A 42,743-nucleotide genomic window follows, 5' to 3' on the forward strand; every position below is an offset into this window, starting at 1 on the left:
CGACCTGTGCCTATTTAAGAGGGACCTCTGCCGAGGTCCTTACCCCATTATCCTCAACAACTTGTATATGATCATTCGCATAACAGTAATGCGTAACCCCTGGATTTTCGGCTTACGTCCAAACAGGATATTGAAAATCTTTGTACCTTTGAGATTGATTCAAGAGGAGAGGTGTAATTCCTTACTGGTGGTATAGTCCACAACTCCCCTAGTGGGACTGATATGGTGAAATTCCATAACCGACGGTGATAGTCCGGATGGTATTCGAATCAAGATGCCGCTGACCTATTTGAGGCTTCGGCTCTACAGTGTTGGCCCATCTGCTTTTGTGTACCATAGATCCTCGTCAATTTATAATCTAATAGTAACACAAAAAGAAATGGAACAAACCAACACAATTTCTCCAGCAATTGAGGCACGCATCCAAGCGGCCGTAAAAGCTCTTAGGGATGGCCGGGGCATCCTCCTCGTAGATGATGAAAATAGGGAGAATGAGGGCGACATCATCTTTTCCACTGAGCGGCTTACGCCACAAAGCATTGCACTGATGATCCGCGAGTGTAGCGGTATCATCTGCCTATGCCTAAAGCCTAAGAAGTGCCAAGAGCTCAACCTGCCTCAGATGGTACAGCACAACACATGCGTCAATAACACCGCTTTCACCATCTCAATAGAGGCGAAGGAGGGGGTGACTACAGGGGTATCGGCAAAAGATCGCTACGTGACGATCACAACGGCAGCACGAGAAGGAGCAAGGCCTGAAGACTTGGTACACCCAGGGCATGTATTCCCGCTTCGTGCAAGGGAGGGTGGCGTACTAGAGCGCCGAGGACACACGGAGGGGAGTATAGATATCGTCTCTATCGCCGGCCTAGGCGAGACGGCGGTACTCTGTGAACTAACTAATGAGGATGGCACCATGGCGCGCCTACCAGAGATCAAGAAGTTTAGCGCAGCACACAATATGCCGGTGCTCACAATCGAAGATATCGTAGCCTACCGCCAGCACCATCAACGCTAAACCAAACGTTTTGTACCAAGTGGAGAATGTTGCACGAAGGATGAGATGCAACAGTCTCAAGGTAGTCTGAGGCTACTTTGGCACGTCGGTCCAGATGTCTATCTGGCGTTATAGCTAAAAAAATACCCTGCGATAGCATAAGCCATCACAGGGTATTCTATCTATTTATTATTGGATTAGTCTGGGATCACAACTCCTGACTTAGGACCTTTGGTGGTCTCGAGTAGGCGCTGGGATTCGATATCGGCTTTGGAAGCTACCACGATCTTCTCGTACTCACGCAACCCAGTACCTGCAGGGATCAGGTGACCGCAGATTACGTTCTCCTTTAGAGCCTCTAGCTTATCAATCTTACCCTCAATAGCAGCGTTATTCAGCACCTTAGGTGTCTCCTGGAAGGAGGCGGCAGACATAAAGCTCTTGGTCTGAAGAGCAGCACGTGTAATACCCTGAAGTACCTGCTTAGTAGTTGCAGGAAGGGCATCGCGTACCTCCATCACCTTCTTATCGTTACGGCGTAGCAAGCTATTCTCCTCACGTAGGTGACGAGCGGTGATGATCTGACCTTCGAAGTAAGTGGTAGACTCGCCTGGATCGGTGATCACCTTCTTACCCCAGAGACGATTATTCTCGTCCTGAACATCGATCTTATCCACCAACTGCTGCTCGAGGAACTTGGTATCTCCAGCATCAATGATCTCCACCTTACGCATCATCTGGCGTACAATCACCTCAAAGTGCTTGTCGTTGATCGACACACCTTGCTTACGGTAGACGTCTTGTACTCCATTCACGATGTAGTTTTGTACCGCGTTTGGTCCTAATATCTCTAGGATATCGGTTGGAGAAACAGCTCCATCAGATAGTGGTTCGCCAGCACGAACGAAGTCATTCTCCTGCACCAGCAATTGGCGGGTCTGACTCACTAGATATTTGCGCTCCTCGCCAGTACTACTAGTAACAATCACCTCACGATTACCACGACGCACCTTTCCAAGTGTGATCTCACCATCGATCTCTGCAACCACAGCTGGGTTAGATGGGTTACGTGCCTCAAAGAGCTCTGTAACACGTGGCAGACCACCCGTGATATCACCCGACTTCACTACGGTACGTGGGATCTTAACCAGTACATCACCGGCCTTTACCTTCTGACCCTGTTGGTTATTGAGGTGGGCACCCACTGGGAGGTTATAAGTCTTGATCACCTCGCCATCCTTGCCAATAATCGACATCGCTGGCGATAGCTTCTTATCCTTACTCTCAATGATGATCCTATCGGTATGTCCAGCAGCGATATTGGTATCTGACTGTACACGGAAGGTACTACCCTCTACCACATCCTCATACTGTAGCTTACCGCTCACCTCAGCAACAATCACCGCATTGAATGGGTCGGTCTCAAAGATGATATCATCTGCCTTCACCTCGGCACCTGGCTCTATAAAGAGTTTTGCACCATAAGGTATATTCTCATTGATAAGTGTCATATGAGTGTGAGGGTCTACAATATGCATCTCGGCCTGACGTCCGACCACCACTTTGAATGGCTTACCCTCTTCATCCTTGGCATCTACCGTACGAAGCTCCTCGATCTCAAGGATACCATCGTACTTAGCCTTGATGAGTCGCTCAATAGTATCGGTACTTGCCACACCACCGGCGTGGAAGGTACGAAGCGTAAGCTGTGTACCTGGCTCACCGATAGACTGAGCAGCTACCACACCAACTACCTCACCCTTGTGTACCAAGTGGTTGTGGGCCAAGTTGCGTCCATAGCACTTAGCACAAACTCCTTGCTTTGCTTCACAAGTGAGCACAGAGCGGATCTCCACCTCAGTGATTGGCGACTCTTGTATCTTAGAAGCCTTGGCCTCATCAATCTCTTCACCAGCAGCAACAATCAGCTCGCCTGAAATTGGGTGTACTACATCGTGTACTGACACACGACCAAGGATACGCTCATAAAGCGATGCTACTACACTAGAACCCTCCTTGATCTCACGACGCACAATACCACGTAGGGTACCGCAATCCTCTTCGGTGATAATCACATCTTGAGAAACGTCGACGAGACGACGAGTGAGGTATCCAGCATCGGCCGTCTTAAGTGCCGTATCCGAAAGACCCTTACGAGCACCGTGGGTAGAGATAAAGTACTCTAGCACTGAAAGTCCCTCCTTAAAGTTGGAGAGGATAGGGTTCTCCATCGTCTGAGCACCCTCACCACTTCTCTGTGGCTTAGCCATCAGACCACGAATACCACTCAGCTGCTGAATCTGGTTGGCCGAACCACGGGCTCCTGAGTCCATCATCATAAAGATAGAGTTGAAGCCTTGGTCGTCCTCCTTCAGCTCCTTCATCAGGATAGCAGAGAGGTTGTTATTCACATTGGTCCAAACGTCGATGATCTGGTTATAACGCTCATTATTGGTAATATTACCCATATTGAAGTCGTCCATAATCTCGGCCACCTCGTCATAACCCTCTTGGATGAGCTCTTCCTTTTGCTCAGGAATGATTACATCAGAAAGGTTGAATGAAAGACCACCCTTAAAGGCCATATAGTACCCGAGGTCTTTGATATCATCGAGGAATTGTGAAGTACGTGAGATACCACAATACTTGATCACCTCACCGATCAGTGTACGAAGACTCTTCTTGCCAATCAGGTCATTGATATACCCAATCTCTTCAGGCACCTTAGAGTTGAAGAGCAGACGACCATACGAGGTCTCAATCATATGCTTAAATGGCTTGCGCTCCTCATCAAGGTCATCCACCACCACTTGAATCTTGGCATGGATGTCGATCTTGCCATTATTGTAGGCAATTCGTGCCTCCTCTGGAGAGTAGAACTTATAGCCCTCACCCTTTACTCCGTCACGAAGCTTGGTGATATAATATAGTCCCAATACCATATCCTGCGAAGGCACGGTAATAGGAGTACCATTGGCAGGGTTCAATATATTGTGTGAGGCAAGCATCAAGAACTGTGCCTCTAGGATTGCATCATTAGAGAGTGGCAAGTGAACTGCCATCTGGTCACCATCGAAGTCGGCGTTAAATGCGGTACAAGCTAGTGGGTGCAGACGAATGGCTTTACCCTCGATTAGCTTTGGCTGGAAAGCCTGAATACCTAGACGGTGAAGTGTAGGAGCACGGTTGAGTAGCACTGGGTGCCCCTTCACTACATTCTCCAAGATATCCCAGATCACTGGCTCACGACGGTCTACAATACGGCGCGCACTCTTCACGGTCTTCACGATACCGCGCTCAATCAGCTTGCGGATAACAAATGGCTTGTAGAGCTCTGCCGCCATATCTTGTGGCAATCCACACTCATGCATTTTGAGGCTAGGACCCACCACAATCACCGAACGAGCAGAGTAGTCGACACGCTTACCAAGTAGGTTCTGACGGAAACGACCCTGCTTACCCTTAAGGCTATCAGTAAGTGACTTGAGCGGACGATTGGAGTCGCTCTTCACTGCACCCGACTTACCAGAGTTGTCGAATAGGCTATCTACCGCCTCCTGAAGCATACGCTTCTCATTGCGGAGGATCACCTGAGGTGCCCTTGTCTCAATCAGACGACGTAGACGATTGTTGCGAATAATCACTCTACGATAGAGTTCATTGAGGTCGGAGGTAGCAAAACGACCACCATCCAATGGCACCAACGGACGTAGATCTGGTGGGATAACAGGGATCACCCTCATCACCATCCACTCAGGGCGAGTGTAGCCGTGGCTAGCACGGAAACTCTCTACCACCTGTAGGCGCTTAAGAGCCTCCTTTTTGCGCTGCTGAGAAGTCTCCTTAGCGGCTCTAGCACGAAGGTTGTACGACAGCTCATCTAGATTAACTCTAGAGAGTAGTGCCTCTACAGCCACCGCACCAATCTCTGCGAAAAACTTATTGTGGTCCTCATCAGACAACTCTTTATTCTCCTGAGGGAGGCTAGCCATACGGTCTAGGTACTCCTCCTCAGTTAGTAGGTCGCCCACCTCCAAGTCTTCGTAAGGACCTGGCTGAACCACTACATAGCTCTCGTAGTATATAATCTTCTCCAGTTTCTTCGCTGGGATTCCTAAAAGATAAGCGATCTTATTGGGCACGGAGCGGAAAAACCAGATGTGTACTACTGGCACCTCCAGCTTGATATGCCCCATTCGCTCACGGCGCACCTTCTTCTCCGTTACCTCTACCTGGCAACGGTCACAAACTACACCCTTGTAGCGGACACGTTTGTACTTACCACAGTGACACTCGTAATCCTTAACCGGTCCGAAAATACGCTCGCAAAATAGACCATCCCGCTCTGGTTTGTAAGTACGATAGTTGATGGTCTCGGGCTTAGTAACTTCACCGTGTGAATTCTCGAATATCTCCTCAGGAGAGGCGATACCGATACGGATTTGATTGAAGTTGGACTTTATCTTTGTATCTCTTATGAAAGCCATATTTATATATCAAAAGGGCTGTGATGTAATCATTGGAGTTCGAAGCTTAGGCCTAGACCCTTAAGCTCGTTGAGCAGTACATTGAGCGACTCAGGAATACCTGGAGTAGGCATTGGCGAGCCTTTGACGATTGCTTCGTAAGCCTTTGAGCGGCCTACCACATCGTCACTCTTGATCGTGAGCATCTCCTGTAGCACATGAGCGGCACCATAGGCCTCCAGTGCCCACACCTCCATCTCTCCGAAGCGCTGGCCACCGAATTGAGCCTTACCACCGAGAGGTTGTTGGGTGATCAGAGAGTAAGGGCCGATAGAGCGTGCGTGCATCTTATCATCTACCATGTGGCCTAGCTTCAAGAAGTAGGTAACTCCCACAGTAGCTGGTTGGTCGAAGCGCTCGCCAGTCTCTCCATCATAGAGATAGGTACGTCCATTGCGTGGAATTCTAGCCTTGTCTGTCCACTTATTGAGATCGTCGAGGGTAGCGCCATCGAAGATAGGAGTAGCAAACTTAACCCCTAGCTTTCTACCAGCATACCCAAGTACCGCCTCAAAGATCTGACCAAGGTTCATACGCGAAGGCACACCTAGAGGGTTGAGACAAAGGTCTACAGGAGTTCCATCCTCCAAGAATGGCATATCCTCTACACGTACCACCTTAGAGACAATACCCTTATTACCGTGGCGTCCTGCCATCTTATCACCGACCTGGATCTTACGCTTCTTGGCGATAAGCACCTTGGCATTCTGCATGATACCGTTAGGCAATTCGTCACCTAGGGTAGCATCAAACTGCTTACGGCGATAGTCACTCTCTATCTTCTTCACCTTCTTGATATAATTACCAAGAAGCTGACTGATCAGGTTATTAGTGTGCTCGTCATCGGTCCATCCAGAGAATACGATCTCTTCATAATTGAGCTGGTCGAGGATCGTATTATTGTACTTAACTCCCTCTGCGACCACTGTAGCACCCATATAGTCAACAATGCCCTTAGAGAGTTTTCGAGAGGTGAGCTTAGAGAGCTTAGCCAGCATATTCTTGCGTAGCTCCTCCTTCTCTTGTGCTTCACTCTCCTCCAACTGCTGTTTCATCTCGCGCGTTGTCTTACGACTATTCTGTCCCTTAGGCACCTTAGAGAAAAGATAGGTCTTGTACACCACGCCACTCAGTGATGGATTGGCCTTCAGTGAAGCATCCTTCACATCGCCAGCCTTCTCACCGAAGATGGCATGCAGTAGCTTCTCCTCTGGCGTTGGGTCACTCTCTCCCTTAGGAGTAATCTTACCCACAAGGATATCTCCTGGATGTACCCTTGCACCTACACGTATGATTCCACGCTCATCAAGATCCTTGGTAGCATCTTCGCTCACGTTAGGGATGTCACTAGTGAGCTCCTCCATACCACGCTTCGTCTCACGCACTTCAAGATTGTACTCATCCACATGGACAGAGGTAAAGAAGTCTTCACGCACCATACGCTCACTAAGCACAATAGCGTCCTCATAGTTGTACCCCTTCCAAGGCATGTAAGCTACCGTCACGTTACGACCAAGTGCCAGCTCCCCATTCTGGGTAGAATATCCCTCGGTAAGGATCTGATCCTTCTTCACCCTATCGCCCTTCAATACAATTGGGCGCAGGTCTATAGTCGTGCTTTGGTTGGTTTTACGGAACTTAGGTAGCTCATACGTCACTAAGCTATCTTCGAAGCTGACGAACTCCTCATCCTCGGTGCGATCGTAGCGCACCTTGATCTGTGTAGCATCCACATACTCTACCGTACCTTCTCCTTCCGACATAATTTGGCAGCGGGAGTCTCTAATCACTACGCCCTCCAAACCAGTTCCAACGATAGGAGCATCGGTCTGAATCAATGGCACAGCCTGGCGCATCATGTTAGATCCCATCAACGCACGGTTAGCATCGTCGTGCTCCAAGAAAGGAATCAAAGAGGCAGCAATCGAAGCAATCTGCATAGGAGAGACATCCATCAGATCCACCTCACTTGGTGGTACCACTGGGAAGTCCGATCCATAACGAGCCTTTACGGTGTCGCGGATAAATTCACCATTTTCATTCAGTGGCGCATTACCCTGACCTACCGTCTTATCCTCCTCTGCTTCGGCTGTGTAGTATTCCACCCCCTTGTCCGAGAAGTCCACCTTGCCATTAACTACCTTACGGTATGGAGTAGCAATAAAGCCTAGCTCATTGATTTTAGCATAGACACAGAGTGAGTTGATCAGTCCAATATTTGGACCCTCAGGAGTCTCAATTGGACAAAGACGGCCATAGTGAGTGTAGTGCACATCTCGCACCTCAAATCCAGCTCTATCACGGCTAATACCACCAGGTCCAAGGGCCGAAAGCCTACGCTTGTGCGTGATCTCTGCCAGGGGATTGGTTTGGTCCATAAATTGTGATAGAGGGTTGGTGCCGAAGAAAGAATTGACCACACTCGAAATCGTCTTGGCGTTGATCAAGTCAACTGGCGTAAAGACCTCATTGTCACGAACGTTCATTCGCTCTCTTACCGTACGTGCCATACGAGAGAGACCGATACTAAACTGTTGTGAGAGCTGCTCACCTACCGTGCGGACACGACGGTTACTTAGGTGGTCAATATCATCCACCGTCTCCTTGCCATTGCGTAGCACCACTAAGTACTTAATAATGGCTGCAATATCCTCATTGGTAAGTACCTTCACACTCTCATCAATGTCAAGATTGAGCTTCTTATTGATACGATAACGACCAACATCGCCAAGGTCATACCTCTTATCCGAGAAGAAGAGGTTATTGATCACCTCCATTGCCGAAGCTTCATCCACAGGATCCTGACTTCTCAGTTGCTTATAGATATGGTAAACAGCCTCCTTTTGAGAGTTAGAGGGGTCCTTCTGCAAGGTATTAGTGATCACGCTGTAGTCAAGCCCCGACTCACCATCAGTCAGGAGAAGAATCGTCTTAGCACCCGACTCTAATATCTGTGGGATATTCTCCTCCGTGATCTCCTCGTCACGGTCCAGAATAATCTCGTATCGGTCGAGCGAAACCACCTCACCAGTCTCCTCATCGACCAAGTCCTCAACCCAGCTATTAAGGATACGTGCAGCGATCTTTCGACCGACATATTTCTTCAATCCAGTCTTAGTCACCTTCACCTCCTCAGCGATGCCAAACAGATTAAGGATATCCTTATCTGTTTCATAGCCGATAGCTCGCAGGAGAGTGGTTACTGGAAGTTTTTTCTTTCTGTCGATATAAGCATACATCACGTTGCTAATATCGGTTGCGAACTCAATCCACGAGCCCTTGAATGGGATCACTCTAGCAGAGTAGAGCTTGGTACCATTATTGTGGATGCTTTCGCTAAAAAAGACACCTGGCGAGCGGTGCATCTGAGAGACTACCACACGCTCAGCACCATTGATCACAAAAGTGCCTTGAGGTGTCATATAAGGGATTTGACCCAAGTACACATCCATCACAGAGGTGTCAAAGTCCTCATGCTCAGGATCAGTACAATAAAGTTTCATTTTAGCTTTTAGAGGTACATTGTAGGTCAGTCCTCTCGTAAAGCACTCCTCAATGGTATATCTTGGGGGGTCTATAAAATAGTCCAAGAACTCCAACACAAAATTATTGCGTGTGTCGTGGATGGGGAAGTTCTCCATAAATACCTTATAGAGACCCTCATTTTTTCGCTTATCAGATGGAGTATCCAACTGCATAAAGTCACGGAACGACTGCAACTGAATATCCAAGAAGTCTGGGAAGTCCAGAGGGTTTTGAATAGAAGCGAAATTTACTCTTTCTGTATTATTTCTTGGGGACATAAAAAAACCTTAAAAGCCTAAAACGAACAAAGACACGAAAAGGTTAAGAACCCACTACACTCGTATTCGTGGGTTCTTAACCATCACCTGTAATATCTACAGGGGAGACAAAGCGAGATTACTGGATCTCTACCTCGGCACCAGCCTCCTCAAGAGCAGCCTTGAGATGGTCAGCCTCAGCCTTGTCTACACCCTCCTTAAGCTTAGATGGAGCACCGTCAACTAGGTCCTTAGCGTCCTTAAGACCTACACCCATAGCTTCCTTAACAGCCTTCACTACTTGTAGCTTAGCAGCACCTGCAGACTTAAGGATTACATCAAATGCAGTCTTCTCCTCTGCAGCAGCCTCACCACCAGCAGGACCAGCAGCAACAGCCACAGCAGCAGCTGCAGGCTCGATGCCATACTCCTCCTTAAGGATATTCTTTAGCTCAGTTACCTCAATAACGGTTAGGTTCACTAGTTGTTCCGCAATAGCTTTGATATCTGCCATATTCTTATATACTTATTATGGTATTATACAATCTTGTTATTTATCAATTCGTAGTAGCTTAATGCTCTACGCCACCTTTATTGTGTCCGATGGTCTTTTAATCAACCACGCTCCTCGAGCGTTTGGAGTAGACCATGGATAGTACCACCAGCAGAGTCGAGTGCCGAAAGGACACCTTGGATAGAGCCCTCGAGTAGAGATACTACATCTCCAATCAGCTCCTCCTTGCTCTTGACATTGACCAGCTCCTCGAGCTTGTCTGCACCAAGATATAGACTCTCTTGTACGTAAGCTGCCTTTAGCTCTGGCTTAGCTGCTTTATCTGCATCAGCAGGCTTATTCTCCTTTGCAAAGTCCTTGATCAGGCGTGCAGGAGCATTAGCTGTCTCAGCAAACATCACAGCAGTATTACCCTTCAGATAAGGGAATAGAGGAGCAAAAGTCTCCTCATCCTTCTGAGAGAGAGCGATACGAAGCAGAGTATTCTTCACCATCATCAGCTTTACATCCTTTTCGAAGCAAAGACGACGAAGGCTACTTGTTTTGTCAGCAGTCAGCGCCTCAATATCTACTAGATAGAAGTTAGGATACTTCTCTACTAGCTCTACCAAGTCACCAACGACTGATACTTTCTTTTCCTTTTTCATATACTATGGATCTCTTTTCTCTAGTTGTTACTCTTTCGACTCTAAGGAGCGAGGATCCACCTTGATACCAGGGCTCATAGTACTTGAGAGGTAAATACTCTTAATGTACGTACCCTTTGCAGCACTAGGCTTAAGCTTAACTATAGTATTGATAAACTCGCGTGCATTGTCAGCAATCTTGTCAGCAGTGAAAGAGACCTTACCAATAGAGGTATGTACAATACCAGCCTTATCTACCTTAAAGTCAATCTTACCTTGCTTCACCTCGCGGACAGCATTTCCAATCTCATTGGTTACTGTACCACTCTTAGGGTTAGGCATCAAGCCACGTGGACCTAGGACGCGTCCCAAGGCACCAATCTTACCCATTACAGATGGCATTGTGATGATTACATCCACATCAGTCCATCCGCCTTTGATTTTGTCAATGTACTCGTCAAGACCTACATAGTCTGCACCAGCTTCGGTAGCTTCAGCCTCTTTATCTGCGGTACAAAGCACCAGCACCCTAGTCTCCTTACCAGTTCCGTGGGGTAGAGATACCACACCACGCACCATTTGGTTGGCCTTACGTGGGTCGACACCTAGGCGTATATCTACATCTACAGATGCATCAAACTTAGTAGTTGTAATCTCTTTTACAAGAGCAGATGCTTCCGTAAGTGTATACTCTTTTCCAGGTTCGATCTTGCTCAGGGCCAACTTCTGATTCTTCGTTAGTTTACTCATAATTCATCAATGGTCCTTGATTATTCAACATCCTCTGGAAAAGTGCCCTTAATGGCTATACCCATACTTCTTGCTGTCCCCGCTACTAGACGCATAGCACTCGCTACGGTAAAGCAGTTAAGGTCAGGCATCTTATCTTGAGCAATAGCCTTCACGTCGTCCCAAGTAATGGTAGCCACCCTTGTACGGTTTGGCTCAGCACTACCACTCTTCTTCTTCGCCTTCTCCAATAGCTGTACAGCCACAGGAGGAGTCTTTACGATAAAGTCAAAAGACTTATCAGAGTAGTATGTGATGATCACCGGAAGGACCTTACCAGCACTATCTTGGGTCCTGGCGTTGAATTGCTTACAGAAGTCCATAATATTGATCCCCTTGGAACCAAGAGCAGGACCAACAGGAGGAGAAGGATTAGCAGCTCCACCCTTAATTTGCAGCTTTAGCTGACCAGCAATTTCTTTTGCCATGATTAAACACTTTTTCTCATTAATAACTCACTCGTAGAAAAGTACATCCGAGCACCTAGACTATCGCCTTTCGCCATCGGCGACACCTCACACACCCATAATTCGTAACAGCAGAGTCGCGTGAGGCCTCTTCACTAGGTTATGACAAACTCTCCTTTTCCACTTGCACGAAATCCACCTCCATTGAGGTCTCGCGCCCAAACACCTTCACAAGTATCTTCAGCTTCTTGCGATCGTCAAGCACTTCAGTCACCTCACCAAAGAAGCCTGCAAATGGTCCGAAGACCACTTTAACACGCTCGCCCACCATAAAGGTAAGGCTATCGGCATCTGGTGTCTCACTCAACTCATCTGCAAGATGCTTCATCTGATCCACATCCTGCTGGCTCAAGATCTCTGGATGATCATCATCAGAGCCCAAAAAGCCAAGGACATTAGGGATACGACGAAGTGTAAACTTTGTCTCACCCACCAACCTAGCCTCAACGAATACATAGCCAGAATAATACGGACGTGTGCGCTCTACGCGCCCTCCCTTAGCACTCTTATTGAGCTGATAATAGGTCTCCATAGGCACAAGCACCTCACCTACATGCTCTTTGAATACTGGGACAGCATCCCGCATACTTTCTATATAATCAGCTACATCCTTCTCCTTACCAGTGATGGTACGAAGAACGTAGTAATTCATTGGTTGGTTATCCATTAGATACAGTACAGAAAAGCTTTACCACTCACTCACCATTCCCTTAAGAAAAGGGTTAAGCAAGCCAGCCGTAAACGTTACTCATGATAAATTCAAACGCCTTGTCCACCAAGAAAATGAATACTGACATCACTATGGAAGCAGATAGTACCAGTACTGCACTGCTCGAAAGCTCCTTCTTGGTCGGCCAAGTAACCTTGTAGCGAAGCTCCTTAAAGCAATCGCTCACGTAAGCACCTACTCTTACGAAGAAATTGGATTTCTTTTGGTCAGTCATATAACCGATATATTTCTATTACAAAAATTGCACGGGCAGAAAGACTCGAACTCTCGACACCTGGTTTTGGAGACCAGTGCTCTACCAACTGAGCTATGCCCGTATATAATCGAAGAGGGATAGAGGGGAGGGATTACCTACCCTCTACACCACTCCGATAAGATATTTATATTTAGCTACTGCTAGTATTAGTTAAGTAGCTCAGTGATCTGACCAGCACCTACTGTACGACCACCCTCGCGGATTGCGAAGCGAAGTCCTAGGTTACATGCTACTGGGTAGATAAGGTCTACAGTGATGGTTACGTTATCACCTGGCATCACGATCTCCTGACCCTCAGGAAGAGTGATCTCACCAGTTACGTCAAGCGTACGGATGAAGAACTGTGGACGATACTTGTTCTTGAATGGAGTGTGACGACCACCCTCCTCTTTCTTAAGCACGTACACCTCAGCCTTGAAGCGAGAGTGTGGCTTCACACTACCTGGCTTACAAAGCACCATACCACGCTTGATCTGATCCTTATCGATACCACGGAGAAGTAGACCAACGTTATCACCAGCCTCACCCTCATCTAGGATCTTACGGAACATCTCCACACCAGTCACCACAGACTTCAGCTTCTCTGCACCAAGACCGATGATCTCAACCTCATCACCAGTGTGTACCACACCAGTCTCGATACGACCAGTAGCTACAGTACCACGACCAGTAATAGAGAAGATATCCTCTACAGGCATCAAGAAGTCCTTATCAATATCACGTGGAGGAAGTGGAATCCACTCGTCAACAGCATCCATTAGCTCACGGATAGAATTTTCCCACTTAGCCTCACCATTCAGTGCACCAAGAGCAGATCCACGGATTACTGGAGTGTTGTCGCCATCAAACTCGTAGAAGCTAAGGAGCTCACGAATCTCCATCTCTACAAGCTCTAGCATCTCCTCATCGTCCACCATATCACACTTGTTCATGAACACTACCAGACGTGGTACATTCACCTGACGTGCTAGTAGGATGTGCTCACGAGTCTGAGGCATAGGACCATCAGTAGCAGCAACCACGATGATAGCACCATCCATCTGAGCAGCACCAGTAACCATGTTCTTTACATAGTCGGCGTGACCAGGACAGTCTACGTGGGCATAGTGACGGTTAGCAGTCTCATACTCTACGTGTGAGGTGTTAATAGTAATACCCCTCTCCTTCTCCTCAGGAGCGTTATCGATAGAGTCGTATGAGCGGAGCTCAGTGTGACCATCCTTTGCCAATACGGTAGTGATAGCAGCAGTAAGAGTAGTCTTACCGTGGTCCACGTGACCGATCGTACCGATATTTACGTGGGGCTTCGACCTGTTAAAATGTTCTTTTGCCATAGTTCAATAACAATAAAATATATTTGAGTTTATATTATTCTCTCTTCTCATCCCTTCCAAGACGCTTCGAAGCAGACGTAATAACCTAAGGCATACTCCTCCCAATTCATTACTTCGAGCTGAGATTCCCGACACATCGCGAATACTCTCACCCTATCACTCCACGCACCTTGCTGAAGTCGTAAAATACGCTTGAGCCGATGCCGGGATTTGAACCCGGGACCTCTTCCTTACCAAGGAAGTGCTCTACCACTGAGCTACATAGGCAAAAATTTCATCTGAGCGGAAGACGGGGCTCAAACCCGCGACCCTTAGCTTGGAAGGCTAATGCTCTATCAACTGAGCTACTTCCGCATACACCCTTAAATGTAAAGGTAGAAAGTGGGCAGTGATGGATTCGAACCACCGAAGGCGTAAGCCAGCTGAGTTACAGTCAGCCCCATTTGGCCACTCTGGTAACTGCCCATTCCTTTTAGACTACACTCTCCACGGCCCTCGCTAGAGCGTTGCATAGACTAAACCGTTCGCAAAGATACATAACTTATTTCTTTTCGCCAAATATTCTCAAGAAAAAGTTTCAGCTTCTTCAATATTTAGGTCTATTGCCGCTACGAACAGACTAATACAAAGAAATAATAGCACCCAAAGTAAATAGGTCCGACGGGGCAGTGAAGCATCTCAGATACAGTCCTATTAGCGTTCAAACATTAAAAGCACCGTGGGAGATAGTTCCACGGTGCTTTTAATATATTAATAGGGTAACTATTACTTGATATTTGGGAGCTCTAGGCCATAGCCACGCTTCTTATCAACACTCTTGAGGTAGAGACTAAGGATAAGGGCGAAGACTCCGAAGCTAGTGAAGATCAGCATAGAAGGGGTGAAGTTCATGGGTTCGCCAGCGACAACACCCACGTTGGTCTTATCGAGCACTGAGCCGATAATCATTGGCACCGACATCAAACCGATATTCTGTACCCAGAAGATAGCAGAGTAGGCAGAGCCGAGCACCTTATTATCAATCAGCTTTGGCACACTTGGCCAGAGGGCGGCAGGCACCAAGCTAAAGGAGATACCCAGCAACACAATGGCCGAGATAGCTACCACAAAGGAGGTGGTACTATTATCAAATGGATAGAGAGCGAAGGTGCCGTGGCAAAGAATCATCAGCACCGAACCGATAATGAGCATAGTAGCTCCCTTACCCTTCTTATCAAGGAAGAAGCCGAGGAAAGGAGTGATCACCATTGCCCCGATAGGGAATAGGCTAAAGATACTTGAAGCGGTGGTATTCTCAATGCCAAGGTTGCTCTCTAGCATACTAGTGGCAAACTTCTGGAATGGGAAAATAGCAGAGTAATAAAGTACACAAAGCAGAGCTACAATCCAGAAAGCACTACTACCAAAGACCTTACCAAGGTCGCGGAAGTGGAATGGCTCTTCCTCTTCCTCTACAAGTGAGCCAGCGGCCTCTTTCTCCAACTTGCGGTCAAGGACCCCATAGATAAGGTATAGGAAGAGTCCGATGCAGAGGAGGATAAAGACGAAGAGCACTGGTGCTTGAACCGTCTGCAGTGCATCCAATCCTTCAGAAACGCCAAGTTTATTCACCATCCATTGGTTGATACGAGGAGAGGTCTGGAATACAGCAAAAACACCAAGGCGGGCAATCGCCATCTCAATACCCATTGCCATCGCTAGCTCATAACCGGTAAACCACTTTACAATAGCACGGGAAACGGTCACGCCACCCATCTCGGTACCCATACCGAAGATAGCAAAACCTGCACATGCTAGGGCCGCAGAAGGTGGGAAGTTGGGGAACCAACCAGCTAGCAGGTCGTAGGGGAAGGCTCCAGCATTGAAAGCAGAACTCAGGGCATATACCTTGATACCGGCACCGATCACCATCAGAGAGCCTGAGAGGATAGCGGTGAAGCGAACCCCCATCTTATCCAGGATAATACCTGCAAAGATAAGGAAGAGTAGGAATACATTGACGAAGAATTCACTCCCCGCATAGGTACCAAAGACGGTACTATTCCAGCCCAATACCTGATCGAGCTGTGTCTTGAGAGGTGAAAGGACGTCTACAAACATGTAGGCGAAAAGCATCGTGAGGGCGATCATTATCAAAACGGTCCACCTCACTGCGGCTTTGTCACGTAACGTGTGGCCTTTAGTAGAAGTTGTCATAATAGTTGTGTTATAAGTTTGAAAATTTCAGATGGGACAAATGTAAGGTTTTTTGGGCAGACTGCCACAAGATGGTCTCAGAAAAGTGGGGTTACCGCTTAAGGCTCTCTTGGAAGTCAATTCGCTGTAAGATGCTACGGCCGAGGGTGAGATCATCGGCATACTCCAGTTCATCACCTATCGCAATGCCTTGTGCAATAGTGGTGATCTGCACCTCTATATCCTTGAGCAGGCGGTAGATGTAGAAGTTGGTCGTCTCTCCCTCCATAGTGGTACTGAGGGCAAGGATCACCTCCTTTATCCCCTCTTCTTGAATACGTGTAGGGAGGTCGTGGAGGAAAAGGTCTTGAGGCCCCACCCCATCCATAGGAGAGATCACGCCTCCCAATACGTGATAAAGCCCCTGATACTGCCCAGTCCGCTCGATTGCCATCACATCACGCACACTCTCCACCACACAGAGGATATGGGAGTCGCGTGTCTCATCACTACAAATGCTACAGATCGGCTCATCGGAGATATTGTGGCACTTCTCGCAGTATTGTATACCATCCACGAGGTCGCGTAGAGCATCGGAAATACGATAGGTAAAAGTCTTCTCCTGCTTTAAGAGAGAAAGAGCCAAGCGCATCGCACTCTTATGCCCCACCCCTGGAAGAGAGGCAAAAGCATCAATCGCCCTTTGTAGCAATTGTGAGTAATCCTCAACGCCCGACATCTTCGCCCCTCATGGTCACGTGGTCAAACTTACGGCGGCGGAGCACGAAGTCCTTACCAAGGTACTTCTCTCGCACAGTCGGATTCTCTGCTAGCTCCTCAGCACTCCCTTGGAAAAGCACCTGTCCCTCAAATAGTAGGTAGGCACGGTCGGTAATGGATAGGGTCTCGTGGACATTGTGGTCGGTGATCAAGATACCGATATTCTGCTCCCTCAGCTTGGAGACAATCAACTGAATATCCTGCACCGCAATAGGGTCAACACCAGCGAAAGGCTCATCAAGCATAATAAACTTCGGGTCAATAGCGAGGCAACGAGCAATCTCCACACGTCGTCGCTCTCCACCAGAGAGGCGGTCGCCGTTATTGGTCCGCACCTTCTCCAGACCAAATTCATCAATCAGCTTCTCCAGCTTTTCGATCTGCTCCTGATGATTCAGCCCCGTCATCTCCAGCACTGCTAGGATATTATCCTCCACACTCATCTTACGAAAGACAGACTCCTCCTGAGCGAGGTAGCTAATGCCCATCCTCGCACGCTGATAGATAGGTCGCTTGGTGATATCCTCATCATCAAGGAATATCCGTCCGTTATTGGGGGTCACCAGCCCTACCGTCATATAGAAGGTAGTGGTCTTGCCCGCCCCATTAGGGCCTAGCAACCCCACGATCTCCCCCTGCTCCACCTCAATGGAGACATGGTTGACCACGGTACGGCTCTTGTATTTCTTTACTAAATCCTCAGTCCTTAGCTTCATAAGTATCGCATATTATTTCCCACAAAGATACCAATTTAAGTGGTTTAGCGGTGTAAAAAGACGCCTTGAGATAGTCTATCCCAAGGCGTCCACTATATTTCTTAATTGATAGGTAGCTTAAACCAATCCAGCAAAGCCCATAAAGGCCATCGCCAAGATACCAGCCGTTACAAGGGCGATAGGAATACCAGCAAGCGGAGCAGGCACATTGGTCTTCGCCAGTTGCTCCCTAATCACTGCAAAGATCACAATCGCCATGGTATAACCAATAGCGGTAGCAATAGCATAGACAATCGACTCCCCTAGATTAAAGTCCTTTTGGATCACCGTAATCGCCACACCTAGGATCATACAGTTAGTAGTAATCAAAGGCAAGAATACACCGAGTGCTTGGAATAGAGCGGGAGAGATCTTCTTCAGAATCATCTCGAGCATCTGCACCACTGAGGCAATCACTAGGATAAAGGCAATATTCTGCATATACCCTATCTCGTAGGGGTCTAGCACCAGCTTCTGAATCGCATAAGTCACGAGCGTCGCAATGGTCACCACAAAGGTCACCGCAGCACCCATGCCCACCGCAGTATCCAGCTTCTTAGAAACACCCAAGAAGGGGCAAATCCCCAAGAACTGTGAGAATACGACGTTATTAACTAGAATCGCACTGATAAATAGTAGTAAATATTCCATAAGTCGTTAAGCTGTCTTATTGCGTTTGCGGTCAATCGCATTCTTAATTCCAATCACAAAGCCTAGCACGATAAAAGCACCAGGAGCCAGCACAAATACCAGTGCCCCATACTCCTCAGGGAAAAGGACATGGTCAAAAGCACGACCCGAGCCCAGCACCTCTCTCACAAATCCGATAATGGTCAGAGCGATAGTAAAGCCAAGACCGATACCGATTCCATCTAGAGCCGAGTCAAACACATTATTCTTAGCTGCGAAAGACTCCGCACGACCTAGCACGATACAGTTCACCACGATCAGAGGTAAGAAGATACCGAGCGATGCATAGAGCGCAGGCACATAAGCCTCGCAAAGCATCTGCACCAAAGTGGTAAAGGCGGCAATAATCACAATATAGGCTGGGATACGTACCGCATCGGGGATCAGCTTTTTCACCGAGGCCACCACCATGTTAGAGCAGATCAGCACAAACGTTGTTGCCAGTCCCATTCCCAGACCATTATTGGCACTAGAGGTGGTACCAAGTGTCGGACACATACCTAGGAGCAAAACCAGCGTAGGATTCTCTTTAATCAGTCCATTGAGTAATATCTGTAATTTCTTCATAGTCACTCACACATTTACTTTAGTTGACCATCGGCGATGGCTTGTTGCATCACACTGTAGGCACTATTGAGGGTTTCCAAGAAAGCACGGCTTGAGATCGTTGCGGCACTAATGGCATCCACGCTACCGCCATCCTTCGACACCTTGATCGGCTCCGCTAGATTGGCACCTAGCACACTTCTCGCAGTTCCTTCCGTGCGGAACCACTCCTCCATCTTACTGCCCAGTCCAGGGGTTTCGCTCTGCTCTTGCACAGCGTAGTCGATGATATTGCCCTCCATATCCATTCCTACCAGCACACTGATAAAGCCATCAAAGCCATTATTGGTAAAGCTCTTCACCGCCACACCGATCAATTGATCACCTTGGCGTGCAGGATAGAGGACATACTCATTCATCTCCACCCGCTCCTCGTAGGGGTCATTGTCATAGCCCTCGGGAAGTACTTTGGCGATACCAGCCTTGAGGGCTTCCGTCTTGGAGGCGTCAATCACCGGCTTAGTAGTCTCGTATACAAAGGCGAGCAAAGCTGCTGCCACTGCTGCTATGATCGTAAGCGATAGCAGCATATTGGGTAAGGTTGATTGTAACTTCTTCATCACTTTTTAGCTTTTCCAAAGAGGTGAGGTGGCATATACCTATTGATAATAGGCACGATACCATTCATAAAGAGAATCGCAAACGACATCCCCTCGGGGTAGGCACCAAAGAGACGGATCAGCATCGTAATGATACCTATCATCACTCCGTAGAGCAGCATACCGCTATTGCTCATAGGGCTGGTGACATAGTCAGTCGCCATAAAGATAGCACCGAGTAGCAAGCCACCGCTTAGGATATGAAAGAGAGGACCAGCATAGACCTCAGGGTTGGCCAGATTCATAATGCCAGCAAAGATAGCTACCGTAGCGATAATGGCTACTGGAATGTGCCAAGTGATCACTTTGCGAATCAGCAGGTAGGCAAATCCAATCAGCAGTGCCACCGCACTCACCTCACCTAGCGAACCACCCACAGAGCCGAGGAGGTTATCCACCAAGCTAGGGAGCTTATCCATCGTAAAGCCTTCCGACCCACGTACCACCCCCTTAGCAATCGCCAATGGAGTAGCACCAGAGGTAGCATCCAATGTAGCCTCCATGCCCCTAGGCATCGGATAGCTAGTCATCTGCACTGGGAAGGAGATGAGTAGCATCACACGACCCACAATAGCAGGGTTGAAGATATTACTCCCAAGGCCACCGAACGACATCTTGCCGATACCAATCGCCACCAAGGCACCGATAACGATGATCCATAAAGGAAGAGTAGAGGGCACGTTGAGCGCCAGTAGGAGACCCGTGAGGATCGCCGAACCATCCAAGATAGTTAGCTCCTTACGCCCCATCAAGAAGCGACTGATCAGCCACTCAAAGAGCATACAAGCGGCCACAGAAGTAAGCGTCACCACAAAGGCGCCCCATCCAAAGAAATAAAAGGAGACCGCCAGTGCAGGAATCAATGCAATGATCACATCATACATATTGCGCTCAATCGAGTCGCCACTATGTATGTGTGGTGAGGGTGATACGAGTAGTTTATGACTAGTTGACATATCTCTATTACTTATATTCGTTTAGGACTTACGGCTTCGCATAATACCCATCACCGTCCGCTTACCTTGGCGGATATGGTCGAGCAATGGTCGATTAGCTGGACAGCTGTAGCTGCAAGAGCCACATTCAATACAGTCCACCACATGATTCTTCTCCAATACCTCCCAATCCTTAAATACCGTATCTCTCATCAAGAAGGCAGGATTAAGTCCCATAGGACAAGCATGTACACACTTAGCACAGCGGATACAGCTACGCATTGGCTTACGTGCAGTCTCCTCCTTCTTCAATACTAGGATACCGCTACTACCCTTGGCAATAGGCACATCATCAGTCACCAGGGCTTTACCCATCATAGGACCACCACTGATGATCTTGCCACTCGACTCAGGAAGACCGCCGGCCGCCTCAATCAGCATAGCCGAACTGGTGCCGATACGTACGAGGAAGTTGGAGGGCTTCGGAAGGTCCACTCCCGTTACCGTCACAATACGCTCAAAGAGAGGCTTGTGCTTCTGTACCGCCTCATAGACAGCTAGGGTCGTCCCCACATTCTGCACAATGGCTCCCACCGTAATAGGTAGCTGCCCACTCTTCACCTGTCGCTTCAGTACCGAATCAATCAGCTGCTTCTCACCACCTTGTGGGTACTTCACCTTCAGCGGTTGGATCTCAATCCCCGCAAAAGACTTCGCTAGCTCCGTAAGGTGCTGTATCGCATCCTTCTTATTATTCTCAATACCGATCACACCTCTTGATACCCCAGCGGCTTTCATCAGGATAGAGAGCCCCACCAAGAGCTCCTCACCACGCTCCAGCATCAGCCGGTGGTCGGCAGTTAGATAAGGCTCACACTCCACACCATTGATGATCACCACCTCTGGTTGGCTTCCCTTAGGGGGCAGTAGCTTCACATTGGTTGGGAAGGTAGCACCTCCCATACCCACGATACCACACTCCTGAATACGAGCCACAATATCCTCAGGGCTCATCGTCACCTCTCGGATCACTTCGGGTGAGCGGTCAATAGTCTCCTCCCACGTGTCCTCGCCATCGGTCTTGATAGTGATGACGGTCTTGGGATAACCCGAGGCATCCACCACCTCCTCCAGCTTCTCCACCACGCCCGATACGCTCGAGTGGATATTGGCCGAGATAAAACCGCCAGCCTTGGCGATAAGGGTACCTACCTTCACCGTGTCGCCTCGCTTCACAAGTGCCTCGGCAGGTGCACCAATATGCTGACCAAGCGGGATACGGACACGCTCTGGCATAGGCAGCTCCTCTATCGGACGGTCGCTAGAGAGCTTCCTCTCTGGTGGATGAATACCACCGATTCTAAATGTCTTCAACATACTCCTATATATATAAGGTATCTATATTTCGTACTGATCACGCCTCCGCTGCCTCCACTACAGGCTCCGCTTTAGGTTTGCGGGGAGGGAAATTGATCTCGTGGATCGCTCCAGTAGGGCACGCCTCTACACACTTGCGGCAGAGACGGCACTTATTGGGATCAATATAAGCAAGGTTATTAGCAATGGTGATCGCTTCAAACTTACACTCCTTGAAGCACTTCGAGCAGCCGATACAGGCATTATCACACGCCTTCTTAGCCACACCACCCTTCTCCTTATTCACGCAAGAGACAAAGACACGGCGGCCCTTAGGTCCCTTCTTGCGGAGTTCAATAATCATCTTTGGGCAAGCCTTCACACAGGCGCCGCAGGCAGTACAACGCTCCTCATCCACCTCAGGCAGTCCCGTAAGCGGATTCATCTTGATCGCATCAAAGCCACACGCCAGAGTACAATCGCCTAGGCCGAGACAGCCAAAGGTACAGCCCGTCTCACCGCCATAGGTCGCTGCTGCTATCGCACAGCTACTAGCTCCATCGTACTGATTGACCTTGGGGCGGGCATCGCAGGTACCATTGCATCTCACCACCGCCAATTGGGGCTCCGCCTCTACCGCAGTACGCCCCAAGATGTCGGCCACCTTGAGCATCGTATCATTACCACCTACGGTACAAAATAGCCCCTCCATCGACTCCGCTTCCACACAGGCACGTGCAAAGCCAGAGCAGCCAGGATAGCCACACCCTCCACAGTTAGCACCAGGGAGCGCCTCATTCACCAGCTCAATACGAGCATCCTCCTCTACGTGGAACTTCTTAGAGACCACAAAGAGAAGCAGGGCTGCAAGGGCACCTACAATGGCAAGGAACAGAATCGTCACTATCATAACTTATTGCTTATTGATATATATAATTCGCTGTGGCATACTACCGCCACCATACATTCACTTCACCAACTCCGCACGGAGCTTAAACGTCTGGTCGAAATAGCCACCCAACAACTTCAGGAGCCCCGCATAAAGCAAAAGCACCCCCACAAGCGATACCAATAGGATCTCTTCTCTCACCCCCGCCATATTCATCCCGATGGAAAGCACTGCCAAGAGGATAATCGGTATCACAAAGGCAAAGAGCACCGCCTTCAGAGGGCTCCCCCCCTTAGCTGGGATCAAGCGAACCCGATCACCCACCTGAACTCCGAGGGGGTAATCCGAGACCTCAATCAACTGTTCATCCTTATCCGAAGAGAGACAAGCGCCACGAGCGTGGCAAGTGCTACAGGCCGAGCGACGCTCTATGAGCACCACGATCCTGTCGTCCTTTATCTGACTAATTGTCCCCTCTTTGCAGTCCATAATGTAGGTGTGTCGTTATAGGTTGTTGTTAAGTCGAGTAGCCTTTTTATCTCTCCTCTACAGGGTCGGTGAGTAGAGGGTTCAGCTTCCTTTATGACCAAACTGTAGCAAAAGTACAAAAAAAATACAACGCCTCCTAAAATACAATGACGAATGATTTCCGTAATTACCCCAAAAGCACCTCAAAGAGCCCTACCTAGGGTGCCTGATCGGACAAGTCGGACGCCGCACCGAATAGGGGGAGATAGGGGATTGTCCGACCTGTCTGACTTGTCCGACTCGTCCGATGAGGAAACCAACTATTGGAGGTGGCGGGAAAACGGTCGGAGGAGGGCATTTGTAACTCTCTGATAATCAGGACGCTCATCTGAGCAAAAACTGAGTTGCAACTAAGCAATTGCTTTGTTGCATCTCGCCGTTTGCTTAGTTGCAACTCGCCGATCGCTTAGTTGCAACTCAACTTTTGCCCTGCTCCAAGGAGAAAATCTATGGGTGTGTTTATTGAGAAGAAAACCCCTCGGGAAGATGGGGATCTTTATCGGGGGCGTCTTATCGGACAAGTCGGACAGATCGGACAAGTCAGACAGGTCGGACGTCGCACTAGATGGGGGTAGATAGGGGATTGTCCGACCTGTCCGACCTGTCCGATAAGGTGCCCCCCGACTAGGCACCCCCAGCATAGGGGTTACTGGTGGTTGGCGAGGCGGTCGAGGGCGAGCTGCTCGAACTTGGTGCCAGGGCGACCGTAATTGGCGTAGGGGTGGATGGAGATGCCTCCTCGTGGGGTGAAGATACCGGTTACTTCGATATAGCGTGGGTCCATTAGCTCTACGAGGTCGTCGAGGATGACGTTGACGCAATTCTCGTGGAAGTCGCCATGGTTTCGGTAGCTAAAGAGGTAGAGTTTGAGGCTCTTACTCTCCACCATCTTGATATCAGGGATGTAGGAGATGATGATCTCGGCAAAGTCGGGTTGGTGGGTGATGGGGCAAAGGCTGGTAAACTCTGGGCAATTGAACTTCACCCAGTAGTCTCGCCCAGGGTGCCTATTCTCGAAGGTTTCCAGAACGGTAGGATCGTACTCTGTAGGGTATTTGGTGCTGCCACTCCCGAGTAGGGAGAGGGATTGGCGTAGCTCTTGCTCTGTTGCTTGCTCTTTCATATACTGATTCAACATATATAGAGCCACACCTCAGTTGGCATGTTGAGGTGTGGCTCCTTGTAACTTTATAGTGGAGATCTCCTCTCTTTTCTCTTTGAGACTATTGCACGAGTGCGATCTGCTGCGTTGCTTTCGGAATTCGGTCTCGGTCACGTACGTGAGTACGCTCCCTTCGGCCTCATCCTTTTGTGTGTGCCTGGTGCCCTACGTGCACCTTGCCCTCAGCGCCGGGCATCTCATCCCTCGTGCAAAGCCTCAGCACATTTTACAAAATGTGCGAGAATGTGGCACTTCGTGCAACATTCTCCTCTATCACTTTTTCTCGGTGGTCTCCTCCTTCTTAGCAGGAGTGTAGCGGTCGTTGAGGTACTTAGTCACCTGAGTGGTGATGTCGTAGCTCTTATCGGCACAGAGGATATTATCGTGGGCCTTATTGCTCAGGATCATCTGGTACTTACCCACCTCGTTATTGTACTGCTGTACATGTGCCATGATGGTGTCGGAGAGGGCTTGCATCTTATCGGCCTCTAGCTGCATCAGCTCCACCTGTAGCTTTTGGCTCAGCTCTTGGAGTTGCTGCTGTAGCTTCATGATGCGCTCCTGCTCGCGCTGTGCACGTCCTTGATCGAAGAAGGCATTATTCTCCACCTTACGCTGAAACTCCCTAGCCTCGCTCTCAAAGTTACGCTGCTTTTGATTGAAAGTAGCTTGGCGGCTCTCCATCTCGCGCATCAGCTCGTCCTGTACTTGATTGGCATACTTGTAATTGGCGAGCAGGCTATCAAGGTCTACATAAGCTATAGGGAGACGTGCGATGGCACTATCGCCTACTGGGGTAGCTGTAGCTTGATTGTGGTTCTGCTGGTCACTCTTATTACAACTGATGGTGGCCAAAGCTAGCACGAGGGCTAGCGTGAGTGCTGATAGGGTGTTGGATTTGATCATCATTATTACTAAATCGGTAATTAAAGTGTGCAACTACTGTATACGCTCCTCCTTGGCTACACGGTCGAAGAGATTCTGGTGCCGCACCGCATCTTTATGCTGGTGGCGGTGGCAGGTGATCCCCTGCTCCTCAAGCTTTGGCTGGCCCTCTACGTGTGTATTTGGGAAGCCCCAACGCTTGGTGAAGAAGACCCTCACTCCAAGGAGTAGGACGCATATAGCAACGACTACGAGCGTTATGAGTAGTATCTTTATCATTATTTCTCAAAGATTTAACGGATACAAAGGTAAGTTTTTTATCAACAGCCGCAAAGGTTTTAAGTCTTTTTACACATATCTGCTCCTCTATTAGGAGAGAAAAGGGTATCTTTACCACTGAAATGAATTATTGAACAATCATAATATAATCGTAAGACGTATGACAACACACGAACCAAAAATTGTCTTTAAGTACTTTGATGAGATCACCAAGACTCCTCGCCCAAGCAAGAAGGAGGAGAAGATGATCGCTTATCTTGAGAACTTTGCCAAGGAGCACAATATTGAATACCACAAGGATAAGGTGGGTAACATAGTGATGAAGAAGGGGGCTACCAAGGGGATGGAAGACCGCAAGAGCATCATTATGCAGAGCCATATTGATATGGTATGCGAGAAGAATAATGATGTGGAGTTTGACTTTGAGAAGGATGCAATCCGCACCAAGATTGTGGATGGCTGGCTCAAGGCGGAGGGAACGACACTGGGTGCCGACAATGGTATCGGCGTAGCTACTCAGCTGGCTGTATTGGCAAGTGATGATATTGAGCATGGTCCGATCGAGGCACTCTTCACTGTAGATGAGGAGACTGGTCTTACCGGTGCGATGAATGTGGAGAAGGGCTTCTTTGATAGCGATATCCTCCTCAACCTCGATAGCGAGGATGAAGGGGAGATGTTTGTAGGCTGTGCTGGTGGTATGGGTACCATGGCGGAGTACTACTATGAGCCTGCCTATACCGACCCCAATCTCACTTATATTGAGATCAAGGTGAGCGGTCTGAGAGGTGGTCACTCGGGTGGTGATATCCACCTAGGTAGAGGCAATGCGGTGAAGATCCTTGCTCGTGCACTCTATGGTCTGGCTGATGATTTGGACTATGTATTGGGTAGTATCCAAGGCGGTAACCTCCACAATGCGATTGCTCGTGAGGCACATGCGGTGATCGGTATTGACCCAAGTGACCGTGAGCCAGTAGCAGCGTGGATCAATACTTTCTCTAGCGAAATTCATAATGAGCTGAAGGCGGTAGACCCAGAGGTAGAGGTGCGTGCTTCTACTACGGAGCAACCTAAGTGGTGCATCGACGCTCAAACTTCTGCCAACCTGATCAATGCTCTGATCGCTTGTCCTCACGGCGTACTCGGCATGAGCCACACCATTGAGGGATTGGTGGAGACCTCTAATAACCTCGCTTCGGTAAAGATGATCGAGAGTGAGGAGGGATACCCTGTAATCTATGTAGAGACTAGCCAGCGTAGCTCGGTAGAGAGTGCTAAGCGTATGGTAGGGGATATGGTGACTGCGGTATTTGACCTCTCGGGTGCTTATGTATCGGAGCGTGACGGATATCCAGGTTGGGAGCCTAACCCTGAGTCGGAGATTATGGAGGTAGCAAAGAGAACTTACAACGACCTATTCGGCAAGGATCCAAAGATCATGGCGATCCACGCCGGTCTGGAGTGCGGTCTCTTCAAGGAGAAGTACCCACACCTAGATATGCTCTCCTTTGGTCCTACGATGCGTGATGTACACTCCCCTGAGGAGCGTCTGGAGCTGAAGACGGTAGAGATGTGGTGGAAGCATCTGCTAGCGATCCTCAAGAATGCACCACGCAAGGCGTAAACCGATATTTACAATTAGCTATCCAAAGCCACCACAAGCCTTCGTGCTGGTGGTGGCTTTGTGGCTATTAAGTGCTTTTACGTCCCCTCTGCTTTGGGCTCAAGAGAGGACGAATAGCAAGGAGACGATCGGGCGTATGATGTTTTATAATGTAGAAAATCTATTCGATACGATTGATGACCCACTCACCGATGATGATGCCTTTACCCCCGAAGGCATCTACCATTGGACTGAGGGGCGGTACCGACGCAAGTGCGAGCACCTGGCATGGGTGATCAGCAATGTGGGGGAGTGGGGATTCCCCTCGCTGATTGGCATGGTGGAGGTGGAGAATAGCGATGTGATACGGGACCTCGTGAAGCACCCGACGCTTAGCTCAGTGACGTACGACTATGTGGTGACGAATGGCTCTGACCCTCGTGGTGTAGATGTGGCACTCCTATGGGACCAAAAGCGGTTTGCCTATATTGAGGCACACGAGATTCCGCACTACGGAGCGACCGACTGCTTCCCTCTAGGTCAAGACCCCCGCACACCGAGCGAGGCAGATGGAAGCGGGCGAAATACGCTGTGGGTGACGCTGGAGCACAGAGCTACAGAGCGAAAGCTGGAGCTATTTGTGATGCACAACCCGAGCCGACGCGGAGGGGTACGAGCTACTTCGCGGAAGCGGGAGCGGGTGAATGCCAAGGTGCGGAAGCTCATCGACCATCTGCTGGAGGAGGATCCTAGCCGCTATGTAGTGGTGATGGGTGACTTTAATGACAACCCCTCTGACCCCTCGATGCGACGGGCACTCAGAGCGGGGGGTATTGAGCACAACACCCAACCTAAGCAGCGCTTTCTCTACAATCTCGCCTACCCACTTTATAATGGGGGTAAGGGGACGCACCGCTTTAGGAAGGAGGTGTGGTTACCCGACCAAATCATCGTATCAGGGGGGCTTTTTCTCGGAGAGGAGCCACTACTGAGGGAGCGACGCCAGAAGATCTTTTCGCACCCGGAGCTACTGACGAAGGATGGGAAGCATCTCCATCGCACTTACCTCGGCACGCATTACACTGGGGGCTACTCCGACCATTTACCTATATATATAGACTTATACTGATGCAAGGGATCAAACTACTCTTTGTGGGCAAAACGGATAGCCCGGAGATACAGAAACTGATGCAGGAGTACCAGAGACGCCTCTCTCGCTTTGTGCCGATAGAGGTGGAGGAGCTGCCGGACCTGAAGAACCGAAAGCGGCTGAGCCAAGAGGAGCAGAAGCTGGAGGAGGGGCGACTGATCAAGGCTGCGATAGGTCCGCAGGACCAGGTGGTGCTACTCGATGAGCGGGGAAAGGAGCCGACCTCCCTGCAACTCGCTAAGATGGTGGAGGGGTGGCAGATGACGGTGGCACGCAAACTGGTGCTGGTGATCGGTGGACCTTACGGTTTTTCCGATGAGATCTACCAAGCCTATCCGGAGCGTCTCTCCTTGAGCAGTCTCACCTTTAATCATCAGATGGTGCGACTCTTCCTTATTGAGCAAGTCTATAGAGCCTATACGATTATCCACAACCACCCTTATCACCATGAGTAGATTTCTGATTGAGCTACAGTACGATGGCACCGACTTTGTCGGTTGGCAAGAGCAACCCAATGGCCGCACGGTGCAGGGAGAGCTACAGGAGCGGCTCTCGACCATCCTCCGACAACCGATTAAGGTGGTGGGGGCGGGGCGAACCGATACGGGGGTTCATGCCACCTCTATGGTCGCCCACTTAGATGTAAGCGAGGAGCTAGCTGAACGACTCCCGGAGGCGATCTTTCGGCTCAATCGCTTCCTTCCGCCCGATATATTGATTCTGAAGTTGCAGAGCGTTGCCCCCGACTTTCACGCACGTTTTAGTGCCACCAGTCGGAGCTACGGCTATTACCTCACCCTCTACCCTAGCCCATTTCGGCGGAAGTACCATACGCTGGTGACCACTCCGCTCGACTTTGAGCAGATGAATCGGGCTGCAAGTAAGCTCCTAGGTCGGCACGACTTCTCTTCCTTTGCCAAGAAGCACTCCGACGTCACCAACCACTTCTGCACTGTCACCCAAGCGGAATGGCAGGACTTAGGCGATGGGGAATGGGTCTTCAAGGTGACGGCCAACCGATTTCTCCGAAGTATGGTGCGGGCTCTCGTAGGCACACTGCTAGAGGTGGGAATGGGCAACCTCACCCCCGAGGAGTTTGGGGCGATCCTGGAGCGTGCCGACGACGAGTACCCATTCAATACCGCTCCCGCCACTGGCCTCCGCCTAGAAGCGGTCACCTACCCACCTCACCTCTTCGGCACCCTCCTCTTCCAAGCCACCTAATCAGGGGGGGGGAGAGGGTGCCTAATCGGACGAGTCAGACAGGTCAGACAAGTCGGACGCCGCACCCTTCGGGTGCTCTTTTTTAGCCTTTGTCCGAGGAAAAGGACCTCGCGGAGGTCATTATCTTGACCGAGTAGAGACTGTTGCACGAAGGCGTCGTCCTTGATTACTTTTGCCAAATAGTTGACATCGGGCATTAATTTTCTTATATTTGTAAAATTATTTCCCAACTCACTGTAGGTTTTCAATATAGCCACATTGAGAAGGGTCAATCCAGTATTAAGATATTCACATATCACCCACTCAGAATTAAAACATGAATAGAATGACAAAATGGAATGCTCCGCGTGAGCTAATGGGCCTACTCTCAGTGGGTCTGCTACTCCTATTGCTACCTATTTCTCTACACGCTAGTAGGTCAGTGCTCCCCACTTCAGAGGAGCTAACCGAGCTTCAGAGCGATGGTAAGAAAGTGGTTAAGGGAGTGGTTTTGGACGACCTAGGAGAGCCTCTCCCTGGTGTCGGAATCCGCATCAAAGGGATGAAGGGCGCTTGGGGCACTAATGCCTCTGGTAGGTTTGAGATCCCTGTAACCAAGGAACGAGTAATCATGACCTTTTCGTTCGTGGGCTTTAAGACCGTAGAGCAAGAGGTAAAAGCTGGCGCTGAGGTCACCATTCAGTTGGAGGAGGATGTGGATCTCCTTGACGAAGTGGTGGTTACCGGTTACATGACCAAGAATAAGAGCAGCTTTACAGGTTCGCAGACAACTGTGGATAAGAAGCAGATCATGAGCATCGGCACCAAGAACATTCTGCAGAGCCTTGAGGCATTTGTCCCTGGTATGGTGACTATGGAGAATAGTGCTATGGGATCTAACCCTAACGCACAGCAGGAGATCAATATCCGTGGTCGTGCCACCTTTGAGGGGAAGGCCAATATGCCGGTCTTTGTGGTGGATGGTTCTATCGTCTCGAGCGAATTTGTCTTTGATATGGATATGAACGAGGTGGAGAGTGTGACGGTACTTCGTGACGCCTCCGCTACAGCACTATACGGTGCTAAGGGCTCGGCTGGTGTGATTGTGATCACCACGAGAGCACTGGAGGGTGGTAAGCTGAAGCTCCGCTACAATGGAACGATACGTACCTCTTTCCCCGACCTTTCGGACTATCACCTTCTCAATGCATCGCAAAAGCTAGAGTACGAAAGACTGGCAGGGCTCTACAATGATGCAAACCCTCAGCACCGATATGAGTTGGATAAGAAGTATGCAGCTCTTGCTACAGAAGTGGCTAGAGGAGTGGATACCGACTGGCTCGCAAAGCCACTGAGAGTGGGAGTTTCTCAAAACCACAATATCAATGTGGATGGAGGTGACGATTACGCTCGCTACAGCCTTGGGCTTCGCTATGGTAAGGACGCCGGTGTGATGAAAGGCTCTGGTAGAGATCGTCTTAACTTTACCTTTAACCTCTCCTACAGTCGTGAGAATCTATTTTTCATCTCTAATCTAGCTCGTGTGAGCTTTGTGAATAGCTATGATTCGCCTTATGGTGACTTTACCAGTTTCGTGAATGCCAACCCCTATGATAGTCCTTACGATCAGACTGGCGAATTGCGTCAGCTCCTGAATCATAATCTCCGCAACCCTCTCTACGAGGCGTCGGTGGGGAATAAGAGCAACTCTAGCAACTTCGACTTTTTCAATACCACAACTCTACGTGTGTGGCTTGGCGACTTTCGAATTGATGGTGATGCGACTTTCCAAAGAGGGCGCTCTAATAGCCTAAGGTTCGTCTCCCCACGATCGGGCGAATTTGCTACTACTAAAAACTTAAGCCAAAGGGGTAGGCTCTCAGAGACTTTCCGACGCTCTACCGACTTTGCAGCGAAGCTACTGCTTTCGTACAATAAGAATGTGATTGACGACCTCTTCCTCAGCGTGATGGGCGGTAGTAACATCGAGTATCGCTCCTCTCAACTATCGAGCTACTCCTCTATCGGTTACTTCTCTGAGAAGCTAGCCGACCCAGGCTTCTCCTCGGGATATAGTGCCGGGAGCCGCCCAGTGAGTAGTGATGAGATCGTGACGGGTGTGGGCTTCTTTGTCAACCTCAATACGATCTACAAGGAGCGCTACTTCCTTGACTTTATCTACCGCTATGAGGGATCCTCGCTCTTTGGTAAGAACACCCGCTTCGCCCCATTCTGGTCGGCAGGCGCGGGCTGGAATATCCACAAGGAGCCCTTTATGGAGGGGGTGAATGTGGACCTTCTGAAGCTAAGAGTAAGTACAGGGTATCTAGGAAATGTCTCCTTCTCGCCCTACCAAGCCCTTACTACCTACCAGTATGGTGAGCGATTTACCTATGTAAAGGGAGCTGGCTCAGTGCCTATCACGATTGGCAACCCCGATCTGAAGTGGGAGCGGACCATGAATAATAACCTCGGACTAGACCTTAATATCTTCAACGGTCGCTGGGATATGTCGCTCGACCTTTACTGGAAGATCACCGACAACCTACTTCTAGATGTGACGAAAGCCCCATCAGTAGGTGTGCAGACGGCTAAGCAAAACGTGGGCGAGATAGAGAATAAGGGTATCGAGCTCAGCACTAGAGTGGTGCCTATCCGTACTAAGGATTGGAACTGGACCCTTTCTCTAACCGCTTCGCACAACCGCAATAAGATCCGCAAGATCAGTAATGCACTGAAGGCTCAAAACGAGAAGAATATGGAGAAGAATGAGGCTGGCAAGCCACTGCCTATCTACGTGGAGGGTGAGTCGCTATCTACACTAAAGGTGGTACCTTCGGCCGGTATTGATCCTGCTACAGGTAAGGAGATCTACATCAAGCGAGATGGTTCACTCACCTTTGATTATGACCCAAGGGATAAGATCACTGTGGGTGACACCAGCCCTGTGGTATCGGGTATGATGAGCTCTTACCTCACCTACAAAGGTTTCTCACTCACTGCAGGTCTGAGGTACCAGCTAGGAGCTATGGACTACAATACCACTCTCGCTAGCCGAGTAGAGGGAGCCGACCCTAAGAAGAATGCCGATGAGCGTGTCTTCAACGACCGCTGGACAAAGCCTGGCGATAAGGCTTCGTACAAAGATATTGCTGACTCTACGGTACCTATGCAGACCACTCGCTTTGTGTCGGTGCACAACTTCCTAGAGCTCAGTACGCTCTCACTGGCTTACGACTTTAAGCCTATTGACCTTAAGTACTTCAATATCCGCAATCTACGCCTCGAGCTGATGGCGAATGATATTTTCCACTACTCTAGCATCAAGCAGGAGCGTGGACTATCGTACCCTTATGCTAGGTCGGTGGAGATGACCATACGTTTTACCCTTTAATGAAGTTAGGATCGAATGATGAAAAAGAATAATATATACCTATTCGTCACCACTCTGCTACTACTTTCTGGTAGCCTTGTGAGCTGCAATAAGTTTCTCGACGTCCAACCCAAGGGAACTTTGCCAGAGGATGTACAGTTTAGCGACGAGCAAGGATTCAAAGATGCCCTCTATGGAGTTTATGCATTGATGGGTGATCAGGCACTCTATGGTGAGAACCTCTCCTATGGATTTGTGGACAAGTTAGGTCAGATGTTTAAGTACATCAACACCGCCAATCTCGACAACGAGATCACCAAGTATGAGTACACTAACCTTAATGTCCGCCCTATCATAGATAATATATGGGCTTCGCAATATTCCACTATCGCCGCGGTCAATCTGATTATCAAGCATGCCGAGACGACCGACCTCACAGGTGAAACTATGGATATCATCAAGGGTGAAGCCTATGCACTGCGTGCCTTCCTTCACTTTGATCTTGTCCGCCTATTCTGCGTAAGGTATGCCGACCGCAGTGGCAAGAGTGGTATCCCCTACGCCTTTGAGGCTGACCAAAATAATAAGGAACTCTTTGATATTGAAGGGGTCTACAAGAATATCCTTGCCGACCTCGACAAAGCGGAGACCCTTTTGCAGAAGGATAATACCCTCAATGCACCACTCGGTCTATCGAAAGACCCCTATTATGATGAGCGCTATTCGGAGCTGAATAAGTATGCTGTGATGGCATTGAAGGCGCGTGTCTACTACACTATGGGCGACAAGACCAAGGCTGCAGAGTATGCCCGAAAGGTCATTAATGCCGATGTGGTAGGTAGTGACGAATCTGGGGAGGTGAAAGGGCTAGCTCTGACCAAGCCCAATGAGTTTAAGAATATCAAGAACTTCCCAGGCACAGGGGAGATACTCTTTGGTATCTATGCCGATAAGCAGGCACAGAATATCTACGACCTATTCCTCACCAACCCTCAGTCGGGCAACTTTACCGAGGCACGTAAAGACCTTAAGGCTCTCTACGAGACCGATAAGTTTACCGCCACCAATACCGATCATCGTTATGCAGCCTTCTACAAGGAGGAGAGCAGAGGCACCTTTGTCTATACCCGACTTATAGAGTCTGAAAACGAATTGACTCAAAAGACCTTCAGGGGCATCCCTCTGATACGTCTGCCTGAGATGTACTACATCCTCTCGGAGAGCCTGTACGACACCAATAAGGAAGAGTCCATCAAGCTACTTAATGAAGTACGTGCTAGCCGTGGGTTAGAGCCCATTACAGACAACTCTTTGGACACCAAGGAAAACTATATCCAGGAGATGCTACGGGAGCGGATGCGTGAGATGCCAGGCGAAGGACAGATCTTCTTTGCCTATAAGCTCTACAACCTACCTATCTTAGCTCACAGTAGCAATCAGAGTTTTGAGCCATCAGAGGAGATCTTTGTGCTACCATGGTCAGAGAGCGAAAAAGAGTTTGGTAACGTAAGCAAGTAAATATAAGCATATGAAAAGTACATTATATAAGTCACTACTAATCATCGGTGCCACAGGGGGCCTACTACTAGGTGGTTGCTCCACTCCCTTGTCACAAAAGACCGATGAGCTAGGGATATCCACCGATGGTGCATACCACGGTGAGGGTAAAATATACTTTGACCAACAGACCAAAGCAGATACCCTCATCAATTACTCCTTTGGCCCTAATCCGCTAGAGGAGCAATCTCACGAGGTGAAAATACCTCTCCGTGTACTTGGGGATAAGTCGGAGCAGGCTCGTAGCTACAAGGTCACTATCGTAAAAGATAAGACCACTGCAGAGGCTGGCAAGCACTTCACCCCACTCAAGGAGAGCTACCAGTTTAGAGCTGGTGAGTACACCGATACTCTCCGTATCGAGTTACTTCGTAGTGAACTATCTGCCGAAGTCGAAGAGCCTGTACAGCTTACTATTAAGTTAGAGGGGACCACGGATCTACAGGTTGCCTTTGAAAAGCAAAACCAATACACCATCACCTTCAATAACTACTTAGCTATCCCTTCCCCCTGGATCTACTTGGGACCATATTACCTTGGAGACTATCACACACTCAAGTACATCAAGCTATTAGAGGCTTATGACCACGATGAGAATAAGTTTTGGGCCGACGAGAACTTTGGTGCAAAGTTTGCCGAGTGGATGCTCAACATCAAGAATGTACGCGATTACTTCCTAGCTCACCCCGAGCTAGAGGTTCCTCCCATTCCAGATCCATCTGCCTACCTAACATTTGTAGAATAAACAGTCAACGATATGAGCAAAAGATATATTTTAATCGCCCTAGCTAGTATGCTAGCACTCTCCTCCTGCTTTAAGGATCACAGCACCGAAGCAGACGTGGCCATCACAGAGCTTGTTCCCAAAGGAGAGCTACAAGAGATCTACCGAAGAGGTCAGGGGCTACCCCTGACTATCCCTTGCCCAGAGATAGAGATGAAGGGGGTTGAGAAGCCACTCACCTACTCATGGGAAGTCAATTACAAAGAGGTCTCAAAGGAGAAAGACCTGGTATATCCCTGCAATGAATTCGGTATCTTCCCTGTACGCCTTAAGGTAACCAATGGAGAGACTACACTCTTCTTCACGAGCCAAATCGATGTACAGTACCGGTACCGCAAGGGGATTTACTTCCTTTGGGGTGATGCTTCAGAGGCAAAAGTAGGGTATATTGACCCGCTTCAGCCCAAGGAGGATATCGACCTCAACTCACTAGCTCTCAACAATCCCAAAGAGACTTTCGAGGGAGAGCCTCACGACCTTGCCTTTTATGCCAATGAGAAGTATGGCTACAAAGGCTTTCTCCTCGCCGCCGGCAAGAATCTATATAGCTTCAGCCCCGACGAGATGAGGTTTTTAAAGCCACTGAAGCTCTCCACAGACGTGGTAGGCTTAATGGGCGACCCTAATGATAAGCTAGGTCCTTTTTTCTACAATGGGCGCTTTGGCATTATGGATGCGGTACTTCTTTCCGTTAATAATCAAGACTATCGAAAAGTGCTGACCCCATTAACCAAGAAAGAGTTTGGGCAAGAGCCTTATCTCGCTCCAAGACTACTTTATTGGAGAAAGGTGGGTGAGGCTTCTACCGATGGTTATCTAGTGTACGACAATCAAAATGAAGTCCTCCTAGCTAAACACAAAAAGGCTGAGGTGTGGTTCAAGGATGAGACCAAGGGTTATGAGCTACTAGAGATGCTGTCGCTCGACCAATCGCAGCAGATGGTCCTTTACCTCCGCTCAAAGAGCGACGGTTCTATTAAGGAGCTAAAGCTCAAGCCGGGTCTGTATAAGGCGGGTAAGAAGTATAACCACGACAAGGAGCTTACCTACTCTGGAATAGTACCTACAAATGTCAAGCTAGCAAAAGGGAGTATCCTAGTGGCTGCTTCACTTCGTAACCTGATTTATTACACCGACCCTGAGGGGAAAGATATCTATGGGTACAGCATCGTATCTGAGGGCAATTACCAAAGCTCACCACTTCTCAAGACCCCTGCCGGGCAAAAGGTGGTGGATATGAAGGTAGATAAAGAGAGTAAGTATCTCTATGTAGCCCTTACCGATGGCTCAAAGTCGACGATTCAGCGTATAGACCTTGAGAGTCACAAGATGGATATGGAGTGGAGCGATCTTCAAGCCAAGATCGTGAAGATAGCACTCAGAGAGGACAACCCAACCAATCTATAAAATACAAACATACACAGAGTAAAGAGTAATGACAAAGGAGATAAGAGTCCTTACGGCTCTTCTTCTATCAGTAGCACTTCTGTGGGGCAATCCCACTGAAGTGTCTGCTGGTGGAAAGAAGCGCAAGGAGGAGAAGTACGCCAAAGTATTTAAGGATGACAAGGTAGAGAAAGCGGTTGATGGCTTCCTAGGACTATACAAAAAAGATGGGAAGCTCTACCTAGAGATCCCCAAGTCGGAGCTAGGGAGTGAGCTACTCCTCGGTGCCGCCCTATCAAGTGTCTCAGACGGCACCATCCTCACTCTAGGCATGAAGAGCGAGGAGCCGCTCTTGATGAGCTTTGAGCTAAGAGATAGCACCGTAGTAGTCAAGAAAGCCAATACCATCGTCTATGATGAGGGAGCCGACGAACAACTAAAGAAGGCACTCTCTATCAGTTATCGCGACCCCTACGTACAGGCTTTCCCAATCGAGGCATACGCCCCCGACTCAAGTGCTTTTCTCATCGATGCCACCAATCTACTAGCTCGGGAGAATAAGCTGGTCAGCGTCATTCCCAAGCACTCAGGCGAATTTACCCTTTCCGCTACCCCCGAGAGCTCTATGTCTTTTATCAAATCACTGAGCTCCTTTGAGGATAACGTCCAAGTACGCGTGGAGCTCAATTACAAGCTCTCTGCCACCATGCTGGGAATGGTCTCTGTGGCAAGTGATATGCCCACCACTGTAGAGGCCACCTTTACCCTCATTAAGCTTCCCAAAGAGGCCATGCCGGTAAGGGTCGCCGATACACGGGTAGGCACCTACACCACTACCAAACTACAGTTCCGCCCCGACCTCGATAAGTCCTCGAGCCTCTACCTTGCCAATAGGTATCGCCTGATTCCCCGCGACCTAGAGGCCTATCAGCGTGGCGAGTTAGTAGCTCCGATAGAGCCAATCGTGCTCTACCTAGACCCCACCTTCCCCGAAGATTGGAAAGAACCCATCCGACAGGGGGTGCTACAATGGCAAGGGGCACTAGCACAGGCAGGATTCAAGGATGCCCTTCGCGTGGTAGACTACCCGACTGATGTACCCGACTTTGATCCCGACAACCTTAAGTACTCCTGCATCCGATATATCCCCAATGGAGATGAAGAGATTTATGCCCCTTCGTGGGTGGATCCTCGCACGGGAGAGATCATTGCCTCGAGCCTTCTTGTCTCCAATAATATCGAGAAGCTATTCTACAAGTGGTACTTTACGCAATCGGCATTGGTAGATCCTTCCATTCGTAATACCCCCCTTCCAAAAGAGCGTCGTGATGCCATGCTCACCATGGCAATTGCGCACGAGATAGGGCATATACTAGGGCTGCAGCACAATATGCTTGCCTCTAGTGCTTATCGCACCAAAGACCTACGAGACCCTGCATTTGTTGCTAAGCACGGTATCTCACCCAGTATTATGGACTACGTAAGGCTCAATTACGTAGCTCAGCCCGAGGATCGGGTTCCCTTTGTCCTCCCACAGGTAGGTCCTTATGATAAGTATGTAGTGGAATGGCTTTATCGCTACTTCCCCGAGCACCATGGCGATACCAATAAAGATTCCGAAGTGCTCCAAGCAATGGTCGATAAGAAGAGCCAAGAACGTATCTACCAGTACCTTCCAGAGCAGAGCTATGCCTTTGACCCACGGGTGATTGCCAATGACCTTGGCGACGACCCGATCGAGAGCAGCACCTTGGCGATTAAAAACCTTCAGCAGATCTCTCACAACTTCCCTGCATGGATCAAAGATGATGAGGATAGCCGAAAGAAGGATGCACTGGACCTGGTGATAGCACAGCAATTTCATCAGCTCCTCAAAAACGTGATGCATCAGATCGGTGGCATACAGGTCAATCCTGCAAAGCCCACCAAGGAGACCCCACTCTACACCGTGCTCCCTAAAGAGGTACAGCGAAGCTCCCTCCGTTGGTGCGTAGATAGAATCAAGGAATTTAAGAGCTATGGCAATCAAGATCTAGAGCGCATGAGCAATATCCGCATCAGCTACTACGACCAGCTCTTCGAATTCCTCATCAACGATCTCTACAACACCCGCATGAGAGTGCTTACCTCCTCCCACATCGTACCAGGAAGCTACTCTCAGGCAGAGTGGTTTGCCGATATGAGCCAAGAGGTCTTTCGGAACATCCGCGAGCATCGCGACCCCACGCACGCCGAGATCTTGCTACAGCGTGGCTTTATCAACCTAGGCAAGGCAGAGGTGAGTGGCACCACGATCCCTACCAAGATGATTCCTGCTGCACTCAAGGAGGAAAATACCCCTACCCTTACCTCCTTTGGCGACCCACAGCGTAGCCCCTACCCTATGATCCGGCTAGAGGATATCGACGAGTCGGGGCTCCACTTTATGATTGCCCTAGAGAAGCTACTCCCTCAGCTAGAGCGCGCAGCGAAAGAGGCAAAGTCGGCCGAGGCCAAAGCGCACTACTCCGTAATGGTATTCAAGACTAAGAAAGCACTTGAAGGAAAGTAATGAAAAGTAATATGATACAGCACTCTAGGCTCCCCCTCCTATTGATGCTTCTCTTTCTGCTAGGGGGCCCAGAGGTCTCGGCACAGTGGCTCAAGTCCAAGCGTACCTTTGCTAAGGAACAACGTGAGGAGAAGGAGCGTGAAAGTAAGCTGAGCCCCTATGAGCGTTTCTTTGAAAAGGATAAGCCCAAGAGTAGCCAAGGAGAGTTCCTAAAGCTACATCAAAAGGAGCAAAGACTCTATATTGAACTACCCGTGGAGCAGCTACAAAAGGAGATGCTGATGGCCGCTACCGTCACCGACGTTTCCAATCCACAGCTCGCGCTCCCAGGCTTTAAGAATAATGGTCCCATCCCTATCCAATTTGTGCAGAAGGATAGCCTCATCACCATGGAGGTGGTGAATAACGACCTGATGCTCGACCAAGCCAGCCAGCACCTTCTGGAGGAGGTAAAGGGGAGCTACACCAATGTCACTCTCCACACCTTTAAGTTGGTCGGTTATGCAACGGATAGCACCAGCTTGCTTTTTGAGGTGACCGACTTCTTCCTCAAAGAGCAGCGTTTCTTTGATGGCTTGGTAAGCAACGTCGGCTCCTACCGGCTCTCCTCTAGCCCCAATTCAGGACTATCCTACATCGATCAGATCAAGTCTTTTGAAAATAATGCCGTCGTAACCGTTGAGCGCTCAGCTATGGTATCGCTAGCCAATCAGAGGGGTACCGCCCTCAAGGATTACCCCGTCACCTATCGCCTCACCTACTCCATTGTAGAGCTCCCCGAGGAGCCGATGATACCGCGACTAAGCGATACCCGTATCGGCTACTTCCTCACGGAGAAAAACATCCTACACACCGAGAGCGGTCAGATAGAGCCAGCTACCTTTGCACGACGCTGGAGGGTAGAGCCACTCCACCCCGAGGTGATTGCCCAGGGCGGTCTATCGGAGGTAAAGAAACCAATCGTCTACTACATAGAGGATACCTTCCCCGAGCGATGGCGTGCCGCTATCAAGGCAGGGGTGCTCAGGTGGAATAAAGCCTTTGAGCGAATTGGGCTCAAGGATGTAGTGCAGGTAAGGGACTTCCCAAAGGACGACCCACAGTTCGACCCAGATAATATCAAGTACTCTTGCATCCGCTACATCCCTGTAGGGATTGAGAATGCTATGGGTCCATCGTGGTATGACCCCCGCACAGGGGAGATCATCAATGCCTCGGTGATGGTCTATAGCAATGTGATCAAGACCCTCAACAACTGGTGCTTTGTACAGACCGCACAGCTCGATCCTACCGTACGCACCAAAACGCTTCCCGACGACCGATTTATGGAAGCACTAGAGTATGTGATCGCACACGAGATAGGGCATACCCTTGGGCTGATGCACAATATGGCCGCTTCAAGTGCCTACACGGTAGAGCAACTCCGCTCTCCCGAATTCACCAAGAAGTACGGTACCACCCCCAGTATCATGGACTATGCCCGCTGGAACTACGTGGCACAGCCCGAAGACAAAGGGGTCAACCTCAATCCTCCCTTCTTAGGTGTCTACGACTACTACGCCATTGAGTGGGGATACAAGGTGTTCCCTGAGCTAGGTGGCGACTTTATCAAGGAGAGCAAAGCACTGCAAAAGTTTGTAGCAAAGCACGAGAGCAACCGCCTCTATAAGTACGGTGCACAGCAATTGGGACTTCGCCTAGACCCCTCAGCGATTGAGGAGGACCTCAGCGATGACCCTGTAAAGGCAGGTGAGCTAGGGCTACGCAACCTACAGTACATCCTCAGCCACCTCGATGAGTGGATCCAAGACGACCCCGATGCCGACCACCGCAACGACCTCTATGAGCAGATCCTAGGACAGGCCTACGGTTATTACAATAACATCTTTGCATTTGTCCCTGGCGTGATACTCACCCAATCTTCGGAGCAGTCGGGAATACCCCGATACCAAGTGCTACCACGCGAGAAGCAACGCGCCGCAGCTCTTTGGCTACTCAATAATGTAGCCAACTTCCGCAAGCTAGGGGAGCAGGCACAAGCAACACACCTACAAGTGGCTGCTTTGAAACCTTTCGAACTAGCAGAGGGCGATATCATGAAGATGGCGATGCTCAATACCAGTAAGCTAGCTATCTCCAATTACTTCGACCCCACCTCCTACTCCCCATTAGAGTATCTAGAGGACGTCTACCAACACGTATTCCGTAAGACCCTTAGTAGAGACGAAAGAGTGAGTAGCTACGAGCGGCGTTTTCAGGAGATCTTCGTGAGATACCTGGTGGCCGCAATGGCCTACTCACTAGATAACATCTACCCGGTAGGCTTTAAAGGGGGTGACGACCTAGCACTTCAATTTGACCAAAACTACCCCCACCTACGCCCCATTTGCCCACATACCGAGTGTGAGGGAACATCCATCCAACTCCTCGGATTTGGCAATGACTACGGTATGGTGGACCACCTATGGGCACAGGCAGTCAACCTCACCACCGACTATACCCTCGACTATACCATCAAGGTGAGAAAGCTACTTGAGAAGGTCACAAAAACCACCAGCGACCCTACCCTCAAAGCCCACTACAAGCTACTCCTCAACACCATTAATCGCAGGCTCGAGAAGTAGTCATCCCTACATACAACCAACTGCGAAGCGAGGCATCTCCCAAAAGATGCCTCGCTTTTTTATTGTAAAAAGAAAACGCTCAAGCACCTATTTACAACGCCTCACTGTCCATCTGATTATTGATAAAAGATGCCAAAGTATTTCTATTGACCTTACAAATCTCGGCGATCTTTCTTTTGGAGAGCCCTTCTTCTAAAAGTCCTCGTATAAGAGCTTTCTTATGATACAACTTGTGCTTTCTAGGGTCGGTTTTACGCCCTTTAGGACGTCCTAAAACCACACCTTCAGCCTTCTTTCGAGCTAATGCCTCCTTCGTTCGTTGGCTGATAAGGTTCCTTTCTATTTCAGCTGATAGCCCGAAAGCAAAAGCCAATACCTTGCTTTGTATATCTTCCCCAAGTCGATAATTATCCTTTATCGTCCATACGCGACACTCCTTGTTCATACAGATATTGAGTATTTCCATAATCATGAATAGATTCCTTCCTAAACGAGAGAGCTCAGCGCAGATAATTAGATCATCCTTCTGCACCTTGTTGAGGAGTTTACCTAGTTGACGTTTGGTATACGCCTTTGTACCCGAGATGGTCTCTTCTATCCAACCATCGATTTTCAAGTCCTTATTCTTGCAGAAGTTGTTGATTTCAAATCTCTGGTTTTCCACCGTTTGCTTGTCGCTACTTACCCTTATGTAACCGTAGATCATAATGTAATAAATATATATTAATGAACAAATACAACAAATATAGTCTTTCGGGCATTCAGTAAAATGAACCACAAATATTTGGATGCCGCAAAAGAGCGTTTACCTTAAGCAAAGAGGCTCTCTCTGTGATTTTCGCACCT

General features: G+C 49.1%; 34 protein-coding genes, 4 tRNA genes and 1 riboswitch. Of the genes, 11 read left to right on the plus strand and 27 right to left on the minus strand.

The genetic code is table 11. The features are described from left to right. Window positions 1–153 precede the first annotated feature (153 nt). Window positions 154–274, plus strand: a riboswitch (FMN riboswitch). 105 nt (window positions 275–379) lie between these two features. After that, a complete protein-coding gene (gene ribB / locus A3GK_RS0105105) occupies window positions 380–1,021 on the plus strand; it encodes a 3,4-dihydroxy-2-butanone-4-phosphate synthase (RefSeq protein ID WP_018028400.1) in 642 nt (213 codons plus the stop codon). Window positions 1,022–1,197: 176 nt separating this feature from the next. Here ribB and rpoC read toward each other — a convergent pair whose 3' ends face one another. The 26 genes from rpoC to A3GK_RS0105240 all read right to left on the minus strand — a co-directional run bounded on the left by rpoC (window position 1,198) and on the right by A3GK_RS0105240 (window position 25,663). Next, window positions 1,198–5,487 carry a DNA-directed RNA polymerase subunit beta' gene (rpoC, locus tag A3GK_RS0105110; protein WP_018028401.1) on the minus strand — a complete coding sequence of 1,430 codons (4,290 nt, stop codon included), beginning with the start codon at window positions 5,485–5,487 and terminating at the stop codon, window positions 1,198–1,200. A gap of 29 nt (window positions 5,488–5,516) precedes the next feature. Continuing rightward, window positions 5,517–9,329: a DNA-directed RNA polymerase subunit beta gene (gene rpoB / locus A3GK_RS0105115; protein ID WP_018028402.1), complete on the minus strand. Its 3,813-nt coding sequence runs from the start codon at window positions 9,327–9,329 to the stop codon at window positions 5,517–5,519. Between the two features lie 118 nt (window positions 9,330–9,447). Continuing rightward, on the minus strand, window positions 9,448–9,822 hold the full coding sequence (rplL, locus tag A3GK_RS0105120; RefSeq protein WP_018028403.1) for a 50S ribosomal protein L7/L12: 375 nt from the start codon (window positions 9,820–9,822) through the stop codon (window positions 9,448–9,450). 101 nt (window positions 9,823–9,923) lie between these two features. Continuing rightward, window positions 9,924–10,469: a 50S ribosomal protein L10 gene (gene rplJ, locus A3GK_RS0105125; RefSeq protein ID WP_018028404.1), complete on the minus strand. Its 546-nt coding sequence runs from the start codon at window positions 10,467–10,469 to the stop codon at window positions 9,924–9,926. A gap of 27 nt (window positions 10,470–10,496) precedes the next feature. Continuing rightward, window positions 10,497–11,198: a 50S ribosomal protein L1 gene (gene rplA, locus A3GK_RS0105130; RefSeq protein WP_018028405.1), complete on the minus strand. Its 702-nt coding sequence runs from the start codon at window positions 11,196–11,198 to the stop codon at window positions 10,497–10,499. A gap of 20 nt (window positions 11,199–11,218) precedes the next feature. Then, window positions 11,219–11,665, minus strand: a complete 447-nt coding sequence (gene rplK / locus A3GK_RS0105135) for a 50S ribosomal protein L11 (RefSeq protein WP_018028406.1) — start codon at window positions 11,663–11,665, stop codon at window positions 11,219–11,221. Window positions 11,666–11,804: 139 nt separating this feature from the next. Continuing rightward, complete coding sequence (nusG, locus tag A3GK_RS0105140) at window positions 11,805–12,356, minus strand: transcription termination/antitermination protein NusG (RefSeq protein WP_021902510.1); 552 nt, start codon at window positions 12,354–12,356, stop codon at window positions 11,805–11,807. Between the two features lie 70 nt (window positions 12,357–12,426). After that, window positions 12,427–12,648 (minus strand): preprotein translocase subunit SecE, encoded by a 222-nt coding sequence (secE, locus tag A3GK_RS0105145; protein WP_018028408.1) that lies wholly within the window; start codon window positions 12,646–12,648, stop codon window positions 12,427–12,429. A 30-nt stretch (window positions 12,649–12,678) separates the two neighbouring features. Next, window positions 12,679–12,751: transfer RNA gene (locus A3GK_RS0105150), tRNA-Trp, on the minus strand. 85 nt (window positions 12,752–12,836) lie between these two features. Next, on the minus strand, window positions 12,837–14,024 hold the full coding sequence (gene tuf, locus A3GK_RS0105155) for an elongation factor Tu (protein WP_018028409.1): 1,188 nt from the start codon (window positions 14,022–14,024) through the stop codon (window positions 12,837–12,839). A gap of 195 nt (window positions 14,025–14,219) precedes the next feature. After that, window positions 14,220–14,291, minus strand: a tRNA-Thr gene (locus A3GK_RS0105160). A gap of 14 nt (window positions 14,292–14,305) precedes the next feature. Continuing rightward, window positions 14,306–14,378: transfer RNA gene (locus A3GK_RS0105165), tRNA-Gly, on the minus strand. A gap of 28 nt (window positions 14,379–14,406) precedes the next feature. Next, a tRNA-Tyr gene (locus A3GK_RS0105170) sits at window positions 14,407–14,489 on the minus strand. Window positions 14,490–14,789: 300 nt separating this feature from the next. Next, window positions 14,790–16,220: an MFS transporter gene (locus tag A3GK_RS0105175; RefSeq protein WP_026161734.1), complete on the minus strand. Its 1,431-nt coding sequence runs from the start codon at window positions 16,218–16,220 to the stop codon at window positions 14,790–14,792. Window positions 16,221–16,311: 91 nt separating this feature from the next. Beyond that, a complete protein-coding gene (gene recR / locus A3GK_RS0105180; protein WP_018028411.1) occupies window positions 16,312–16,938 on the minus strand; it encodes a recombination mediator RecR in 627 nt (208 codons plus the stop codon). Beyond that, the gene (gene lptB, locus A3GK_RS0105185; RefSeq protein ID WP_018028412.1) at window positions 16,925–17,695 is read right to left on the minus strand and encodes an LPS export ABC transporter ATP-binding protein; all 771 of its coding nucleotides are present in this window, start codon (window positions 17,693–17,695) and stop codon (window positions 16,925–16,927) included. Before lptB ends, recR begins: the two co-directional genes overlap by 14 nt. Before the next feature lie 117 nt (window positions 17,696–17,812). Continuing rightward, a complete protein-coding gene (rsxA, locus tag A3GK_RS0105190) occupies window positions 17,813–18,385 on the minus strand; it encodes an electron transport complex subunit RsxA (protein WP_018028413.1) in 573 nt (190 codons plus the stop codon). A gap of 6 nt (window positions 18,386–18,391) precedes the next feature. Next, on the minus strand, window positions 18,392–18,991 hold the full coding sequence (rsxE, locus tag A3GK_RS0105195) for an electron transport complex subunit RsxE (RefSeq protein ID WP_018028414.1): 600 nt from the start codon (window positions 18,989–18,991) through the stop codon (window positions 18,392–18,394). Window positions 18,992–19,005: 14 nt separating this feature from the next. After that, on the minus strand, window positions 19,006–19,590 hold the full coding sequence (locus A3GK_RS0105200) for an RnfABCDGE type electron transport complex subunit G (protein ID WP_018028415.1): 585 nt from the start codon (window positions 19,588–19,590) through the stop codon (window positions 19,006–19,008). Beyond that, window positions 19,590–20,585, minus strand: a complete 996-nt coding sequence (locus A3GK_RS0105205; protein ID WP_018028416.1) for an RnfABCDGE type electron transport complex subunit D — start codon at window positions 20,583–20,585, stop codon at window positions 19,590–19,592. The genes A3GK_RS0105200 and A3GK_RS0105205 overlap by 1 nt, the downstream gene beginning before the upstream one ends. Before the next feature lie 21 nt (window positions 20,586–20,606). Further along, complete coding sequence (gene rsxC / locus A3GK_RS0105210; RefSeq protein WP_018028417.1) at window positions 20,607–21,941, minus strand: electron transport complex subunit RsxC; 1,335 nt, start codon at window positions 21,939–21,941, stop codon at window positions 20,607–20,609. Window positions 21,942–21,978: 37 nt separating this feature from the next. Continuing rightward, window positions 21,979–22,830 carry a Fe-S cluster domain-containing protein gene (locus tag A3GK_RS0105215; RefSeq protein ID WP_018028418.1) on the minus strand — a complete coding sequence of 284 codons (852 nt, stop codon included), beginning with the start codon at window positions 22,828–22,830 and terminating at the stop codon, window positions 21,979–21,981. Between the two features lie 57 nt (window positions 22,831–22,887). Further along, window positions 22,888–23,298: a SoxR reducing system RseC family protein gene (locus A3GK_RS0105220; protein ID WP_018028419.1), complete on the minus strand. Its 411-nt coding sequence runs from the start codon at window positions 23,296–23,298 to the stop codon at window positions 22,888–22,890. Between the two features lie 685 nt (window positions 23,299–23,983). Next, on the minus strand, window positions 23,984–24,460 hold the full coding sequence (queF, locus tag A3GK_RS0105230) for a preQ(1) synthase (protein ID WP_018028421.1): 477 nt from the start codon (window positions 24,458–24,460) through the stop codon (window positions 23,984–23,986). A gap of 312 nt (window positions 24,461–24,772) precedes the next feature. Further along, complete coding sequence (locus A3GK_RS0105235) at window positions 24,773–25,408, minus strand: OmpH family outer membrane protein (protein WP_018028422.1); 636 nt, start codon at window positions 25,406–25,408, stop codon at window positions 24,773–24,775. A gap of 30 nt (window positions 25,409–25,438) precedes the next feature. Next, entirely contained in the window at window positions 25,439–25,663 is a 225-nt protein-coding gene (locus tag A3GK_RS0105240) for a hypothetical protein (protein ID WP_018028423.1), read from the minus strand. Window positions 25,664–25,823: 160 nt separating this feature from the next. Between A3GK_RS0105240 and A3GK_RS0105245 the strand changes: the two genes are divergently transcribed. The 10 genes from A3GK_RS0105245 to A3GK_RS0105295 all read left to right on the plus strand — a co-directional run bounded on the left by A3GK_RS0105245 (window position 25,824) and on the right by A3GK_RS0105295 (window position 41,897). Beyond that, a complete protein-coding gene (locus A3GK_RS0105245; protein ID WP_018028424.1) occupies window positions 25,824–27,290 on the plus strand; it encodes an aminoacyl-histidine dipeptidase in 1,467 nt (488 codons plus the stop codon). 136 nt (window positions 27,291–27,426) lie between these two features. Then, complete coding sequence (locus tag A3GK_RS0105250) at window positions 27,427–28,398, plus strand: endonuclease/exonuclease/phosphatase family protein (protein ID WP_155799440.1); 972 nt, start codon at window positions 27,427–27,429, stop codon at window positions 28,396–28,398. Further along, the gene (locus A3GK_RS0105255) at window positions 28,398–28,874 is read left to right on the plus strand and encodes a 23S rRNA (pseudouridine(1915)-N(3))-methyltransferase RlmH (RefSeq protein WP_018028426.1); all 477 of its coding nucleotides are present in this window, start codon (window positions 28,398–28,400) and stop codon (window positions 28,872–28,874) included. The genes A3GK_RS0105250 and A3GK_RS0105255 overlap by 1 nt, the downstream gene beginning before the upstream one ends. Beyond that, window positions 28,867–29,643, plus strand: coding sequence for a tRNA pseudouridine(38-40) synthase TruA (gene truA, locus A3GK_RS0105260; protein WP_018028427.1), 777 nt, complete (start codon window positions 28,867–28,869; stop codon window positions 29,641–29,643). Before A3GK_RS0105255 ends, truA begins: the two co-directional genes overlap by 8 nt. Before the next feature lie 316 nt (window positions 29,644–29,959). After that, entirely contained in the window at window positions 29,960–33,016 is a 3,057-nt protein-coding gene (locus A3GK_RS0105270) for a SusC/RagA family TonB-linked outer membrane protein (RefSeq protein ID WP_018028429.1), read from the plus strand. Between the two features lie 15 nt (window positions 33,017–33,031). Beyond that, the gene (locus A3GK_RS0105275; RefSeq protein ID WP_244860726.1) at window positions 33,032–34,513 is read left to right on the plus strand and encodes a RagB/SusD family nutrient uptake outer membrane protein; all 1,482 of its coding nucleotides are present in this window, start codon (window positions 33,032–33,034) and stop codon (window positions 34,511–34,513) included. A 10-nt stretch (window positions 34,514–34,523) separates the two neighbouring features. Then, entirely contained in the window at window positions 34,524–35,297 is a 774-nt protein-coding gene (locus A3GK_RS0105280; protein ID WP_018028431.1) for a DUF4843 domain-containing protein, read from the plus strand. 12 nt (window positions 35,298–35,309) lie between these two features. After that, complete coding sequence (locus A3GK_RS0105285) at window positions 35,310–36,743, plus strand: hypothetical protein (RefSeq protein ID WP_018028432.1); 1,434 nt, start codon at window positions 35,310–35,312, stop codon at window positions 36,741–36,743. A 28-nt stretch (window positions 36,744–36,771) separates the two neighbouring features. Continuing rightward, complete coding sequence (locus A3GK_RS0105290) at window positions 36,772–39,273, plus strand: zinc-dependent metalloprotease (RefSeq protein ID WP_018028433.1); 2,502 nt, start codon at window positions 36,772–36,774, stop codon at window positions 39,271–39,273. Continuing rightward, complete coding sequence (locus tag A3GK_RS0105295; protein WP_018028434.1) at window positions 39,273–41,897, plus strand: zinc-dependent metalloprotease; 2,625 nt, start codon at window positions 39,273–39,275, stop codon at window positions 41,895–41,897. The genes A3GK_RS0105290 and A3GK_RS0105295 overlap by 1 nt, the downstream gene beginning before the upstream one ends. Window positions 41,898–41,988: 91 nt before the next feature. On the opposite strand, the gene A3GK_RS0105300 is transcribed toward A3GK_RS0105295, so the two are convergent. Then, on the minus strand, window positions 41,989–42,603 hold the full coding sequence (locus tag A3GK_RS0105300; RefSeq protein WP_018028435.1) for a master DNA invertase Mpi family serine-type recombinase: 615 nt from the start codon (window positions 42,601–42,603) through the stop codon (window positions 41,989–41,991). Window positions 42,604–42,743: the final 140 nt, after the last annotated feature.

The organism is Porphyromonas somerae DSM 23386 (assembly GCF_000372405.1).
GTDB classification, from domain to species: Bacteria; Bacteroidota; Bacteroidia; order Bacteroidales; family Porphyromonadaceae; genus Porphyromonas_A; species Porphyromonas_A somerae.

Excerpts from the sequence above, each read along its gene's own strand:
- ribB (WP_018028400.1), top strand. The coding sequence starts at position 380 with ATGGAACAAACCAACACAATTTCTCCAGCAATTGAGGCACGCATCCAA.
- rpoC (WP_018028401.1), bottom strand. The coding sequence starts at position 5,487 with ATGGCTTTCATAAGAGATACAAAGATAAAGTCCAACTTCAATCAAATC.
- rpoB (WP_018028402.1), bottom strand. The coding sequence starts at position 9,329 with ATGTCCCCAAGAAATAATACAGAAAGAGTAAATTTCGCTTCTATTCAA.
- rplL (WP_018028403.1), bottom strand. The coding sequence starts at position 9,822 with ATGGCAGATATCAAAGCTATTGCGGAACAACTAGTGAACCTAACCGTT.
- rplJ (WP_018028404.1), bottom strand. The coding sequence starts at position 10,469 with ATGAAAAAGGAAAAGAAAGTATCAGTCGTTGGTGACTTGGTAGAGCTA.
- rplA (WP_018028405.1), bottom strand. The coding sequence starts at position 11,198 with ATGAGTAAACTAACGAAGAATCAGAAGTTGGCCCTGAGCAAGATCGAA.
- rplK (WP_018028406.1), bottom strand. The coding sequence starts at position 11,665 with ATGGCAAAAGAAATTGCTGGTCAGCTAAAGCTGCAAATTAAGGGTGGA.
- nusG (WP_021902510.1), bottom strand. The coding sequence starts at position 12,356 with ATGAATTACTACGTTCTTCGTACCATCACTGGTAAGGAGAAGGATGTA.
- secE (WP_018028408.1), bottom strand. The coding sequence starts at position 12,648 with ATGACTGACCAAAAGAAATCCAATTTCTTCGTAAGAGTAGGTGCTTAC.
- tuf (WP_018028409.1), bottom strand. The coding sequence starts at position 14,024 with ATGGCAAAAGAACATTTTAACAGGTCGAAGCCCCACGTAAATATCGGT.
- A3GK_RS0105175 (WP_026161734.1), bottom strand. The coding sequence starts at position 16,220 with ATGACAACTTCTACTAAAGGCCACACGTTACGTGACAAAGCCGCAGTG.
- recR (WP_018028411.1), bottom strand. The coding sequence starts at position 16,938 with ATGTCGGGCGTTGAGGATTACTCACAATTGCTACAAAGGGCGATTGAT.
- lptB (WP_018028412.1), bottom strand. The coding sequence starts at position 17,695 with ATGAAGCTAAGGACTGAGGATTTAGTAAAGAAATACAAGAGCCGTACC.
- rsxA (WP_018028413.1), bottom strand. The coding sequence starts at position 18,385 with ATGGAATATTTACTACTATTTATCAGTGCGATTCTAGTTAATAACGTC.
- rsxE (WP_018028414.1), bottom strand. The coding sequence starts at position 18,991 with ATGAAGAAATTACAGATATTACTCAATGGACTGATTAAAGAGAATCCT.
- A3GK_RS0105200 (WP_018028415.1), bottom strand. The coding sequence starts at position 19,590 with ATGAAGAAGTTACAATCAACCTTACCCAATATGCTGCTATCGCTTACG.
- A3GK_RS0105205 (WP_018028416.1), bottom strand. The coding sequence starts at position 20,585 with ATGTCAACTAGTCATAAACTACTCGTATCACCCTCACCACACATACAT.
- rsxC (WP_018028417.1), bottom strand. The coding sequence starts at position 21,941 with ATGTTGAAGACATTTAGAATCGGTGGTATTCATCCACCAGAGAGGAAG.
- A3GK_RS0105215 (WP_018028418.1), bottom strand. The coding sequence starts at position 22,830 with ATGATAGTGACGATTCTGTTCCTTGCCATTGTAGGTGCCCTTGCAGCC.
- A3GK_RS0105220 (WP_018028419.1), bottom strand. The coding sequence starts at position 23,298 with ATGGACTGCAAAGAGGGGACAATTAGTCAGATAAAGGACGACAGGATC.
- queF (WP_018028421.1), bottom strand. The coding sequence starts at position 24,460 with ATGAAAGAGCAAGCAACAGAGCAAGAGCTACGCCAATCCCTCTCCCTA.
- A3GK_RS0105235 (WP_018028422.1), bottom strand. The coding sequence starts at position 25,408 with ATGATGATCAAATCCAACACCCTATCAGCACTCACGCTAGCCCTCGTG.
- A3GK_RS0105240 (WP_018028423.1), bottom strand. The coding sequence starts at position 25,663 with ATGATAAAGATACTACTCATAACGCTCGTAGTCGTTGCTATATGCGTC.
- A3GK_RS0105245 (WP_018028424.1), top strand. The coding sequence starts at position 25,824 with ATGACAACACACGAACCAAAAATTGTCTTTAAGTACTTTGATGAGATC.
- A3GK_RS0105250 (WP_155799440.1), top strand. The coding sequence starts at position 27,427 with ATGATGTTTTATAATGTAGAAAATCTATTCGATACGATTGATGACCCA.
- A3GK_RS0105255 (WP_018028426.1), top strand. The coding sequence starts at position 28,398 with ATGCAAGGGATCAAACTACTCTTTGTGGGCAAAACGGATAGCCCGGAG.
- truA (WP_018028427.1), top strand. The coding sequence starts at position 28,867 with ATGAGTAGATTTCTGATTGAGCTACAGTACGATGGCACCGACTTTGTC.
- A3GK_RS0105270 (WP_018028429.1), top strand. The coding sequence starts at position 29,960 with ATGAATAGAATGACAAAATGGAATGCTCCGCGTGAGCTAATGGGCCTA.
- A3GK_RS0105275 (WP_244860726.1), top strand. The coding sequence starts at position 33,032 with ATGATGAAAAAGAATAATATATACCTATTCGTCACCACTCTGCTACTA.
- A3GK_RS0105280 (WP_018028431.1), top strand. The coding sequence starts at position 34,524 with ATGAAAAGTACATTATATAAGTCACTACTAATCATCGGTGCCACAGGG.
- A3GK_RS0105285 (WP_018028432.1), top strand. The coding sequence starts at position 35,310 with ATGAGCAAAAGATATATTTTAATCGCCCTAGCTAGTATGCTAGCACTC.
- A3GK_RS0105290 (WP_018028433.1), top strand. The coding sequence starts at position 36,772 with ATGACAAAGGAGATAAGAGTCCTTACGGCTCTTCTTCTATCAGTAGCA.
- A3GK_RS0105295 (WP_018028434.1), top strand. The coding sequence starts at position 39,273 with ATGAAAAGTAATATGATACAGCACTCTAGGCTCCCCCTCCTATTGATG.
- A3GK_RS0105300 (WP_018028435.1), bottom strand. The coding sequence starts at position 42,603 with ATGATCTACGGTTACATAAGGGTAAGTAGCGACAAGCAAACGGTGGAA.